Origin of the sequence: Holdemania massiliensis AP2, assembly GCF_000327285.1 — a bacterium.
Taxonomy (GTDB): Bacteria; Bacillota_I; Bacilli_A; order Erysipelotrichales; family Erysipelotrichaceae; genus Holdemania; species Holdemania massiliensis.
Genome location: NZ_HE998568.1, coordinates 872,132 through 929,802, shown reverse-complemented (window position 1 = coordinate 929,802; position 57,671 = coordinate 872,132). Strand labels below are relative to the sequence as shown.

Sequence of the window (57,671 nt, the reverse complement as noted above, 5' to 3'; positions counted from 1 at the left end):
GACAATCTGGACTTCCAGACGCTTGGTTAAATCCGCCCATTCCTCCAGGATGGCCTGATAATTGCGGCCCAGCCGATCGATGCTTTTTATCACCAACAAGTCCTGCGGTTGCAGGACTTGCTTTAACCGGCGGTAAGCTTGACGATCAAAATCCTTGCCGCTCTGGCAATCAACATAGAGTTGGGCCTCGCTCAATCCGAACATTTTTAATTCTTCGATTTGACGATCCAGATTCTGACTTTTAGAAGAGACTCGCGCATAGCCATAATTCACGTTTAATTCCTCCTTGGCAAACGTTGGCATGGAAGACAAAAACAGCTATTCCCTCCCTTGAATAGCTGAAATTGTCTGCCTGTTTATAAAGGTACACCTTTATAAAAGCGCTTTCATGTTTTTATTATAACATCACCAGTTGAAAACGCAAGCGCTTTCAAATTGAAAATAGATAAAATATCCTTCATTTGCGCGAGAAAGGTGAATAAACGATTTAATTTTTACCTGTTTTAGTTCTGTTCTTTCCTGTCTTGCATAAGTTTTATAAAGGTGTACCTTTGCGGACACAAAAAAGAGAGAGGAGCCGTTATGAACAAAGAGGAAATTTTTCAACAGATTCGAGGAAAACTGATCGTTTCCTGCCAAGCCAATGAGGAAGAAAATCCATTCAATCCACCGGAAGAAATGACCCGCATGGCTCAGGCCGCGGCGATCGGCGGCTGCGCCGGCTTCCGGGCAAACCGGCCGGAGAACGTTCAGATGATCAAAGAAGCCTTCCCGGATAAAGTCATGATCGGGATTTGGAAAGTCGAAACTGAGGGCTGTGACGTGTATATCACACCGACGATGAAGGAAGTTGAAGTGCTGCGGGAAATCGGCAGCGACATCATTGCTGTCGATGGGACTGACCGCCTCAACTGCAACGGCCGAAAAGCCTATGAGCTGATTCGGGAAATCAAGGAAAAATATCCGGATCAGGTGGTCATGGCCGATATCGCTACGATCAACGATGCCCGTCTTTGCGTTCAGGCCGGAGCCGATATCATCTCTACGACCTTGTCCGGGTACACGGCGGACAGTCTGGACCGTTATGCGCTAGGCGCTGACTTTGAACTCATCGAACAGATCCGCAAAGAATTCCCGGATGTCTTCATCAATGCGGAAGGTCGGATCTGGACGCGTGAAGAAGCGAAGAAAGCTTATGAATGCGGTGCGGATGTGATCGTTGTCGGTACGGCGATTACCAATCCAATGAGCATTACAAAACGATTTGTTGATTATATCAAGAAATAGGCATGGCGAATCTGCCGGCTGAATTAAATAGAATAGGAGGTTGAGAAAACAAAAAGCGAGAGTGGGAATGAAAGTAAATCCTAGAGAGGAGGTACAATATGAATATTGGACTAGGATATGCTTTATTTGTTTCTGTTGTCTGTGCATTCTTTGGATGGACAAACTATGGCTTTGTCAACTTGCAGACAACCAAACCTGTCGTCTGCGGCGCTTTGGTCGGTCTTATTTTGGGGGATTTAAGAACGGGCATTATTATCGGCGGTACGCTGACTTTGGTTTATATGGGCGTCCAGGGTGTCGGTGCGGCGATTCCGGTCAATGCTACGACAGCGACTACGGTTACGACAGCGCTCTGCATTATTACCGGCGTTGAAATGGAAACCGCGATTGCGATCGCCGTTCCGGTTTCAGTCATGGGTCAGTTAGGCCGTATGGCAGCGTGGACGATCAATACACCGCTGATGCACATTGCGGATAAGTATGCGGAAACCGCAGATTATAAGAAGATGACGCGGCTGCAGCTGGTGGGTTCGCTGGTCTTCTTTATCACCGAATTCATTCCGGTCTTCCTGTGCATCTATTTCGGGTCCAGCTTTGTTACGATGGTCAACGAAAATATGCCGGTTTGGATTTCTGAATGGCTCTCAGCCGCAACCGGTATGCTTCCGGCGCTTGGCTTCGGCATGCTGCTGGCAATGATGTATAAAGTCAAATACATTCCGTTCTTTATCGTAGGCTTTGTTATGTGTGCTGTATTCGGCGGTTCACTGCTGGCGATCGCATTGCTGGGCGTTTCGATGGCGATCTTCGTCTTCTTCTTCGGCCCGCAGGGTAAACGGAGAAAAGGAGGTGCGATGTAATGACTGAAAACAGAATGGAACAACCGATGAACGAAAACAAGATCATTTCATTAGACCGCAAGGAACTGATGGGCGTCTTCTTACGCTTCTCCTGCTTCCCAATGGTGACGATCAACTACGAACGTTTCCAGACACTGCAGTATTTCTCAGCATTGGCACCAGTTCTGAAAAAATTATATCCAAATAAAGAAGATCAGATCTCAGCGGCGAAGCGTCACATGGCGTTCTACAACACAACGCCGGAATGGATGGGCTTTACCCTGGGCATGAACTGTGCGCAGGAAGAACAGATCGCCAATATGCCGCAGGGTGAAGAACGGTCGGCTTTAGAAGATTCTGTTAATACGATTAAGGCTTCCTTAATGGGTCCGCTGGCGGGCATCGGTGATTCATTGCGCGCGACGGTTGAAGCAATTATCGGTGCGCTGGCGGCCGGCTTCGCGATGAATGGATCGATCTTCGGCGCAATCTTATTCTTTGTCTTAGGCAACGCTTACTACTTCGGTATTTCCTATTTCGGATTCTTCTATACCTATAAAAACGGTATGAAAGTTATCCGTGATATGAATAAATCCGGAATTTTGGATCGCTTGATGGAAAGCGCGACGATCTTAGGCATGACCGCGGTCGGTGCTTTGATTCCGTCCTGGGTTGGTTTTAAGCTGACCAGCGCGATCCAGATCGGCGATTACGTCTTAAATATTCAGCAGGAATTGGACAACATTATTCCGGGTCTGGCGCCGTTAGCGCTGACGATCTGTCTGGCTTGGCTGTATAAGAAGAATATTTCTTCTTTGAAACTGGTCGGTTTAATCTTTGTCTTCTCGCTGATCATTTCCCTGATTCTGTAATTGCGGAGATTCAAGGGCGGAAACACTACGATTTGAAAGGAGAAATAAAATATGGCAGTTATTCAGTATCGGCTGGACGGAAGAATGCTGCATGGTCAGGTCAGTAACTTTGCACGGGCGCTGAACATCGAGGAATTTGTGGTGGTCAACGAAAAAACGGCGAATGATCCGACGCAGGTCATGCTGCTGGAACTGGCGGCGCTCAATGCGGAGGTCGACGCCGTTTCCCCGGAGGATGCTTATGATTTATTAACCGGCGATGAGCTGGAAGACTACCGCGTGATGGTCGTGTTTAAAGAGATCTTTGACGCCGTGGAGCTTGTGAAGCTCGGTTATTCCATGCCGGAGATCGTTATCAGCGGCATGTACGCTAAAGACAATGAAAATAAGGTCAAAGCGGAAGCATGCCTGTTTGTCGATGACAAAGATAAGGAAGCGTTCCGTTATCTGGAAGATCATGGTGTTCTGCTCACGCATCAGATTTCCCCGGAATATAACAAAAAAATGGTTCATGATCTCGTAAAGTTTTAATGAACAGGGCCGACGGTATTTGTCGGCCTTTTCTCACTGGGAAAGGAAAGAATCGCTATGGATGGGCAGGATAACATGAAGGAACGGCTGCTGGTGCTGTCGCAAAGGATGGCGCGGCGCAAGAGTCCGAAACAGAAAAAACGCACGCTGTATCAGCTGAGTGAAATGTTCAGCGCCCTGGGATACCGGGTGACGCTGATGGGAAAAAAGGGTATCCATGGACAGCTGCTGTTGGGCGGCGATCCCTCACACGCCAAGGTTATTGTCGCCGCCGATTTTAATCTGCGGGAAGCCCGCTTGATTCCCGCTCGCCAACAGCTATTAAACCAGTCGGCAAACCGCCGGAATCAGCTGGATAATCTGACGGTATCTTTGGTCCTGACGGTGCTGTTAGCCAGCATGGGCGTGCTGCTTTGCATCGCGGGGACCAAACAGGAAGGGCGGTGGTATCTGTTTGTCCTGGCAGCCGGCGTGTTTTTGCTGGCCTTCTGGCTGGGGCGGTGGCAGACCGCGGGCAACGCCGGGAAAAACGCGGCGATGTTTGCGCTTCTGGAATGCGCCCGGCAATACCGGAAAGAACCGGCTGCTTTCTGTTTCCTGGAAGAAACAGGAACAGAATTGGGACTCAGGCAGCTGCGTGAGAATTTTCCGCAGGCAAGACTGGTTTACATCCATCAGCTGGGGCGGGAAAAAGCGCTTTGTGCGATGCTGAAAGGCAAACAGACAAGGCTGCGGGAAGCGCTTGCTGAAAACTGGCCGTCGCTGATGGTGCAAAGTTTGCAGGAAAATGACGACAGTTTGATCCGCAGCTGGAACGAGGGTATTTTGATCAGTACGGCGGATCCCGCGACGATGACCTGTGAAATGCCGGGCGGTAAATTCGATGTGCAGGTGGATTGCGATCAGATCCAACTGGCCGTGGAAGTCATCGGCGGACTGATCCATCCCGATCTAAAACAAGATGATCACAGCTCTGGAAAATAAGACTCAATAACCAAGAAACAAGTACGCAAAATGGAGGCAGTTTTCAATAAGACTGCGAGGAGGTAGAAATGCAGGGAATTTTATTAATCAGTCATGGTCCGTTAGCCGAGGGCATGTTAAAAACCGCGGAGATTTTCTTTGGCGAGAACATCCCGCAGATGAAAGCGCTGGTACTGAATACCCAGGACGATCCGGAAGACTTCCGCGGGCGGCTGCAGGAAGCGGCTGCGGAAGTGGATACCGGAGAAGGCGTATTGGTCTTCGCTGATCTGTTAGGCGGCACGCCGTGCAATCAGTCTGCTTTTGTGCTGAATGAGAAGGTCACAGTGCTGACCGGGATGAATCTGCCGATGGTCATGGAATGTCTGGGCTTGCGGATGGGCGGCGAGGTTTCGGTGGACCAGCTGGAAGAAACCGCAAAAACCGGCATTGTCAACTTCAACAAAATGCTGGAAGAGAAGAAAAAAGCCGGCCGCAGCCGCCGGCGCGGCAAAGAAGAAGCCGAATAAATTTCTTTTATCAATCCAATCGGAGATCAGAAACCGCAGGTTCTTTTAGAACTTGTGGTTTCTGTTTTTTGTCGCGGCGGCAAAGCGGATACGGCAAAAGCTCAGTAAAGAAGGAGTTCAATTTTGACAGTTGAACGATTTTGAATACAATTGAAGAGAAAAGATTGCAAGTCGCAGGGACCCCGATTAAAATAGGAAATATGTTTGGAAAGAGGGAAAACGCATGAAGAAAAGATTCAACTGGAATTCGTTTATTTATAACTTTGTCTTTATCACGATGATTTTGTCTGTCATCTTCTTAACGATTCGGATTGTTTTGGCGCCTTCTGAGGCCATGGCCGAAGATGTGCGTGTCAAGAGCGACTACGTGCTGATGCTGGTGCAGTGTATATTGGGCGTGGTGGCGATGCGGCTGCCGGACTTTATCGAACATAAAATCCAGATCCAGATTCCCAGCTACATGCTTTTGTTGTATGCCATCTTTCTGTACTGTGCGATCTATTTGGGGGAAGTTCGGGCATTCTATTACAATGTGCCGCATTGGGATACGATTCTGCATACTTTCAGCGGCGGAATGTTAGGAGCGCTGGGCTTTTCCTTCGTCACGATTCTGAATAAGTCGGAAAAGATTCCGATGAATCTTTCGCCGGTGTTCGTCGCCGTGTTTGCTTTTTGCTTTGCGGTGACATTAGGTGTCTTTTGGGAAATCTATGAATTCACATTTGATGGAATTCTGCATTTGAACATGCAGAAGTTCATGCTGGAAAACGGGACGCCGTTTATCGGTCGGGCGGCTTTAATGGATACGATGAAGGATCTGATTGTCGATTGTCTGGGCGCGTTCATCATGTCGTTTGTAGGGTATCTGTCGCTGCGCTATAAGACAGGCTTGATCGAAAAACTGCAGCTGAAATGGCGCAAGGGTGCAATCAAGGAAAATAAAACTCTGTAAATCGGATTGAGTCAGCGCTATCAGGCCTAAGCTAAAGTTGATCCAGGGCAAATTTTGGGGTATACTGAGCTTAATCAGAAAGTCAGATCATGGATCTAAAACGGAAGGTTAGGCGATAACATGAAACGAAAAACCGAAATCCGCAGCACACGTTCAGGCGCGATGGGCAACATCGTCGGCGGGATTCTCTTCATTGTTTTTGGAATTTTTGCTTCCTCAATGCTTGGTTTTCATGATTCGATGGGAATGGGCTTTGGCGGTCCATCGCTGAATCCGGGCCTGTTTTTCATGGGGTTTGGATTGATCGGCGGAACAATCAGCATCCTTTACGGGCTCTTCGCGTTCAAGCGCGGCGGCATTGCCGAACATGAAATCATAACTGAAACATTACCGGAACAAGAAACCCAAGCGGAGGGGGATCCGGCGGAGCAGTTAAGAAAGCTGAAAGCACTGGCAGACGAAGGAATTATATCTGAGTCCGAGTATGCGATGAAAAAACGGGAAATTCTGAATAAAAAGTGGTAGAATAAAAAAGGAAAACCGATGATGAGAACGAGTAATCCGGGAAGGCTTCGCAAAGAGAAGGTCTGGCAGGTGAAAAGACCAGGGAGCGCCGGGATGAATGCCTCTTGGAGGGCCGGTCTGAAAAGAAGTAGGATGGCCGCAGCCGGCGTTAACGGCAGAATGAGCGGAACAGAAGTCTTTCTGTTCAAGAAGAGTGGAACCGCGCGGAAAGCGTCTCTTGACGGGAGATGCTTTTTTTGTGGAAAACTGGATTTTCATCATTGTGGAAAAGCATCTGGTCAAAGGTCCGAAGGGACAAGCTGGATTAAAGGAGGAAAACAGAAATGAGTATACGTCTTTACAACACCCTGTCGGGGAAAATTGAAGAATTTCAGCCGATCAAACCGAATGAGGTCAGCATGTATGTCTGCGGACCGACGGTCTACAACCATGCCCACATCGGCAATGCCCGGCCGATCATTGTCTTCGATACGCTGCGCCGGTTATTTGAGGCACAGGGCTACACGGTAAAATATGTGTCCAACTACACGGATGTGGATGACAAGATCATCAAGAAAGCGCATGAGGAAAACGTCCCGGAGGGCGTGATTTCAGCAAGGTATATCGAAGCCTACCAAAAGGTTCGGGAAAGTCTAAATACTGAAACCCTGTACGCTACCCCGCGGGTGACGGAAACGATGGATGAAATCATTCACTTCATCGACGAACTGGTCAGCACTGGTCATGCTTATGCCGTGGGCGGCGATGTGTATTTCCGCGTCAGCAGCGTTCCTTCCTACGGTACTTTCTCGAAGCAGAATCTGGAAGACCTGCAGGTCGGTGCGCGGATTGAAGAAAACGCCAAAAAGGAAAATCCGCTGGATTTTGCCTTGTGGAAAGAAACCGATATGGGGATTAAGTGGCAGTCTCCTTGGGGAGAAGGCCGTCCGGGCTGGCATACAGAATGCGTCGTGATGATCCATAAGGAATTCGGCGATCAGATCGATATCCACGGCGGCGGCATGGATCTGCGCTTCCCGCATCATGAAAATGAAGTCGCCCAATCACAGGCACTTTTCCACAATTCGATTGCCCGTTATTGGCTGCATAATGCAATGATCAATATCAATGGTGAAAAAATGTCAAAATCACTGGGCAATGTGTCCTGGGCAAAAGATGTCATTGAAAAGTTGGGTGCCGATTTGGTGCGCTGGCTGATGCTGAGCGTGCACTACCGCGGGGAACTGAACTTCTCGGATGAAACGATTGAAACGGCCCGCAAGGAGCTGGATAAGGTCAGAATGCCAATGAAGCAGGCGTATATTAAGAGCCAGCTGGCAGGTGCTGAGTTGAGCGGCCGCGATGAAGAAGCGGTGCAGCGGTTTATTGCCGCGATGAACGATGATCTCAACACACCGAATGGATATGCGGAAATTTTTGAAACGGTGAAAAAATTGAATCAGGCATTACGTCAGCGGGAAATCCAGTGGGATCAGGTCGGCGCGCAAACCGCGGCGCTGGAAGCGATGCTGGAAATCTTGGGCATTCGTCTGCCAAAGGTGGAGCTGAGCGAGGATGACAAAGAGGTTTTCGCGCAGTGGAATGCGGCCAAGGCGGAAAAAGATTTTGCCGCCGCGGATGCAAAGCGGGCGATTTTGATCGAGCGAGGGCTGATGTAATGCAGCTCAACGAATTGTCCGGAAGTACGCTGGCCTATATCGGCGACGCCGTGTGGTCGCTGCTTGTGCGGGAATATTTAGTGGAGCTGGGGTATGGCCGCGCCAAGGATCTGCAGCGCTTAAGCGTTCAGTTTGTCAGTGCGAAAGCTCAGGCGCGGTTTTACGAGCAGCTGCATGATGCCGGCCAGCTGAGTGAGGAGGAGGAAGAAATCTTCCGCCGCGGACGCAATTTCAAAAGCGGCAGTGTTCCAAAGCATACCGACGTTCAGATTTATCGAATTTCAACGGGCTTTGAAGCGTTAGCCGGGTGGTGGCATTTGAGCGGCCAGCAGGAGCGGCTGCGGAAGGTCTGGGAACAGGTCAGAACGTCTGTGAAGCTGGCGGCAGAGCCGCGATAAAAAAATCATTTCGGCTGTCCGGAATGGATATCACAGTAAACAACGCAGGATGAAGGTAAATTGCTCAGTAGGGCAGTGGGGAAAAGCGGCGGAATCAGCTTTAAAGCTTATTTGCGGATGAAAGAGGAATGCGAAAATAATCACGATTTTCTGTTTGCATTTTCTTGCATATTGTGTATACTGATCGTGACCGTAGTACCCGCACCTCTTACTTTTGTAATGTGGCCCAGGGTACTCTTTTTTTGATCAATAAAAAGAAATGGATGGGTTAATTCTGCAGGGGTGTTCAAGATATTTTCTTGAATCCGCGAAGCAACTTGAACTGCGAAACGATTTGGGATTAAAACAGGACTAGAACAGGACGAAACAGGAGGTCAGAGTATGGCACAATGGATATACGGGAAAAACGCAGCAATGCAGATTCTGAAAAGCAAGAAAAAGGTTGAGAAAGCACTCGTAGCGGAAGGCATGCGGTTTCCGGAAGCAGAAACACTGTTAAAAAGCCGCCGCATTCCAACCCAGAGAGTCAGCCGCAAGGAGTTGGACAAAGCCTGCATGGATACGCACCATCAGGGCATTGCTTTGTATTGTGAGGATTACAAAACGGTGAGCGTGGAAGAAATGCTCAGCCGGATTCCGCAGGGGAAGCTTGGAACGATAGTCGTGCTTGACGAGCTGGAAGATCCGCACAATCTGGGCGCGGTGTTAAGAACCTGCGATGCGGTTGGAGCGGATGGGGTGATTCTGCGCAAGAACCGATCGGTATCGCTGAATTCCACGGTGGCTAAAGTCTCAACCGGTGCCATCGAAACCGTTCCGGTGGCGATGGTAGCCAATCTGACTCAGACGCTCAAACAGCTGAAAGAAGCAGGGTATTGGGTGTATGGTACAGATATGCAGAACGCTCAGGATTATCGGCAGCCGGCCTTTGATACGCCGGTTGTGCTGGTCATCGGATCGGAAGGTAAGGGTATATCGAGGCTTGTTAAGGAAGAATGCGACGTCATGCTGACATTGCCGATGGAAGGCACGATTTCTTCGCTGAATGCCTCCGTGGCCTGCGCGGTTCTGCTTTATCAGATTCATGAGAAGCGTTTCCCTCTGAAATAAGAGGAGGAAAAAATATGACCGAGGAAGTATCCACAGATAACGAACTGCTGTATATGATGCACCAACAGGACGACTGGGCGGTGGAAGACCTGCTGAACAAATACAAACCGATGATCTGCGGGATGATTTTCCGCTTCGGACAATTTGACAGCTGCTCGGTTTCCAGCGATGCTTATCGGGAAGATCTTGAACAGGAAAGCCGGATGATGCTGGTCGGAGCTGCGGAAAACTACCGCGAGGATTATCCCTGCAGCTTTAAGACCTATCTGCAGAACTGTCTGAGGAAACATTTATTAACGATTTACCGGCACTCACAATGCTCCAGTGACGCTGCGTTTTACGCCTGTGATTCTCTGGATATCATCGTGGGTGAAAATCATGCTACATACAAAGCTGAGCTGCTGGCGTCCAATGACCGCTTCTTTGATCCGGTTTACTGCTTTGCGTTAAACGAAGCTTCCAAACAGATCAAACATCTGCGCCGATACTTTACACCGAAGGAATGGAAGATATTGTGCCTGTCATTGGAAAGCACCTCATACCAGGAAGCAGCGGCCCTTTTGAACATCACTCGGAAGAGTTACGGCAACCAATTAAGCCGGGTTCGCAAAAAACTGGAATACATCACTCGGAAATTTTCTGAAGAGGCTTGAAAAGATCTCGGGAAGGTGCTATAATCCGCTTAAGTTAAGGGTTGTTTGACGAACCCTTTTCTTTATGGTAAAGTGGATAAGCACGGTAAGGAGGGACCTCGATGGCGAAAGAAACAAAAGTGATTCTGACCTGCACAGAGTGCCTTTCACGCAACTATGTAACACACCGGAATCCCAAGACGCATAATCAACGTCTTGAATTGATGAAATACTGTAAAAAATGTGGAAAACATACACTTCATAAAGAAACGAAGTAGGAGGATACAGATATGTTAAAATGGTTTAGTTTCAGCGGTATCTCCAAAGAAGTCAAGCGTATTCGCTGGCCGAAGAAAGAAGAACTGGGCGGAAATTCAATGGAAGTTCTGATTTTCTGCGCGTCGTTCGGCGTTTTCTTCGTAGCCTGTGAATTTTTCGTTTCCTTCTTCCTGAAATTGATTGGAATCGGAGCGTAAGTCATGACAGAGTCTAAAAAAGAATGGTACGTGGTTAACACCTACGCCGGGCATGAGAACCGAGTAAAGGAAAATCTGCAGCGTCGTGTGGATACGATGGGCATTTCCGACTATCTGTTTCGCATCCTGGTTGCGGAAGAACCGGAGATTGAAATTAAAAACGGAAAAAAAGTAGAGAAGATGCACAATCTGTTTCCAGGTTATCTGTTCGTTGAAATGATTATGACGGATGAAGCTTGGTACATTGTCCGAAATACACCGGGGGTTACCGGATTTATCGGTTCCAGCGGCGGCGGCGCCAAGCCGTTTCCAGTATCGCCGGAGGAAATTGATTCGATTCTGCGTCGGATTGGCATGAGCGACCGCAAGGTCAGCGTCAACTTTACGACGGGCGACCGCGTCAAGATTCTGACCGGTCCGTTCAGCGGGATCGAAGGCTCGATTGATGCGATGAACGACGATACGCAGACCGCGACGGTTCTGTGCATTCTGTTTGGCCGTGAAACACCGACAGAGATCGCTTATAACGATTTGGAGAAAGTCGAACTGTAAACAGAAAGATCTGTGCGCCGCAGACTGATTTGAGACGCGGCCGGAAAATTTAACGGATCCAAGAATACAAAACGAAAGCCGCATTTGCTGCGGTTTTTTTATATGCGATGGAAAGAGGGTTTAGCGCAGGCTCTTTGTATTTGACAGATCCAACGGATACGGAGCCTGTTTGATTGCCTGTTTCTCAGCGATAAGATGAGAAACGGCCATTCCGCGGGATAAAATACAGCTGAAAATTCAGAAAGCGAGGTTTATCCCCTGCAAGCAGGAATTATTTTACGGTTTTCAACTTTTTAGGAGTAGGTTATATTTTTCTTTGTGCTATAATGGGACATATAAAATCAATTGTTGTAAGAAGGGTCTGCGATAATTTCAGAAAAGGTTCGGGGTTCTCTTTCGGAGAACGGCGGTCCTTTTCTTTCAACCCCAGAGATTGTCCGCTTTGAAGTCAGATTCCGCAGCTCTCTGTCGAGATTGATCAGACCCGCCGGCATCGTTGTCCGGTTTTTGAAGCATAAGAAAAGATGACGAACTCGATTCAGGAATCAGGCTCGGACAGTTCGGAGGCAAAACTATGACGTTTAATATTAATCATCAATTCGGCATTGCGGCAAGCTGGCATGCGCTGGATGAAAAGCTGACGCTGGTGTCGGCCAGCAGCGAATTTTGCGAATTAGCCAAGATTTATGAGAATCCTCCCCAGTTCTTGACCTTCTTTGAGGCTGCGGGACAAGCTGACTTGCTGAGGGCAGTCCGCGCTGTCCCAAAGGGGGAAGCGCTGACTTTGGACCTGCCGATGAAGCTGAACCGGACGAAACAATGGTTTCGGCTGAGAGGCATCGTTAAAATGCGGGAAGCGGCAGAACCGCTGCTGCAGCTGACCTATACGCCGATAGAGGATCTGATTCAGCGTGAGCGTGAGCTGGATCGGAACGTAAAGGAAATGACGGAGCTGGCTGAATGGCTGATGGCGGAATATCCGGGAAATGTTTATATCAGCGATCAGGATAATTATGAATTGTTGTATGTCAATCCCATCGCCTGCGATACTCTGCAGGCCGCCCGCAGTCAGGTGACGGGCAAGCCCTGTTACGCCGTGATTCAGGGACTGGATAAACCTTGTTCTTTCTGCACCAATTCCTTCTTAAAAGAACATGAATCGTACGTATGGAATTTTGAAAATCAGAAGCTGAAACGGGCCTTTAAAATCAAAGACCGGCCGATTCGCTGGCAAAATCGCCGTTGCCGGATTGAGCTTTCCTATGATATGTACAGCTCTGAGTACAAGCTGGCTAAAAAAGACCGGGAGCGGGAAGTGATTTTGAACACGATTCCGGTGGGGATGGCGCGATTGGATGCGTGCGATCTCAGCACTGTCCTGTGGTACAATGAAAAGTTTCTGGAGATGATCGGTTATACCGAAACGCAGTTTGAATCGGAGCTGCATTGTCAATGCAATTACATTCATCCCGACGATATGGCGCGGCTGCAGGAAATAGCCGGGAATTTGAAAACTACGGGGGAAAACGCGGTGTTTGACAAGCGTATCCGCAAACGGGATGGAGAGGAACGCATTCTGACGACAACGCTAGGCTACGTCAGCGCTCAGGACAGCTGGGATGGAATTGCCTCCTATTACAGCATCGGACTGGATGTCACTGATGAGCGCAGGCAGATTGAAACACTGCAGCACAAGGCTGAAAAAGATGCCTTAACCAGTATTTATAATCGAGCGGAAACAGAAAGTCAGATCAGCAGCTACATCGCTGAAAATCCGCAGTCGATGGGTGCGCTGTTTATGATCGATACTGATGATTTCAAGCAGATCAACGATACCCAGGGACATATGGTTGGCGATGTGGTGCTGACGGAACTGGCGATGGCCATGAAAAAAATTATGCGGTCCAGCGATGTTGTGGGCCGGATTGGCGGCGATGAATTTACAATTTTCATGAAACCGATTAGTCGGGTGGAGGATGCCCGGCAAAAAGCGGAAGTCATGTTGAATATTTTCCGCAGTCTGTTCAAAAAAGATAAAAATGCCGTGCAGGTTACCTGCAGCATTGGGATTGCAATCTATCCGGAACATGGAAAAACTTTTAAAGAATTGTATGCCGGCGCCGATAAAGCTTTATATCAGGTGAAGCTGCAGGGGAAGAACAACTATCAGATCTATAACCCGCAGATGAATGAAACTTTAGGCACTCTAGAATATTCCGGCTTGCGGACAGCGATTGATTCGGAGATGAAGCCGCAGCCGAATTCGGACCGTACGGTTTCCAGTGTTTTTCAGATATTATATCACACCGAGAATCTGGATCAGGCAATCATGACGATTCTGGAAAGAATCGGCAGACAGTTTGATGTCAGCCGAGCCTATGTGTTTGAAAGCAGTGAGGATGGTCTGTATTGCGATAATACGTATGAATGGTGCAAGCCGGGAATTGAACCGCAGAAAGAGAATCTGCAGCATATGAATTATCATGGGCTGGACGATTATCAAAGCTTATATTCTGAAGATTTAATTTTCTATTGCCGTGATATCAGTACGCTTTCCCCAGCCCAGCAGGCTTTGTTTGCTGCTCAGCATATTCATTCCACGCTGCAGTGCGCTTTTAAGGTGGACGGCCGGTTTGCGGGCTTTGTCGGCTTTGATGAGTGTACCGGAAGCCGATTGTGGAGTGCGGAGGAAGTCCGCGTACTGACGCTGGTTTCCCAGATCCTGACGATGTTTCTGCAGAAAAAGCAGGCTCAGGAAACCGCGAAGAAAATGAATTTCTATCAGATGATTCTGGACGCGCAGGAAGAATCTCTTTATGTGATCCGACAGGATACATTTGAGCTGCTGTACGCCAATCAACGATCCTTAGGATCACAGACTGATCATGGCAAGGGGACGCCGTGTTACCGAGTGCTGCATGGCCGTTCAGCTGTCTGCGAGGATTGTCCGTTTGGCGAATCGGCGGCGGCATCGGCGAAGAAAACCGTTCGCGTATCCTGGCGCGGCCTTGCAGCTTGTCTGGTGATCAAAAATAAACAGGAAGAAGAATAACCCCGTCTGCTTTTTTGCGGAGAATCGAGCGGAATTTAAGACGCATGGGAAGCTCTGCGTAACAAGCTCAAGCAAGGAAGATCAAGAAGGTTCAGTTTCACCCGGGCAGAAAAGAGGGGACGCGCATGAAAGACAAACGCAGTTTATTGATCTATACGATGATCTGGGGCGTAGCCGTCCTGATTCTTGTCGTTTTGTTTTTGGAAAATCTGGGCTTTGCCAAAGTGATTAATTACAGCGGAATTGTCCGCGGCGCAACCCAAAAGCTAGTCAAGGAAGAATTGAACAATGAACCGGATGATGCGCTCATTCAATATTTGGACGATATACTTGAGGGTCTGCAGCACGGCGGGGGAACGTATGATCTGACGCTGATCAGCGCCCGTGATTATCAATACCGGCTTAAGCAAATGCGGTTTGCCTGGAATGCGATGAAGGAAGAAATTGCGGAGGTTCGGGCAGGAAAAAACAAGGACGTCCTGTATGAAGCCAGTCAGGAATACTTTGTTATGGCTGATGAAATGGTCGCAACCGCGGAAAGTATATCCAACCGCCGGCTGGTGTTGGCGATCGGAATCTTTTTTACTTATTTAATTTTATCGGGCGGCTTTTTCCTGCTTTGGTTTTTCAATAAACAAAAACAATTGGATAAAGTCCGTTATGTCGATGAGCTGACCGGCTTGGCGAATCTGTCAGGGTTTGAATTGTCCTTGCGAACACTCACGGATACCTTGAATGAAGGAGAATTGGCGCTCGCGTATTTTGATCTGGATGATTTTAAATATGTCAATGCAACCTACGGCTATGCGGTGGGTGATCAGATTTTGTCCTCGATCGGATCCATTCTTGCAGCCGCCTATGGAAAGGATCATTGCGCTCGCGCCGGCAATGACAATTTTTATGTCTGTGTGAAATTGGAAAAGGAATGTTTGGAAAAGCTGAGGCGGAAGCTGCGGAAACAGCTGAAGAAAACGCTGGCTTTGGATGTGATTGACGAAACGACAATCACGGTCGGTGCCTGTATCATGAATAAAAAAGATGAGCTTCATGATATGCTGGACAACGCGATGCTGGCGCATAAGCGCGCGAAACAAAGCGGAAAAGGCAGCCTTGTCTGGTATGATCAGCAGCTGCTGAACCGGATGAATCAGGAAACGTTGTTAATAAAACAACGGCATGCCGCTTTGGCTCAGCATGAATTCAAATTGTACCTGCAGCCTAAATTTGAAATTCCTTCGCTGGAAGTTTACGGTGCGGAAGCACTGGTGCGCTGGAGCCGCAAGGACGGCACCCAACTGCCTCCGGATGATTTTATTCCGCTGTTTGAGGAGAATGGATTTATTCATGAACTGGATTTTTATATGTTGAAACAAGTATGCCGGTTTATCCGCGAGCGGAATTTGCAGGATCATTTCATGATTTCTGTTAACTTTTCGCGGGTGACGATTCATCATCGGGACTTCTATGAAAAATTTCATGCCATTGTCGACGCCTATGCCATTCCAGCCCGCTGTCTGCAGATCGAAATCACCGAGAGTGCTTTTAACGGTTTGGCCAAAACGGTTCTGGATATGCTGAATCAACTGAAACGGGAAGGCTTCATTTTGTCAATTGACGATTTTGGATCCGGTTATTCATCGCTGAATCTGCTGAACACATTGATGATGGATGAGATTAAAATCGACCGGGTTTTTCTGAATGAAGAAAACGCGCGCCGCGAACAGATTATCGGCTTGATTGTCGATATCGCGGCTACGCTGGAGATCGATGTGATCTGCGAGGGAGTAGAAACTCAGGCCGATGTGGATATGCTGCGGCGGCTGCATTGCGGACGGGGACAGGGGTTTTATTTGTCCAGGCCGCTGCCGGAACAGGAGTTTGCGGATCAGTTTCTTGCTGCTCCGGTTGCAGCCGGAGAATAATATCGTTCTGATTCAGAGGCCTGCGGTCTTTCGCAATAACAATAGAATTAGAAGCAAAAAAACGCTGAGGAATCACAACGGCAGATTCACCCGCGTTTTTTTGTTTGAGTGAGGCTCAGCAAACTTAGGCATTGAGATTACATCAGCATCTTTTCGACCATGCGGTATAACGTCGGCTTGAGATGATCGATCGAAGCCGGCTGTTCCTCGATAATCGAGGAATAACAAACCGAACCGACCAGCTCAACAATCATGTAGAGGATCCGGAAAGCCTCATCCTGATCCAGCCGCCGCATCTGCGGATAGCTCAGCAGTTCTTCCAGAATCGCATTGATCTCCGCCTGATTGCCTTCACTAAGATATTCTACGACCAGAGGCCAGGAGAAATTCCGTTCAATCAGCTTAAGCAGATCTTTGTTGGATTTGAAATATTCGATGATCGTATCGATGAAAAACAGCACAGCCGGCAGAAAATCCGAAATCTGCTGCTGCTGGGTTTGGGCGTAGGCCCGGATGACGATCTGTGAACTGATTTGGATGACAAGATGCTTCATGATGTCTTCTTTGTCATGAAAATAAAGATAAAACGTGCCTTTGGCGACCTGAGCTCGCTGAACGATATCATCGATGGTCGTCTTGGCGAAGCCTTTGTTCAGAAAACAGTGATACGCTGAATTTAATAAATCGCCTTGCTTCTGTTCTTTTTGCTGCTTTAACGTACGCTGGGCCATAAACTCACTTCCTCAGCCTCATTGTAGCATAGCGGGTAAAAGAGTTAAATATGCAATGACTGATCGTCATTATGCTAGACAAATCTATTTATCTGTCGATTGACCAACAGTCATTTCGGCGGTATCCTGTCAAACGTAATGACCAATAGTCATTGGAAAGGGAGAGTGAACTGCAGTGAGAAAAATTGCAGAACAGATCGTAAAAAAACGAGTTCTGATTCTGGTGCTGGCTACGGTGCTGCTGGTGCCGTCGTTAGTCGGCTATATCGGCACGCGTATCAACTATGACATTCTGAGTTATCTGCCGGAGCAGCTGGATTCCATACAAGGGCAGGAAATTCTGGATCAGCAATTCCACGCCGCCAGTATGTCGATGATCACGGTCGAAAACATGGAAAAGAAACAGGTTGACCGGATTGAAGAAAAAATCCGCGGGATTGACGGTGTCCGCGACGTCATGGGATTGGGGGATTTCTTACAGACCATGCCGCCGGAGATGGTTCCTCAGGATTTGCGGGGAATGCTGGACAACGGCGTCTGTCAGCTGCTGCTTGTGACGTTTGAAGAAGGCAACGGCTCCGACCGAACGCTGAAAGCGGTGGATGAAATCAAGGCGATGATGAATTCGCAGATGTTCTTAGGCGGACTGGCCGCGGTCATCAACGATACGAAGATGCTGATCGAACAGGAGCTGCCGCTGTATGTGGCGGTTGCCGTGGGGTTGTCCTTAGCGGTCTTGTTTCTGGGTCTGCGCTACAGCGTCGCGCCTTTGATTTTCTTATTGGGGATTCTGTATGCCGTACTGTATAACTTCGGAACGAATATTTTTCTAGGTGAGGTTTCCTATATCACTTCGGCACTGGCGGCGATTCTGCAGCTGGCGGTGTCGATGGACTTCTCGATCTTTTTGCTGGAGCGCTATGACGAGGAGCTGCACAAAGGCTTAAAAAGTGAAGAAGCCATGACGGAGGCTGTGGTCAATACCTTCACGGCGATCAGCGCCAGTTCCTTAACGACAATCGCCGGCTTTCTGGCGATGTGCATCATGGATTTAAAGCTGGGCACCGACATGGGCGTGGTCATGGCCAAGGGCGTTGTGCTGGGCGTGTTCTCGGCCGTCGTCATTCTGCCGGCGCTGATTCTGGTGTTTGACAAACCCATTCATAAGCATAAGCACAAGGTTCTGATTCCCAAGCTCCGCGGGGTTGCGAAACTGACAACGACGCATTACAAAGCGATCCTGATCATCGCGGTCGCACTGCTGATCCCGTTTGGCCTGGCTCAGAAGAAAACCGATGTGTATTATAATCTGCTGGATTCCCTGCCGCAGGATCTGACCTCCACCGCGGGAACCCAAAAGCTGCGCGATGAATTCGACATGCCGACGACCCATTTCATTCTCGTCAGCGATCAGCTCAGCCGTCCGCAGATGGATAAGGTGCTGGAAGTCATTCGGACGACCGAAGGCATCAATTCTGTGATGACGCTCGACAAGTTTCTCGGCGCGGGCATTCCGGAAGCCATGCTGCCCGAAAGTATCCGATCAGTCTTCAGCGCCGGAGGCTGGAAAATGATCATGGCTAATTCCAGCTATACCTCGGCCACCCCTGCCCAAAACGCCCAGATCAGCGAGCTGGAAAACCGGGTCAAAGCGATTGATCCGACCGCTTTGATCACCGGCGAAGGCGCGCTGAACCGGGATCTGGTGCTGATTGCCGATCACGATATTCAAATGGTCAATATTGTTTCGATTCTGGCAGTGTTTGCGATTATTGCGATTTCGTTTAAGTCGCTCAGTGTTCCGATCGTTCTGGTGGCGGCGATTGAAATGGCGATTACGATCAATATGGGCATTCCCTATTTTGAAGGAGAAACCATTCCCTTTATCGCCAGCATCGTCATTGGAACGATTCAGCTGGGCGCGACGATCGACTATGCGATCTTAATGATGACGCGTTATCAGGAAGAACGCCGTTTAGGCAAAGTGCGCAAGGACGCTGTGGAGCATGCCGTCTATACGTGCAGCTCCTCGATTTTGACCAGCGGGCTGAGCTTCTTTTCGGCAACGGTCGGCGTGGCGATGGTTTCCAAGATCGATTTGATCCGCTCGCTGTGCGGCATGCTGGCGCGCGGGGCACTGATCAGCATGGCGGTGATTCTGCTGGTGCTGCCGGCGTTGCTGATGGTTTTCGGACCGATTGTTGAAAAGACGTCATTTCAATTTTTGAATAAAAAAGGAGAGGAACATTGATGAAGAAGAAAACAGGCTTCCTGTCGCTGGCACTTTCCGGCGTGCTGGCGATGAATTTGTGGACACCGGTCCTGGCGGAAGAGCAGCCGGAGGAAAAAACCAGAAAAGAAGAAACCGTTTATGCCTTTCTGGACTGGCAGGGAGAGCTGAAATCCGCAACGGTCAGCGAATGGCTGCATAATGAACAAGGCTTTCATCAAACTGCGGATCAGAGCCTTTTAGAGAATATTAAAAATATCAGCGGGGATGACCTGCCGCAGCAAAACGGCAGTTCGCTGGTGTGGAATTCTGCTGAACACGATCTGTATTATCAAGGCACAACGGCCGCGCCGCTGCCCTTATCGATGCAGATCCGCTACGAATTTAACGGCAAAGCCGTAGAACCGCAGGAGATCGTCGGACAAAACGGCAGTTTGAAGATCACGATCAAGCTGATTAATCATCTGGAAAAAACCGAAACGATCAACGGAAAAACAAAATACATTTCCACACTGTTTCCCTGCGCAATTGTGACCGATCTGCCGACGGAAACATTTAAGGATGTTAAGGCGGAGTCGGGTCTGATTTTCAATGAATCTAAAAATCAAATCGTGGCGCTGGCAACGATTTCCGGCATGAGTCAGATGCTGCAGGACTCCCAGATCAGCGCGCTGGATGAAATCAAGGATAAACTGAAAGATGAGTTTGTCATTACGGCGGAAGTGGAAAACTTTGAAATGCCGTCGATCATCCTGGCGGCTGCGGCCCCCTCCCATCTGGAAGATCAGGAAGTGGACCGCAGCGATCTTGATCAGCTGAACACCGGTGTCAATGATCTGAAGGAGGCTACGGCCAAGATTCTGGACGGCACGGTGCAGCTGCATGACGCCAACATTGAACTCAATGATAAAATGGGTGAGTTTCAGTCTGAATATAAAACGTTTTCCGACGGCCTGAACACAGCTTCCACGTCGTCAAAAGACTTGCAGGAAGGCGCGCGGAAATTGTCGGAGGGCGTAGGCGAGATCCAGCAGCAGCTGAGCGCGATGCTGCAGAAATACAATCTGACGGATGAACAGCTGATGGGGTTGCTGCGGCAGCTCAACGACAGTCTGACCCAGCTGCAGAATGCTTCGGCGCTGATGCAGCAGCTGGCGCACTCGATGCAGGGATTGGCGGAAATGCCGCAGGCAACCGGCGATGCGATCCGCGGTGCGGCACAAAGTGAAAGCTTCAATACAGCCTGGGCATCGGCAACGGATCAGGTCAAAGCGGGGGTAACCGCAAATTTGCCGGATGTTTCGATTGAAGTGAATCAGGAAGCGCTGGTTTCTGCAATCAGTCAGGCGCTGATTGAGCAGGGCATCGAGGAGGGGCAGATTCCGGATTTAACCCAGGCGGTTGCCGGGAAGGTGAAAGAACAGCTGGATGCTCAGCTGACCACCGCACAGCAGACATGGAAAGCGGGGTTAGGGCAGGCTGCTGAGGCCGGCGTGGATGCCATGGGGCAGGCGGGGAAGCAGGTCGCTGCCGGTACAATTGAAACAATTGCCGCATCCGTTCAGGAAACGATGAATGAGAAGGTTCAGGAAATGGCCGGATTAATGAGCCAGGCCCAGCAGCTGACCACGGAAATGATCGCCATGATCGAGCAGATCAACGGCATGATTGAACAGATCGGCGGCGTGGATGCGCTGAAAAATGCATTGGGCGCGCTGCAGCAGCTGCCGGAAGGACTCAAAACGCTGAAAACAGGAACCGATCAGCTGGCTGAGGGAACCGCGGCGATGAAGGCAGGCTTGGATAAACTCAACGGTGCTTCCGGAGAGATTGCGGATGCCATTGATAAGTTTAAAGCCGCGACGCAAAAACTGGCGGAAAAGACCGGCGAACTGAATGACGGAGTTCATGAATTCAGCCGCGAGGGCATCGATGAATTAAGCGGCAAGGTGACGGAGGCCATGGATGATCTCAACGAGGTGCTGGATACGGCGCATGCGGCGCTGGATCAATCTCAGGAATACCGCAGTTATGCAGGAGCGAGTGACGACATGGAAACTTCCGTCAAGTTCATCATGAAAACAGATGAGATCAAACGCCCGGAAGAAAAAACACCGGATGCCGAAGCTCAGCCGGAAGTAAAAACCACATTCTGGGAGCGGGTTAAGAACTTGTTTCATTAAACCGTCGAAAATAAGTCGGAAGAAAACGGATGATCGAATTTGTCATCAGATTGAGCAGCAAACAATGAAGGCGGGAAATTCCGCCTTTTTGCATGCCTGAGCCGGAGGTGAATTTACTTTGAACAAAACAGAAAAGGCAAGCCGATTAAGCGGCAGAAGGACGCCGATGCCGAATATCATAGACGGTGTTGAGGGAAGGACGGGATCAAACTGAATACTTTTTAAAATAGTTTTAAAAATAGATTGACAGAAAGCGCTTTCTGACTTATTATTAAAATAGATTTAAAAAGTAATTTAAAAAGTTACTGAGGAGGAAAAGAAGATGGAAATTGTCAACGTAAGAATTGACGAACGCATGATCCACGGTCAGGTAGCGGCGTTTTGGACGAATTCATTAAACGCTACACGTATTTTAGTCATCGACGATCAGGCTGCGTCGGATGACATTCAGAAAATGGCGCTGCGCATGGCTTGTCCGTCTACTGTTAAACTGTCAATTCTCAGCGCTGAGAAAGCAGTTCAGCGTCTGCAGCAGCAAGCTTATCCCAACGAAAGACTGTTTGTCGTCATGCGCGGTGTTGCAACGGCAAAAAAAGTTTTAGATCTGGGGTACACCTTTCCTGTGATTAACGTCGGAAATATCTCCAACAAATTGGGTTCTGTTCGTGTTGTCGGAACGACCAGCGTCACGCCTGAGGAAGCGCAGCAGTTTCGCGAGCTAGCGGGAAAAGGTATTCGGATCACCGCGCAGATGGTGCCGAGCGATGAACTGAAGGAATTCATGCCGCTGCTTGAACGGGCGTTCTGAAATCTGCGCCGGCCGGAATCGCTTTCAATCATGAAAATTCGCAGTCAAAATGCGGAGGAAAAGGAGGATGGATATGACAAATTCACCGGTTCTTAATGAAATCAATCGTGAGAAGTTAAAGGAAGTTCTAGCAAACGGATATCCGATGAGCAAAGCGGCGCTGGCAGAAATGACAGGACTTGATCTGCCGCTTGTCATTAGGCTTGTAGATGAATTAGTAAAAACACGGGAAATCCAAGCGGTTGGAACGCAGTCCACCGGAAAAGGAAAGAGCTGCCGGGTTTATCAATACAATCCCGACTGCCGCAGCGTTATTGGGCTGATGCTGCAGGGACAGACGCTTGACTGGTTTCTGTTGGACAGCCTGGGGATGACCAAAAATCAGGGGCAAATTGAAGTTGAATCAGATCGGCAGGAAACAATGCGGCTTCTGCTTCAGACAATGCGCCGCTGTGAGCCTTCGCTTTGCTGCTTTGCTTTGGGCGTGGATTTTGAAGCTGAGGGTGAAGCTGACGATGATCTGCTGAAAGAGCTGGAAATGGCCAGCGGATTAAAAGGAATAATCGGCAGCCGCATGCACTTCAGCGCTGAGGGCAGCGGCCAGCGGCTGCGGTTAAAAGAAAACAATTCACTGATCAGTTTCGGTTTTGGACAATCCGGTTTGAGCGGCAGCTTCGTGGTCAACGGCAAAGTTCAAAAGGACATGCCGAATTGGACTGACGCATCGAAACCATTACCGGAGCTTCATGCTGAAAATTCTTCGGGCGAACTTCTGTCAGCGCAGCTGCAGTGGATCGAAAACAGCGTGCTTGCCGCGAGTCCGGATGTCGTTGTGTTCTATGCGCATCCTTTCTTTGAACAGCATAAAGAAGAGATCCTTGCTGGTTTAAAGCAACGTTATAACACCCTGCCGGTTCCGAAGATCGTAACTGCGGAAAACTTCCAATTGGATTATGAAATCGGCCTAAGCAGGCAGGCTATGGCACTGCTGGAGGAATTCAAAGATCGGCAGGTTTAAGCTTGATAATGGATTAAATCATTGGGGTCAGGAAAAAGCGGGCAGGGCAACAGCTTGTCCGCTTATCCATGACATCCGAAAGAGGAAGAACCGTTGAATACAGCGGTTTTTTGTATTTTCAGAGAGGGGAATTCTGAAATTCATAAGTTAGGCAAAGCCAAGGCAACGGATCGGTTTGTTTTTCAGAACGCGTTGATCTCAAGGCCTGCCGTAAGGATAATGTTATAGCAGGCAAGCAGGCAAGCAGGCAGAAGGCCGGGGTTAAGCAGGCCTGCATTCTTTTTGCTTTAAGGCGCTGGGCGGATGCCGGAATAAACACAGCCCAGGAAATTACCGGCAGTGAAAAGCCGAAACAGAACGGAATAAAAAACGATAAATCATGAAATGTCAGCATTTATCGTTGATTAAATAAGCGCACTTCTTTAAAATGAGAAAAGTAAAATCACGGATAGTCCGAAATCGTTCAATTATGCAAAGGCGGCGGATATCCAAAAACGATGACTTGAGGAGGCTGCAATGTTTAATTTATTTAAAAAACCTGTGCGATGTGAGATCGTGTCACCTGTGGACGGCGTCAGCATACCCCTGGAGGAAGTGCCGGATCCGGTTTTTGCCCAGAAAATGATGGGGGAGGGCATTGGTTTTCGCTATGCGGGAGAATGGGTGGCCTCTCCGATGAACGCAACGGTGCTGCTGGTGGCGGAAACCCGCCATGCGGTAGGTCTGAAAGGCGCTAACGGAGCGGAAGTGCTGCTGCATATCGGCATGGATACGGTCGAGCTTCAGGGCCGCGGGTTGGAAGTCTTTGTTAAGCCCGGGCAGAAGGTCAAAGCCGGCGATCCGTTGGTTCGGATTGACCGGGCGTTTATGGAGCAGAAACAGATCGATTTGACGACGATGATCGTTGTGACCAACAGCCGGGAATATCAGATTGAAATCATGCCGGCGGGTCAGGTGAAGACCGGGGATCTTGTCCTTTGCGCGAATCGCTGAAAAAACCGCTCAAACTCGGCTTAAAATCAAAAATAGCCCTTGACTAAAGGCGAAAAGGCGCTTAGAATAGTAATGCTGTCGAAGGCAGCAAGTTTTATTATGCGTGGGAGGACGGTGTTGCACCTGTCCACAAAACCACAGCACAGACAATCAATTTTAAGGAGGAATGTCTTGTGAGCAAGAAAGTTGCAAAAATTTGTAAGCTCCAGTTCCAGGCAGGCGGAGCCCGTCCGGGACCGGCACTGGCTTCTGCAGGCATCAACATGCCGCAGTTCTGCAACGCATTTAACGATGCGACCAAGGATCGTGCAGGCGATATCGTCCCTGTCATCATCACAGCGTATGAAGACAAGAGCTTTGATTTCGTTCTGAAAACGACACCAGCCTCAGTTCTGATTAAGAAGGCTGCCGGTATCAAGTCCGGATCAGGCAGCGCCAAAGCCAACATCGTCGGAAAGATCTCTCTGGAAAAGTGCAGAGAAATCGCTGAGTACAAGATGCCGGATCTGAACGCCAATGATGTAGAAGCAGCAATGCGGATTATCGCCGGAACAGCGCGCAATATGGGCGTAGCTGTTGAAGGCATGGAATAAGAGAGGGACATCACGATGGCAAAAAGAGGTAAGAAATACACAGAGGCACTGAAGCAGGTCGATGCAGCGAAGCTGTACAGCCTGACTGAAGCGGTCGCTCTGGCGAAGAAAATCAACACTGCAAAATTCGACGCATCTGTCGAAATCTCCTTCAACCTGAACGTTGACCCACGTCACGCAGATCAGCAGATCCGCGGCGCGATGGTTCTGCCAAACGGCACAGGCCGTTCCCAGAAAGTCTTAGTCGTCACTCAGGGCGCGAAGGAACAGGAAGCCAAGGACGCCGGCGCAGATTTTGTCGGCGGCAAGGAAATCCTGGAAGATATCAAAAAGGGCTGGTTCGGATTTGACGTTATCGTCGCGACTCCGGATATGATGGGCGAACTCGGTAAGCTGGGTAAAATTCTGGGTCCGAAAGGCTTAATGCCAAACCCGAAGACGGGCACCGTGACGATGAACATCGCCAACGCTGTCAACGAAATTAAGAAAGGTAAGGTTACTTACCGCGTTGACAAGGAAGGCAACATCAACGTCATGATCGGCAAGTGCTCCTTCACCGATGAACAGCTGGCAGAAAACGCAAAAGCGCTGTACGGCGTCATTGCCAAGGCTCGTCCGGCTGCAGTTAAGGGTAACTACATGAAGAGCATCACGGTTTCCACAACCATGGGACCGGCAATTCGTGTTGCTGCTGAGTAATTGCTTGACAATTACGAAAACCCTGTTAAGATTAGTTTGTTATCAATATACCATAGACAGCAACGGCCGCACGGCTTAATCATGTTGCCGAGGTAGGAAGATCAACTTTGAACTTTCAAAACCCGTGCTGTCTTGAGTGCGGGTTTTTATATTCAGGTATATTGTGACAGTATAAAATGGAGGTGTACGGAATGAAAGATGCGGTATTAGAATCCAAAAAGGCAATCGTCTCTGCGATTCAGGAAAAGATGACGAACAGCCAGTCAACAGTTGTTGTTGAATACCGTGGTCTGACAGTTGCCGAAGTCACTGAATTGAGAAGAAGCCTGCGGGCTGAAGGCATTGAATTCAAGGTTTACAAGAATTCCATGTCCCAGCGTGCCGCTGAGGCTGCCGGATTCAATGAGCTGACAGAACAGCTGACCGGACCAAACGCAATCGCATTCTCTGATGATGCTGTTGCGCCAAGCCGCGTGCTGGCGAAGTTCGCCAAGAAGCACGACAAATTAGTTCTGAAGGGTGCGATCGTCGAAGGCAAAGTCGTCGGCGTCGATACGATTAAAGAACTCTCCAGCCTGCCGAACCGTGATGGCATGCTGTCGATGCTGCTGAGCTGCCTGCAGGCACCGGTTCGCAGCTTCGCTTGCGCTGTTAAAGCAGTCGCAGACAAAGACGGAGAAGCTGCTCCCGCTGAAGAAGCAGCTGCTGAATAACAAAACTGACCAAGGAGGAATAAGAACATGGCAAAGTTAACAAATGCTGAAATCATCGAATCTCTGAAAGAGATGACAATTCTGGAACTGAACGAACTGGTAAAAGCGATCGAAGAAGAATTCGGCGTAACGGCTGCGGCTCCGGTTGCAGCAGCGGCTCCAGCTGAAGCTGCAGCGCCTACAGGACCGACAGAAGTTTCCGTATTCCTGAAGGAAGTCGGCGCTTCAAAGGTTGGCGTTATCAAGATCGTTCGTGAAATCACAGGCTTAGGTCTGGTTGAAGCGAAGGGCTTAGTTGATAAGTGCCCAAGCGCAATCAAGGAAAACATCAAACCGGAAGAAGCCGAAGAAATCAAGAAGAAACTGATGGATGCCGGCGCTTCTGTCGAAATCAAATAAGTTTCGCAAACACACGTTATCCATTCCGCAAAATCTGCGGAATGAAATTAGCCCATGGGAGGCGATGGAATGAGTCATTACTTTACTGACAATCGTCAACTACCACAAAACCGGAAGGAGATTTCTTTCCGGTTTTCGGGCTTTATTATCCCTCTTATTACAGACAATGGAGTGTTCTGTAAAGGCGAAGTGGATTTTGGATCGTATGTCCTGTTGAAAACGATTAAGGAAGAACCGCTGGGTGATCATGTCCTGGATCTGGGCTGCGGCTACGGCGTCATCGGCGTCACGGTAAAGAAATTATTTCCCGATGCTGAAATGCTGATGGTGGATGTCAATCCCCGGGCGGTAGAGCTGGCTGTTCTTAATGCGCAGAAGAACAGTGTGGAAGCTGAAGTTCGGGTATCGGATATCTTTGAGAATGTCACTGAAACGTTGAGCGATATTCTGACCAATCCGCCGATCCGTGCCGGCAAGAAAGTGATTTACGCGATGTTTGAGCAGGCGTATGATCATTTGCGTCCGCAGGGGCATCTGTACGTGGTGATCCGCAAGCAGCAGGGCGCACTCAGTGCGAAAGCCAAGATTGAGGAACTATTTGGCAACTGTGAAGTAATCAACAAAGAAAAAGGATATTACATTTTAAAATCGACAAAAACAGATTGACAACTTGTTTTAAGTTTGGTATTATATTAAATTGCAAAAATGTATAAAAGTTAAGGGGGTTTTAGGCCCTTTTAGCCGTTGTTAACACTGTTATGAAAGGATGGCGTACATGGAAAAAATGCAGAACTACCGTATTGAAAAACTGGGTAAAAAGGCAGAACGCCGGAATTATTCCAAAGTCAGCGGCAGCCTCGATCTTCCCGATCTGGTTGAAGTGCAGACTCAGTCTTTTGAATGGTTTATCAGAGAAGGCATCAGAGAAGTTTTTGAAGATATTTACCCGATTCAGAACTACGGTGGAAATATTCGCCTGAAATTCGTAGACTACGAATTCGGCACGCCAAAGTATACCGTCAACGAGTGCAAATACCGGGAGGCGAACTTCGCCGCGCCATTGAAAGCGAAAATGGAGCTGGAAATGGTCGACAATACAACCGGTGAGGTACTGACAAAATGGGAAGACGTTTTCCTGGGCGAATTCCCAATGATGACGGAAACCGGAACTTTCATTATCAACGGCGCTGAACGTGTTATCGTTTCTCAGATCGTACGTTCGCCAGGCGCTTATTTTGATATTGCTTCCGAAGACAAAACTGGCAAAGATAGCTTCAACTGTGAACTGATCCCAAGCCGCGGTACGTGGCTGGAGTTCATGACCGACGGCAAGAAGGCGGCATTGGGCCGCATTGTCAACATGTCGGTAGACCGCAAACGTAAAATTTTATCCACGATTCTGTTCAAAGCCATTGGTATGTCTTTGAATTTGGAAAAGAGCGAGGATGGCTTTGATACGGCGGAAATCCGCCGCTTCTTAAAAGCCTTGGGTCTGGAAGTGTTCGAGGAGAACATCGTCGAGGGTGAACCGCGCGAATTCCTGAACCTGTATATGCTGCTGTATACTTCGTTCTTCGGCAACTATGAAGAAATCCGCAACACGCTGGCTGCCGATAAGATCAAGACGAGCAACGAAGCGCTGCTGGCGATTTATGAAAACCAGCGTTCTGATGAAGTTCCGACGATCGACGGCTCGATCAACTTGATGAACGCCAAGTTCTTCGATCACCGCCGGTATGATCTGACCAAAGCCGGACGTTATAAATTAAATAAGAAACTGTCGCTGACCGACCGCATGGAAGGGACCTACCTGGCGGAAGACGTACTCAGCGGCGAAGGCAAAGTGCTGTTTGAAAAGGGTACGTTTGTGACCAAGAAGGAACGGAATGTCCTGCGTGAAGAAATGCTGAAGGGCAGCCATGTAACAGCATTCCCATTCGTTCATGATTTCTCTCATCCAGATACTTCCATGATGGATACATCCTGGAGTTTGGGCTTGATCGGCCGTATTCTGGCCAATGATGTGGACTGCGGCGAACGCCTGTTTGAAAAAGGCACGGTTCTGACTGAAAAAGACATCGAAGCCCTGGCGAAGGAAGTCAAGGAAGTCCGCGTTTATTCCGGGCTGGTTGCCAAACCGGTCGCTTTGACAGCGGAAAATGCTTCGGCAGTGCTGAACTATGGTCATCGTTTCTTTGTCATCGGCCGTCTGACTGCCAATAATGAAGATATGACCAACAATGGCGAGCTGGTTGTTGAACGCTACATCCCGGATGAAGAGTATTCCAAACTGAGCGCTTCCGAGCAGCAGGTCATCATTGAACGCGCGCATCAGAACCAGGCGATCACCGCGTGGTTAGTCGGAGCTGCGGTTCAGACGATTCTGGTTTCCACTTCTTCCGACTGCAGCAATCCGATTAAGATCGTGGCGATTGACCCGATCAATCAGAAGAAAACCATCACGATTTCCGACATGTATGCCTTTTACAGCTATGAGCTGAACATGATGGACGGCGTCGGCAGCGTTGATGATATCGATATGCTGGGCAACCGCCGCATTCGGACGGTCGGCGAACTGATTCAAAATCAGTTCCGCATCGGTTTGAGCCGGATGGAACGGGTCGTTAAAGAAAGAATGTCGATTGCGGAAGCTGCCGGCTTAACGCCGAAGCAGCTGACCAATATCCGTCCGTTAACCGCGGCGATCAAGGAGTTCTTCTCCTCTTCGCAGCTGTCGCAGTTTATGGATCAGCAGAATCCGTTAGCTGAACTGACCAACAAGCGCCGTATTTCCGCGTTAGGTCCGGGCGGTTTAACCCGTGAGCGCGCCGGCTTTGAAGTCCGTGACGTTCACAACAGCCATTACGGCCGAATCTGTCCGATTGAAACGCCGGAAGGTCCGAATATCGGTCTGATTTCCAACCTGACGACCTATGCCAAAATCAACGAATACGGTTTTATCGAAACACCGTACCGGTTAGTGAAAGCCGATGGCGAAGTCACGGAAGACTATGTTTATCTGTCCGCGGATGAAGAAAATGATTTTGTCATCGCCCAGGCCAACGAAGTTCACGAAGGCCGGCTGATCAACGATATGGTCGTTGCCCGTAAAGCGGGTGAAACGATCATGGCGCACCGTGATCAGGTAGAACTGGCGGACGTTTCGCCGAAACAGATTGTTTCGGTTGCGACCGCATGTATTCCGTTCTTGGAAAATGACGATGCTTCCCGTGCCCTGATGGGGGCGAACATGCAGCGTCAGGCGGTTCCGCTGCTCAATCCGCATTCGCCTTATGTCGGAACCGGCATGGAGCACCGCATTGCGCGGGATTCCGGCAGCGCCTGTATTTGCACCGGCAACGGCGTCGTTACCTATGTGGACGCCAATAAGATCGTCGTCACGGAAGACGAAGGCGAACAGCGCGTCTACGAGCTGCAGAAATTCCGCCGTTCCAACGCCGGCACCTGCATCAATCAGCGGCCGATCGTCAAGCATGGCGAACGCGTTGAACGCGGGGATATTCTGGCTGACGGTCCTTCGATGGAAAAAGGCGAACTGGCTTTGGGTCAGAATGTGACGATCGCGTTTATGACCTGGCATGGCTACAATTACGAAGATGCGATCATCATGTCCGAGCGGATGGTTCGCGACGATGTCTACACTTCTATTCATATTGAGGAATATGACATTGAATGCCGAGAAACCAAGCTGGGACCGGAAGAAATTACCCGCGATATTCCAAACGTCAGTGAAAATGCCTGCCGTCATCTTGACGGACGCGGGATTGTCATGGTCGGTGCGGAAGTGAAGGAAGGCGACATCCTGGTCGGTAAGGTGACCCCGAAAGGCCAGAGCGAAATTTCCCCGGAAGAAAAGCTGTTATTGGCGATCTTTGGTGAAAAATCCCGAGAAGTCCGTGATAACTCGCTGAAAGTGCCGCACGGCGGCGCCGGTATCGTTCACTCCATCCGGATTTTCAAACGGAATGAAGGCCACGATCTGCCGCCGGGAGTCAATGAAGTGGTTAAAGTCTACATCGTTCAGAAACGTAAAATTTCTGAAGGTGATAAAATGGCTGGCCGTCATGGCAACAAGGGCGTTATCTCCAAGATCCTGCCGATCGAAGATATGCCGTATCTGCCGGATGGCACCCCGATTGATATCATGCTGAACCCGTTCGGCGTTCCGTCCCGTATGAACATCGGACAGGTTCTGGAAATCCATCTGGGCATGGCTGCGAAAGCCTTGGGCATCAAATTTGCAACCCCGGTTTTCGACGGGATTTCCAATGATGAACTGAAGTCGATCATGGAAGAAGCGCAGACCTCTCAAGACGGCAAGCTGGTGCTGCATGACGGCAAGACCGGCGAACCGTACGATGAACGGATTTCGGTCGGCGTTATGTATATGATCAAGCTGGCGCACATGGTTGACGATAAGCTGCACGCCCGTGCTACCGGCCCATACAGCTTAGTTACGCAGCAGCCGTTAGGCGGTAAGGCGCAAAATGGCGGTCAGCGTTTCGGTGAAATGGAAGTCTGGGCGCTGGAAGCTTACGGCGCCGCGCATACGCTGCAGGAAATTCTGACTGTGAAGTCGGATGATATCGTCGGCCGGACGAAGACCTATGAAGCCATCATCAAGGGCAGAGATCTGCCGGAACCGGGAATTCCTGAATCCTTCCGCGTTCTTAAGCACGAGCTGCAGGCGTTGGCCATCGACGTCAAGATGCTGGATGAAGAAGGTCTGGAAGTCGATATGAAGAAGATGGAAGCAGACGAAATTAACGAAGTTGCAGCCCTGGAGAACGTCGTATCCGAAACCTCGACAGAGATTCCGGCCCAGGTCATCGACGAGGAGGATCTGCCGGAAGAAGCGGCTGTAATCGGATTTGATGACGAAGACGTTGAGTAAAGGAGGCGTAAGCGATGAGTGTCAATAAATTTGCCGCCATTCAGGTCGGTCTGGCATCCCCGGAACGAATCCGCGAATGGTCCTATGGCGAAGTCAAAAAGCCGGAAACGATTAACTACCGTTCTCAGAAACCAGAACGGGACGGCTTATTCTGCGAACGGATTTTCGGTCCCTCAAAGGACTGGGAGTGCTATTGCGGAAAATACAAGAAAGTACGCTATAAGGGCGTAATCTGTGACCGCTGCGGCGTAGAAATCACCAAGAGTTCTGTCCGCCGTGAACGGATGGGTCACATTGAACTGGCAGCTCCGGTTGCGCATATCTGGTATCTGCGCGGCATTCCAAGCCGCATGAGCCTGCTGCTCAACATCACGCCGAAAGCGCTGGAAGAAGTGGTTTACTTCGTATCCTGGGTCGTTACCGATCCGATGGACACCCCGCTGGCTGTCAAACAGATTTTGTCTGAAAAAGAATATCGCGAAAATACCGCGCTGTACGGTCCGGGCAGCTTTGTCGCCCAGACCGGCGCCGAAGCGGTCAAGACCTTGTTGGAAAAGGTTGACATCGAAAAAGAACATGAGATTGTCATCAAAGAACTGGAAAACGCGAACGGCGATAAGCGCAAGAAACTGATCAAGCGTTTGGAAACGATCGACGCTTTCCGGCATTCCGACAACAAGCCGGAATGGATGGTTTTGAGTGTTCTGCCGGTTATTCCGCCGGATCTGCGTCCGATGCTGCAGCTGGACGGCGGCCGCTTTGCGACCTCTGACTTAAACGATCTGTACCGCCGCGTCATCACCCGCAACAACCGTTTGAAGAAACTGTTGGAGCTGGGTACACCGGCGATCATCGTGCAGAACGAAAAACGTATGCTGCAGGAAGCGGTCGATGCTCTAATCGACAACGGCCGCCGTTCCAAGCCGATCACCGGCGCGGGCGGACGCGCCTTGAAATCCCTGTCGCATTCCTTAAAGGGAAAGCAGGGACGTTTCCGTCAGAACCTGTTAGGCAAGCGTGTCGATTTCTCCGGCCGTTCCGTTATCGCGGTTGGACCGGACTTAAAGATGTATCAGTGCGGAATTCCGCGTGAAATGGCGATTCAGCTGTATAAGCCGTTCGTCATCAATGAAATTGTCAATCAGGGCATTGCCGGCAATCCGAAGACGGCTGAGAAACTGATCGACCGTCAGGATCCGCGCGTCTGGGACGTCGTGGAACAGGTCATTGACAATCACCCGGTTTTCCTGAACCGTGCTCCGACGCTGCACCGCTTAGGTATTCAGGCATTTAAGCCGAAGCTGGTTGAAGGCCGTGCGATCCGTCTGCATCCATTAGTCTGTACGGCGTTTAACGCCGACTTTGACGGTGACCAGATGGCTGTCCATCTGCCGTTGTCGGAAGAAGCTCGGGCGGAAGCTGAAATCCTGATGCTGGGTTCCAACAATATCCTCGGTCCGAAAGATGGTAAGCCGATCGTTACGCCGGGCCAGGACATGGTTTTGGGCAACTTCTATCTAAACATGGAAGAAACCGCCGATGAATTCTTTGCGAAAGCTGATTTCCTGGATTCGCTGGGCGATCATGAAGCCGCTGAGATGTGGCGCCGGTTCGGTACCAATGAAGGCCATGTCTTCAAGGATACCAATGAAATCCGGATCGCATATCAGAACAAGCAGGTGCATCTGCATACCCGTATTGCTTTGCCGGGTTATGCGCTGAATAAGAGCTGCTTTACCGAAAAGCAGAATCATTCCTATCTGGTAACGACGGTCGGTAAGGTTATTTTCAACGAAATGTTCCCAGCCGACTTCCCGTATATCAACGATGTCAACAAGGCCAGTCTGCAGGCAACACCGGAGAAGTTCTTCCTGCCGTTAGGCACGAATATCAAGGAAGCGATTGCCGCGATGCCGCTGAATCCGGAATTTAAGAAGAAGGATCTGTCCAATGTCATCGCGGAAGTGTTCAATCGCTACAGAACCGAAGGCACTTCCGATATCATGGACAACATCAAGGATCTGGGCTTTGAATATTCCACGGTGGCGGGCATGACCGTTTCCCTGGCGGATATCAACGTCGTTCCAAACAAGCAGAAATATGTTGAGGAAGGCCGTGCTCAGGCCGATAAGCTGGATAAGCTGCTGCAGCGAGGCATGCTGACGCCGCCGGAATGGGAGCGTCACTTCTCGAAGCTGTGGGCGGATATCAAGGATGAAATCGGCGATGCCGTTATGAAATCCCTGCCGCGTAAGAATCCGATCAACATGATGGCGGTTTCCGGAGCGCGAGGCAATAAATCTCACTTTACTCAGCTGTGCGGCATGCGCGGCCTGATGGCGCGTCCGACGCAGTCCAAGTCGAAGAAAGAATATCAGCCTTCGATTATCGAGGTTCCGATTTATTCTTCCTTCCGTGAAGGCTTGAATGTGTCTGAATTCTTTATTTCGACTCACGGCGTGCGTAAAGGTCTGACCGATACCGCGCTGAAGACGGCGGAATCCGGATACCTGACCCGCCGACTGGTCGATGTTGCGCAGGATGTCGTCATTATTGAAGAAGACTGCGGCACCGACCGCGGCTATCTGGTTGAGGATATCATCGACCGCAAGACCAACACGATTCTCGAACCGCTGGCGGAACGGTTAATCGGCCGTTACAGCCAGGATGCGATTGTCGATCCGAAGACCGGTGAGGTTCTGGTTGAAGCCGATACCTATATGGATGAAGCCATGGCGCAGCGTGTTGTCAACGCCGGCGTCACGCAGGCCTATATCCGCAATACCTTTACCTGCGAAAGCACCAACGGCGTCTGCCGCAAGTGCTACGGCCGCAACATGGCGACCGGCAAGCTGGCGGAAGCGGGTGAAGCGATTGGGATCATGGCGGCTCAGTCGATTGGTGAACCCGGTACTCAGCTGACCATGCGTACTTTCCATACCGGCGGCGTAGCTTCCGGCAATGATGGTGATATCACACAGGGTCTGCCGCGAGTTGAAGAACTGTTTGAAGCGCGCTGTCCGAAACATGTCGCAGTCCTGTCCAAGATTGACGGTGAAATCACCGACATCAGCGAACTGGAAAACAAGAGCGGCATGCGGATTGTCGTCACCAATGAAAAAGAAAGCATCGAACACAAATGCGATTTGACACAGACAATTCGCTCCTGGCTGAAAGTCGGATCGAAAGTCGTTGCCGGCGATAAGCTGACCGAAGGTCAGGTCAATCCGAAGGAACTGCTGGAAGTCGCAGGCGTAATGGAAGTACAGAACTATATCCTGAAGGAAGTGAAGAAAGTTTATGCTTCTCAGGGTATCGAAATTTCCGATAAGCATATCGAAGTCATGATCCGGCAGATGCTGCGGAAGATCATTGTCATCGACGGCGGAGATACGGGCTTAAGCGCGGGTCAGACGTTGTCGCTGAACAACATCACCGGCATCAACCGAGCCTGTCTGTTGGCGGGCAAGCATCCGGCTGTCTTTGGACCTACGCTGTTAGGTATTTCCAAGGCTTCTGTTGAAACGGATTCCTTCCTGTCTGCGGCATCCTTCCAGGAAACCACCAAGGTTCTGACGGAAGCGGCGATCAAGGGTAAAGTTGACCATCTGATCGGCTTGAAGGAAAACGTCATCATCGGCAAACTGATTCCAGCGGGAACCGGCTCGAAATTTGAGCGTGAAACAACCCGGCTGATTGAAGAACGGGCCGCCGAACTGCGTGAAGAACGCGAAGAACGGGCTGCTGATCTGGAAGAAGAGGTTAAGCTTCCGGAAGAAATGCTGAGCAATCACGCTGAACCAGCGGCATAAATCACTCAAAGAGGGAGTATCTGAAACAGATGCCCCTTTTTTTCATTGAATTTTCAGCGTGAGTATCATATCATAGTAAAAAAGGTGGGATAACAATGAATCACTATTGCGAACGAGTTTTACATCAGCTGAAAGAAAAGGACGCTTCACAGCCGGAGTTTCTGCAGGCCGTCGAGGAAGTTCTGAATTCCGTCAGCTTGATTTTTGATCAGCATCCGGAATATGAAAAGATGGCGATCCTGGAACGATTAACGGAACCGGAGCGGATGATTCAGTTCAAAGTACCATGGATGGACGATCAGGGACAGATGCATGTCAATCGCGGCTACCGCGTCCAGTACAGCAGCGTTTTAGGCCCGTATAAAGGCGGACTGCGTTTTCATCCGGCTGTTACGCTGGGAATGATGAAATTTCTGGCGTTTGAGCAGATATTTAAGAACGCCCTGACGACACTGCCGATCGGCGGCGGCAAGGGCGGCAGCGACTTTGATCCGAAAGGCAAGAGTGATCAGGAAGTGATGCGGTTCTGTCAGAGCTTCATGATCGAATTGTCCAAGCATATCGGTCCGGATGTCGATGTCCCGGCTGGGGATATGGGCGTCGGCGCGCGGGAAATCGGATATTTGTACGGCCAATACCGGCGCCTGAAAGGAGTCAGTGAACGCGGCGTGCTGACTGGCAAAGGCATAGGCTACGGCGGCAGTCTGGCGCGCAAGGAAGCAACCGGCTATGGTTTGATCTATTTTGTGCTGGAAATGATGCGGGCTCACCAGCTGGATCCTCAAGGCAAGCGGGCGATTGTCAGCGGCAGCGGCAACGTCGCGATCTATGCGGCGGAAAAAGCGATGCAAAATGGCATTCAGGTCATAGCGATGAGCGATTCCCGCGGCTACATTGTCGATGACCAGCTGGATCTGAACGTCGTGAAGAAGATTAAAGAGCAGCTGCGGACATCCTTGTCCGCTTATCCGGAAATGGCCGGGCATGGTGAATATCATGAAGGATCGGTCTATGATGCCGGGTTGAAGGCTGAGCTGGCGCTGCCGTGTGCCACGCAGAATGAAATCAACAAGGAGCGGGCGGGGCGGCTGTTGGATCAAGGCTGCCTGTTAGTCGCGGAAGGCGCCAATATGCCTAACAATAACGAGGCCATCGCGCTGTATCACGAAAAAGGCATTCTGTTTGCCCCAGGGAAAGCTTCCAATGCCGGCGGAGTTGCGACATCGGCCTTGGAAATGAGCCAGAACAGCATGCGGTTAGCCTGGACGTTTGAGGAAGTGGATGATAAGCTGCGCGGGATCATGCGGTCGATTCATGAACAATGTCAGGCTGCGATGAACCAGTATCTGCTTGACCCGAAAGACTATGTGACGGCCGCAAATATTGCGGGCGTTCAAAAGGTCATCGACGGAATGATCGCCATGGGCGATTATTAATCAATTCTTCCTGTTCATCTTACCCCTGACAGGATTCACAGATAAAAGGAGAATCACAATGAAGCAACCGAACGAATTAACCATAGGCAATACAGGGGGAGGCTGGCGATGAAGCTGGCCCTTCTCTTTCTTGGAATGGCTGTCCTTTACCTTTTCATTGGCTGGCTTGTCAGTTTTCCAATAAAACTGCGGACTTATTCCCTGTCCAGTTCCAAGCTCTCATCTTCGGTGCGGATCGCGGTGGTATCGGATCTGCACAGTACGATTTATGGACAGAATCAGCAGCGTCTGCTTCATAAGCTGCGGCAGTCGCAATGTGATCTGATACTAATGCCGGGCGATATCATTGACGACATCAAGCCGCTGAAAGGGGCTGAACAATTCCTGGATCAGGCGCCGGCGATCGCGCCCTGTTATTACTGTACAGGCAACCATGAGAACATCGATACGCTGATTTCGCTGGAAGAAGTGAAAAAGCGGGTGCGTCAGGCTGGAATTACCGTGCTGGACAGCAAAAAAGAAACGATTAAGATTCGGGGAACAGCGCTGACAATCTGCGGGATTGACGATCCCCGTCAATACGCCTATGTGGATCGTGACCGCCAGGAAGAAATTCAGCTGATGAAAAATCTAGGCGATATGAAGGCCAGTTCAGAGTATACAATCTTGTTAGCCCACCGGCCGGAGCGGGCAGAGATCTACGCGCAGTTTGGCTTCGACCTGATTGTGTCCGGGCATGCCCATGGCGGACAAGTACGGATTCCCGGATTGATCAACGGATTGTTCGCTCCCCGGCAAGGCTGGTTCCCGAAGCGGGCAGGCGGTCTGTATCATGAAAAGAACACGGAACTGATCGTTTCCCGCGGCTTGTGTCAGCGCTGGTATCTGCCGCGCATTTACAATCCCGTCGAAATTCCAATTCTTGAAATCCATCCTCTAGACAAGTAAAAGAACAGTTTTCCTGTTCTTTTGTTTTTGTTCAGTCTAAAAAGTGAAAATTAGCGTTTAATTCACATTAAATTCAGTAAATATCTATCGTTTTCCGTGAATTTTGATTTATAATGAAGCCAAGAAAGGAGTGAGTTCATGAATCAAATTCGGGACGTAGTGAATTTAGATACGAAGGCGTTTATCATGTTTTCTGATCTGATCAAACAATTTTATGAAGTCAAATCAGAAACCTTGAAAGTTTTGGATCTGAAGCTATCCCATCTTAAAATCCTCCATCTGTTGTCTGATCATAATGGAATCAACCAACAGGAAATTGCGGTCATTTCCGCCAGCAAGCGCTCTACAATCTCAGAAATTATATCAGAAATGGAGAGTGAAGATCTTGTGGTGCGGATCGGCAACGATACAGACCGCCGAGTAATGAACATCTTCCTGACAGAGAAAGGAAAATCCGCTTCAGATCTTATTCAGTCTGAATTCCGAAGCTACTGCATGCAGTGCATGGAAGGCTTTTCCGATGCCGAGGTTCTGTTGTTTCAGCAGCTGCTCAATCGTTTTCAGTTTCAAAAAGGGAAAAAGTAAATTCACGGAACCAAACAGCTGAGAAGTTTTCCTGCCGAGGGAGGACTTCTTTTCATCAGTGGGAAATGGACTGTTCATAGCGGCAAGCTTGCTTGCTTCCCCTTTCGTTTCGCCGTATAATTAAAAAAGAATTTCTGTCGGGAATGGACAGAAACAGGAGGAATTTATGCGAGAATGTTCACTGCACTTTGATTTTTCCAATGCGGAAGGAAAATTGGATCTGGATAAAGCCGATGCCTTAATGGATATGGCGCTGAAATTAGACATTCATACGTTTAACACTTATTGGAATCAAAATGTCTATCCGGAAGCGGAGGACGAAGATCGAGCTTTTGCCGAACAGATTCATGCGCTGGCAAAGAAGAAAGGGATGAAGCTGTCGTCATATCATTTTATCGGTTCGGTATTGGATGAGGATGATCCTGAACAAAAACGAGTACGTCATTATATGCAGAAAAGCTTAGACCTATACAGTGTCTTGGAGCCGGGGGTGTTTGTCGTTCATCCTGGAACGTTTTCTGACGGCGGATTTAAGAAAAACAAGCTGGTGCATCAAGCTTCCTTGGAAAAATGGGGAGCTGAGGAAACCCACCGGCGGGTAGTTGAAAACCTGCGCTGGTTTGGAGATCGCGCTGCTGAAAAAGGGATTCGGCTGGCGGTTGAGAATATCTACGGCGGCCGGTTCTACAGTCAGATCGATGAACTGATTCAGTTGGTGGAAGAAGTCAGTCGGGACAACGTCGGTTTCTGTCTGGACGTCGGACATGCGAATATCGACGGTGTTGATATCCCGTCTGCTGTCCAACGGATGGGCCGGAAACTCTATGAAATTCATCTGCATGACAACGATGGAAAAAAAGATCAGCATCTGCCGATTGGATTTGGCACCGTGAATTGGATTGAAGTGATCGAAGCGCTGAATTCTATCCGCTACCCAGGCGCCGCGACCTTTGAGTTTTTCCGCTGGCCGCTGCCGGATTATGAACAGGGACTAACCTATGCGGTTCAAATGTGGCGGACTCTGGAATCCATTCAGGAAAACGGATATTTTACAACGACTTGGAAGTAAAATACTTCTTTGAGTATCAGAAAGTCTGTTGTTAATTCAGAACTAATAAAAGCCGGAGTTTCGGGGAGGTTTAATCCTGAGACTCCGGCTTTGCTTGCTGTTGGATATAGGTTAACAGCGCTTCTTTTTGATTAGGTACTTGGTCTTCAATCACCGCAGACAGCGCTTGATTTAAACAGACGGAAATCTCTGTTTTCGGACAACCGGCGGCGATCAGATCATAGCCGTTGACCGCCAGCTGCTTCAAGGTTAAACAATCAGAACTTTGAATTTCTTCAATCGCGGCGATCCACTGTCCAGCTTGTTTTGCACTGAGGCGGCGCAGTGCCTGCTGAAGCTGAATCCATTCTACACTCAGATCAGGAAGCTCACAAATCAGCCGGCGCAGATCGATTCGATTTTTCGGCAGCGGCCGGTTCTGATTCTGAACGAGTTGAGTCAGGCTTTTCCGGTCATGATTGGAAAGCTTCAACTGCCGGCTCCAGCGCTGAGCCTGATCAAGGCAGAACGCCAGCGGGGTTTGCTGCGACACAAGAAAAAAGCACGCCAAACGCGGCAGGGTTATCCGAGGACAAAGGCGGAAAGCGCCGAAAGCTTTTTGGATGGCTGCCAGTGATTGGAGAGCGGGAAGCTGCGGAAACAAGACGGCCAGTAATTCGTGATAAACAGTGAAGACTTCCGGCCAGCGCCGGCCGATCACCATTTTCTCTATTTCCCGGGCAATGCGTTCTGCGGAAAGAACACGCAGCAGCTCCTTTTTTTGAAACAGCGCCGCATGAGTTTCGGACTCAATCGTAAAATCCAAGGCTGCGGAAAAACGCAGCGCCCGCAGGATCCGCAGGGCATCCTCATCCAACCGCTGACAAGGATTACCAATGCAGCGGATGCTTTTCATTTTCAGATCCTGCTGCCCGCCGAAATAATCCTGCAAGCCAAGTTCAGGATGCCAGCATAAGGCATTGACCGTGAAGTCCCGGCGAGCGCAATCCTCTTTTAAAGATCGGACAAATTGAATGGAATGGGGATGACGATGATCCTGATAATCCCTGTCGGTTCGATAAACGGTGACTTCAATCGGGAAATTCTGCATCATGACGGTGACTGTGCCATGCTTTATCCCGGTCGGAATTACGGTGTGACCCTGACTTTGAAAGCATTCCATCGTTTGTTCCGGAAGCGCTGAGGTGGTAATATCGATATCCTGTACGGGACGTCCTATTAACCCATCGCGAACACATCCGCCGACCCACCAGGCCTCATAACCCGCGTCGTTCAGCAGCTTCAGACAGGTTAGTCCGGCGCAGCGCAGGGCCTCATTCATCTGTGCCTTCTTTGCGGATTGTATCCAAATAACTGTAAAGCGTAAATTTGGAGATGTCGAGGAAGGAGCAGATTTTATCGCCGCTCTTGGTAATCAGGAAAGCCCCCTTATGATCGAGAAAGCGCACGATTTCCATCTTTTCTTCTTTATTCATATCCTTTGCCGGCTTATCCATATGCTTGCGGCATTCCTGCAGAAGCAGCTCCAGGATCTGATTGACGTCATTGGTAAACGGTTCCTTGCCACCGTTATTTTCTTCCTGCGGAAGCAAGGTAAACGAATCCAGCTTTTTCTGCGCCTCCACCAGCGGCGTAATATCGGTGTTCAGACACAGTGAGCCGATATTCTGTCCCTGTTCATTCTGAAAGAAAATTGAACTGTTGCGGATAATCCGGCCGTCATCCGTGACCATGACCTTATTATAGCGGTGCGATTCAGTCTGTTCGCTGGAAAGAACCTCCAAACCCCAGGCTCCGCCGCCGTCGCCGATCTGCCGGCCGCTGATCTGTCCGTTGCGGATATCAATAATCGTGTGCGCGTAATCTTTTGTGTTGTCATGCAGAACAATTTCGCACTGCGGTCCGAAATGATGTTCAAGCAAGTCCATAATCTGTGAAAAAAGCAGACGTTGTTCTTCGATTGAATTCACCTGCGCTCCCTCCTTTATTCTCTAAAGAATATTGTTCCAGAGGAGCAGAAAAAAGTCAAGCCAGACCTGAATATAACCTAAAATATTTTTAGTATATAAGTGAATATCTAAAAAAAAGTTAGAACCGCTCTTTACAATTAAGGGAAAGCATGTATACTAGAAGTGTATCAACTCATTCAAGGAAAAGGAGTGGAAATCATGGATGCAATTTTAGAAAAAATCAGCCGGATCGGCATTGTGCCGGTCATCAAAATCGACCGGATAGAAGACGCTGAACCGCTGGCAAAAGCGCTGTGCGAGGGCGGACTGCCTGTCGCTGAGGTCACCTTCCGGACTGAACATGCCAAAAAAGCAATGCAGATCATCAACGAGAAGTTTCCGGAAATGATTCTGGGCGCCGGCACCGTATTAACGGCAAAGCAGGTCGACGATGCGATAGAGGCCGGGGCCAAGTTCATTGTTTCACCGGGACTGAATCCGGAAATTGTCCGTTACTGTCAGTCTAAAAACATCATGATTCTGCCGGGCTGCGCCAATGCCAGCGATATTGAAGCGGCGCTGTCCTTCGGGTTAACGACGGTTAAATTCTTTCCAGCTGAGCCGTTAGGCGGTCTGAAGATGATTAAAGCGCTGGCTGCTCCGTATGTGAATGTCAACTTTATGCCAACCGGCGGCGTCAAAGAAAATAATATCTGCGATTATCTGGCGTATGATCGGATTGTCGCCTGCGGCGGTACCTGGATGATCGATTCCAAGCTGATTGCCAACGGCGAGTTCGATAAGATTAAGGAACTGACGCAGCAGGCAGTCAAGACGATGCTGGGGCTGAAGCTGGATCATGTCGGCATCAATGCAACACCGTCCACCTCTGAGGGCATTGCGAAGGAAATGGCGGGTCTGCTTCAGTGTGATATCCGTGCGACATCCAAGAGCTTCTTTGCGGGGGATACCGTTGAAGTCATGAACGAAAATGGCCGCGGAACTCATGGTCATATCTGCTATACTGTGAATTCAGTTGATCGTGCGGTTCGTTATTTTGAAGCCCGCGGCTACAAGTTTGCTGAGGAAACAAAACAGTTTGATGCGAAAGGTCATCTGACGTTCGCTTACTTTGAAGGCGAAATCGGCGGCTTTGCAATCCATCTGAAAAATGCGGCATAAGGAAAGGATAAATTCATTATGAAAATTATTACATTAGGCGAAATCATGCTTCGTCTGTCCACTCCGGGCAACACTCGTTTTGTTCAGTCCGATGCCTTTGACGTCGTTTACGGCGGCGGAGAAGCCAATGTGGCGGTTTCTCTGGCCAATTATGGTCACGATGCGTATTATGTCACTAAACTGCCGAAACATGAAATCGGTCAGTCGGCCGTCAACGCTTTGCGCCGGTTTGGCGTCCACACGGATTACATCGCCCGCGGCGGTAATCGGGTGGGTATCTATTATCTGGAAACCGGAGCTTCAATGCGGGCTTCCAAGGTTATTTATGACCGCGCCGGATCTTCGATTGCTGAAGCTTCCGTGGAAGATTTTGATTTTGATGCGATCATGGAAGGGGCAGATTGGTTCCATTGGTCAGGCATCACGCCGGCGATCAGCGCCAACGGTGCGGCGTTAACCAAGGCTGCCTGCATCGCAGCGAAGAAACATGGTGTAACGGTATCCTGCGATTTAAACTACCGCAAGAAATTATGGACACCCGCCGAAGCTCAGACCGTCATGAAAGATCTGATGCAGTACGTAGATGTCTGCATCGGCAATGAAGAAGATGCTGAACTGTGCTTGGGCTTTAAGCCGGAGGGAACGGATGTTTCCAGCGGCAAGCTGGATCTGAATGGTTATAAGACCATTTTTGAACAGATGCGCACTCAGTTTGGTTTCAAGACTGTCTGCACCACGCTGCGGGAAAGCTTCTCGGCCACGCATAACGGCTGGTCAGCTCTGATCTATGACGGCGAGGAATTCTATCAGTCCAAACGTTATGAAATCAATCCGATTGTTGACCGGGTCGGCGGCGGTGATTCCTTCTCTGGGGGTCTGATCCATGGTCTGCTGACCAAGAAAACACAGGGCGAAGCTCTCGAATTCGCGGTTGCGGCTTCTGCGTTGAAGCATACAATCAACGGTGATTTCAACCTAGTTAGTGCGGAAGAAGTCGAAGCCTTAGCCAACGGCGATGGTTCAGGCCGGGTTCAGCGTTAATTACAGAATAGAGTTTTCACAAAAAAGCCTTTGTTCACTGGGAACAGAGGCTTTTTATCTACTGGAAAAGTTCTATCCGTTAAAGAAAATAATGAAGATCGATATAACTTGAATCATTTAAAATTAACGCGAATTACTTACTATTAAAAGTAAAATGTATTAATTTTAAAGCTCGAGGTGAGTCTGTGAATTATAATATTTAAACCATTTAGCATCGATTGTGTTTGAATTTGTGAAAACTCTAAAAGACTCCTCTTTACATACCTAGCATATCTATGTATAATGGAAGCATAGAAACTCTAGGTATGAAGGGGGACTAATCATGAACTATGATAAAGGGCTGATTGCCGGCAGTTCCGGGATGTTGGTGCTGAGCTTGCTGCAGGAAAAGGAATGCTATGGTTATGAGCTGATCAAACTGCTGAAAGAACGTTCCAGCGACGCCTTTGATTTCAAAGAAGGGACGCTTTATCCGATCCTGCACAAAATGGAAAATGAAGGCTGGATCCGTTCAGCAAACAAAGCGGTGAATGGCCGGACACGCCGTTATTATGCGATTACAGCCCAAGGGTTAAGGCAGCTGAAGGCGCAGCAGGAACAGTGGATCAGTTTTTCTTCCGCGGTAAATCAAGTGCTTTCCTTTCAGGGGAACGGATGATGAATTCCATTGAAGAATACATTCAGACGGTCACTTCGCAGGTTCATTTTATTTGGGACCGCACGGCGATTGCAGAAGAACTGCGGGATCATCTGACAGACAGTGCTGAAGCTTTAATGGAAGAAGAAAATCTGTCAGCCGAGGAAGCGCAGGCGGAAGCTGTGAAGCGAATGGGGGATGGAAAAACGATTGGACAGCAGTTCAATCAAATCCATCACCCGGTAATCGGCTGGATCTGGCTGATTACGCTGTCGCTGGCTTTCATTGCGGGGATTGCCCTGGTTGGTTTAACGGTGAATTATGCGTGGGATATCTTCTCCTGCAGTTTTCCGGTTCATCCCAAGGCGGCGGTGAAAATCAGAGATCTAAACGAAAGTGTGGATATGGCAGGCCATGTTGTTCGGTTTGATGCTGTGTGGGAAGAGCAGGAAGACCAGTTAATCCTGACCTATCGAATCCAGAATAAGCTGAATTATTCCCGATCTGGCTGGTCGGTTACTTTATTTCAGATCGTAGATCAAGACGGAAATGAGGGAATCAGTCCGTACTTTGAGGGAAATTCACTGCTGGGATCCCGGGGAATGATTCGGATTGAACGTCCTGATTCGGGAAAAGTGAAACTGACCTTTATTGATGGGCAGCAGAGAATTTTGAATGTGTCAGAACAGGAGGGGCAGCCTTGAAAAGAATAAAACAGATTGGAATAAGCCTGGGTGTGCTGATTCTGACCCTTTTCTTAATTTATTGGACAAGCGGATTCTATTTTTCGCCGCAGGCTTGCGTTGAGGATTCATTGAGAGGACTCTATTTCATGCCGGCAGAGAAAATATTTGATATTCGTACAGAGAATTATGTTTATTATCTGTACGCCAACGATCATCAGTACGCGCTGCACAGTGTCAGAAAAACAGCTTTGTTTTTCTATGTCGCAGCCGGCGGCAGCACGCATAACGATTATCCGAAATCAACGGAACCTTTTGATCTGGACTTCAGTGCCGATCAAGTGAATGAAGTTTTTCTGGTTCATCGAAATCGTCCTGATATTGCGAAAGTAGAATGGGAATTGGCAGAAGACAGCCGCAAGGTTCTCTTGGATCAATGGAAGGATGATTTTGCCATGATAGTTTTGCCCCGCAGCGGCGCTGATTCCGTTTTTTGGCAGGGAACAGTCCGAGCCTATGACGCACAGGGAAAGCTGGTAGATGAACGTGTTTTTCCGTAATCTATTTTGGATAAAGGCCTGTATTTGTTCGTTTCGTTGACAAAGCAGCCGGGTTGTCTAGTGGAAAACCTTAAAAAATTGTGTAGAATAAACCTACCATAAGGGAGGAATGTCTATGTTCTACGCATTTTACGATATTTTTTATTTATTAGTTTTGTTGGCGATTGGTTTTTCCATGTGGGCCAGCGCCCGGGTGAATTCGACATTTCGTACGTATAGTCAACAGCGTACGCGCAACGGAATGACCGGATATGACGCCGCGCGTGAGGTGCTCGATGCCAACGGCTTGCATGATGTCCGAATTGAACGCACGGCAGGAAATTTAACCGATCATTTTGATCCGCGAACGAATGTGATCCGGCTCTCGGATTCAGTTTATAGCTCTGCTTCCACGGCGGCCGTCGGCGTGGCTGCGCATGAAGCCGGTCATGCGATACAATATGCCAAGGGCTATGCACCGTTAAAAATTCGCAATGCAATCATTCCGCTGACCAATATTGGTTCCCGGTTGTCAACTCCATTAATTTTAATGGGTTTGCTTTTTTCCGGGCTGGGTCAGTTTGCGATCACACTTGCTTATGTGGGTGTGGCTTGTTTTGCACTCAGCGTTGTGTTTCAGCTGGTCACATTGCCGACAGAATTTGACGCCAGCCGCCGGGCAGTCGCGGCGATTGAAGGATGCGGCTTGCTGAGCAGCGAGGAAGTCGGCTCCACGAAAAAAGTTCTTTCCGCGGCGGCGATGACGTATGTCGCGGCCTTGGCCGTCGCCATTACACAATTTCTACGCTTGCTGAATATGGTGCAGCGCAATGACCGGCAGTAGAAAAAAGCTGGATATCCATCTTCTGAATCCAACTTTGCAGGAAGATCTGATTCCCTATTCTTTAAGACAGGAAGAATGCGCGGCCGAGCAGCTTAGAGGTCAGCTGCTTGTCTGGACGGTTTCCGGCCGTGCCTTAATCGGCATGGATCAGCAGGGGTCCTTATTTGATTTTGACTGCAGCAGATTGATTTAGCTGTAATCGGCATAGGAAAGCAGTTGATACAGCTGTGAATTTTAGTTCTCAATTGAACAAAGAAAAGCTCGAATCTTAAGGAATCCGAGCTTTTTATTTATTTTAGAAATTCAGCCAAGCTTAGGCATAGAAACCTGTCGCGTAGCCGACAAAGGTTAAGAGGCAGGCCAGAACCAGAATCAAACCCATCAGTTTCAGCGGCGACCATTTCTTTTTGGCATACAGGCCGTAAACGCCTAAGGTCAAGCTCAACGGCAGAATCTGCGGGAAGATCGAGTTCAAGACGGAATCGGCATTAAACAAAACCTGACTTTCCAGAATTGTGTTGGTTGTTGCATCGTAAACATCTTTGACAATTTGAATCGGCAGTGTGCAGGAAACGAAGGAAGCGGTTAACGCTCCGACCACGATCAGGCCCAAAACCGTCATGGTATCTGTCAGTAAGTTCAGCCGGCCCGTTGCCATAAACGTCTGCATGCCTTCCAATCCGGATTTATAACCCAGTTTGAATAAAAACCAGCTCAGTGCCGCGGTGCCGATCGGATAGACAAGCATGTAGATCACCGGTCCCAGCCAAAGCATATTGGCGGAAGCTTGGGAGATTGACAGACAGATCGTTAACAGAATCGGAATGATCGTGGCAACCCACAGGGAATCGCCGATTGCCGAAGTCGGACCGATCAATGCGACCTTGACGCTGCTGATCAGCTCCGGCGTACATTGCCCGTTGGCATTGGCTTCTTCCAGACCGCAGACAATACCATTGCAGATGGAGCCTACCTGAGCTTCGGTGTTGAACAGTGTGATATGCCGCTGCAGAGCCGCTGCCTTTTCTTCCTGAGTATCATATAATTCATCAATCACCGGCGCCATGGCCTGGCCGAAGGCCATACCCAGCATGGATTCAGCCTGTTGGGAACAGCCGTTCCAGAAGAACCAGGTTCTAAAAGATTTCTTTAATGTTTTTTCACTGATTTTCTTAGCCATGATTATGCTCCTTTCCGATCAGCCTGCGAAGAAGCTGCGACATAATAGAGAATTGCGGTGATGATCGCGACGACGGCGACGGCCATTGTGCTTAAACCGAAGTAGGTCACCAGAATGAACCCGGCTAAGAAGATCACAATATGATATTTCTTCTTTAATAAGAAGGACAGGATAATGCCCATTCCCAGCGATGCCATCATGCCGCCGAAAATGCTCAGCGCGGTGGTGACCCAGCCTGGAATCAGGGTGGCAAAATCAGCTTGTCCGGAAGCTGCGGTCATGGAAGTCAGAACCAGCACCGCCGGAACAAAGCGGCATAAGAAACCAATCGCCTGTCCCATCACAACGTTCGGGATGATCATTTTCTTTGTTTCTCCCGCTTCAGCATAGTTTGCGGCAAAGCGGTTCAGCGGCAGATTTAAGGCGTAGGACAGGTTCCACATAACCTGACCGACCAATCCGCCGATCCCGGCGAAGACGACAGCTAAACCAATCGCTCCGGTGGCATCCATACCCTGACCGAAGACGATGGCCGCGGCGACGCCGATATAGGTCGCATACGATAAGTCCCAGGCCACGGCGCCCCCTGGCGTGACGTTGCCCATATACATGATCTGCAACGGAATCCCGACGACCATGGCCGTCTGAATATCCCCTAAAATTACGCCGACAACGAAGGCCGCGACTAACGGACGGCCTAAGGTGTACCAGCCGATCGTATTGCCGACGATAGAACCGATGGATCCCAGATACACAAAGAGTGCGATCAGGATGATTTGAATGATTGACATAATTACCCCTCTGACTTTCTATTCAATCGTTTTGCGGAAAGCGTCCCAGCTTGTCCGTAGCGTGTTAGGCAGCTGCTGGAAGCAGACGTCTGCCCCTTTGGCACTCAGCGCGTCGATCACTTCAACGTCCTGCTGGCTGAGGTAGAAGATCCCGGTAGCTCCGGAAACCTTATGCACGGAATCCGGACGTTTAGCGATATTGCCGAGCATGACAAATTCAGCGCTGAGAACGGTTTCTTCCAGATCTGCCAGCTGCTTCGGGAAGCGCACGATCACCAAACGGTTGGCGGCGCTCTGTTCGCTCAACAGCGAGCGCGCTTCCTCCGTAGTGACAATATGCGTTTTATATAGCGGCGGTACGCTCATCGTCATGATCGATTTCAGCATTGGATTTTTGGCGCTTTCATCGTCGATCGCAATGATTTCTTGGATCGCCAAGGTTGGACACCAGGCGACAATGGTCTGACCGTGAATCAGCCGGTCATCGACGCGGATTACAATTTTACCCATGGTTTATTCTCCTCTCTTTCATCACCACAGCTGCGGTTCGATCAGACTCGCATACATATACGCAACGGTATAGCCGCTGTTGTTGGACTCAATTTGGCGGACTTGGCCGATCGTCGGATAATACTGCTGATAAGGGAAATTGTTGACTTCGCCGCGGAACACAGCGTATTCTTGCATCGCACTGTACCACTGGTCAATTTCTTCCTGATTCAGCGTGAAATAGGCCTGCGGGATAAAGCCGACAAGATCCTCAAAGGTTTCGCCATAGACTAAGCGGATCGGATTGCCCTTTTCCCGCAGCCGTTTAACAGCGGTTACGACCGCGTCATGGGTGTTGATGTGACGGGGATGCATGGATCCGCGCCAGTGGGTGATGACCAGATCGACTTTCTCATCAATGAAATAGTGTTCCATCCGCTGGCTGAATTCCTCCAGGGAAGGCATGCTGCTGGAAACGTAGCCAAGCCAAAGCGTATCGGCTCCCAGCTTTTCCGCGGCTTTCTGATTCATCGTTAACAAATCCTTCAGATAAGCCTGTTTGGCTTCCTCTGTGGCAGCCGGATCTTCCAACCGGCCTTGAGTGACGTGGATCAGTGTGCAGTGCGCGCCTTGTTTGGCATATTTGAGAACCAGAGGTCCGCCCATCAGCTCCGCGTCCAGAGAATGAGCGCCGATGCTGACGACGCGTTGAATCGATGTCATATTTGTTCTTCCTTTCTTTTGCTTTTTATTAATCTAAATTCTTACGGTAATCGGTAAAGGTGCGGAAAACGGTAATCCCATGGCGTTGGTAGAAGCGCCGGCCGGGAGCGTCGGTAGAAACAAAATACATGTGGTAGATCCCGCGTTTTTCCATTTCCAGCTGCATGAGGTCCAGCAGAATGCTGCCTAAGCCCCAATTGCGCTGGGAAGCTTTGACGCCGATCGGGCCGAAGCGCATCGGATTGCCGTCGATCTGCCGCATGCAGAAGCCGGCAATCTGGTCGTTTTGATCAACACACAATAATACGTTGTCTTCCGCCAGGCTGTTCTGCATGCTGATCAGCAGATTGCGCTTCCAGCCTCCGCCAAATTCGACCTTGGCAAATTCAAGCAGATCCACGCAGTATTTCCAGCTGAATGGAACGAAACGAAACCCTGCAGCTTCCGCTTTTGCTTTGCGGGACAGCGCTGTTTCATCCAACTGATAACCATGCAGATCCTTGCACATGGAGTAACTTTCTTCTCCGCTCTGATATCCCATCGCGTCAAAGAAAGCCGCGGCCTGCGGATAGTTCTGTTTATCAATCCCCGGAAAGAAATAATTCGGACTGTAAGCGGCGACAGTCACATTGTTTGCCCCGCGTTCTTTCATGTCGGTTTCGGCTTTTTCCACCAGCCTCCGTCCAATTCCCTGACGGCGGTAATCCGGATGAACAAATAAGACGTTGATCCAGCCCCGTTCCGGCTCTAAACCGCGTTCAAGATAAGGAAATTTGCGGCGGGTCGCCAATAGGAAGCCAACCGGCTTCTGATCGCAGAGTGCAGCATAACAAAGTGACGGGTCAAAATTGTCATCCAGTAAGGCTTGTTTGCGGAATTTGTGAACAGTCAGCGGATCGAAGGGCAGACACTGATTCCACAGATCAACAACAGCCTGTTCATAGTTCTGATTATAATTCTGAATTTCCATGCTTTCTCCATTCCTCCTCAGTCAAGTATATTAACAAAGCAATCAGAAATACTCATAATATTGATATGTTAACATATTAACTGATTTCATTATACGGTGTCCTTTGATTTTATGCAAGCCCTTTCACAGAAAAAAGAACATTCGCTCGAAGAATGTCCTTTAAACTTTAATATTGACGGTTACAGAATACCAATCCTTATTGAAATAGGTTTCAGCATATTCGATGATTTCATCCCGCTGATCAAAGGTCAGACGCTTGACGAAGAAGGTCGCGGTGTTTTTGCGGATATTCATCAGCTTTGCGATTGGGGCGTCGCCCACTTCCCGAACAGAATAATTTTCATTGACCCAAACAGGCGTGACATTAACCTGAGCCAGGGTTTTGTAAAAGGATTTCGTTTCATGGACTGTCTGTGCTTTTTCCAGCGGAAGCAGACGGCTGTCAACAAAGGAGCTTTGGTAAGCAATGGGCTCTCCGTTGGCCAGTCGAATGCGGCGGACGCAGACAATCGGCTGCTGCGGATCAATCGTCAGTTTCTCCGCAATCTGTGTATTGGTGATCAGTTCAATCTTATCGACATGCATGTCGATTTCATAGCCTTGCTGAAGCAGCTCATCACTGAAACTCAAGGAGGTCAGCCCGCGGATCATCTGTTTTTTGGCGACAAACGTTCCCAACCCCTGAATGCCGGTGAGATAACCCTCATTAATCAGATCGGTGAAAGCTTTGCGCACCGTGATTGTGGAAACATTATATTTCTTTTTCAGCACGGATTCGCTGTCAACTTTATCTCCGGGTTTCAGTCTGCCGGATTTGATGGCTTCAATAATATCCTGTTCGATTTGGAAATACTTAGCGACTTTGTATTCCATACCCTTTCACTCCCTAACTTAATATGTTAACTTTAAAAGGATTATAACAGATTCTTTTTTTAAAAGATAGTGTCATTCCAGGAAAAAACGGCTGTCATCCGGCTGAAAAAAGACGCTTGGGCAAAGTGGAGGAAGACAAGGACAGTTTAGAAGCGGTGGATTGACTGCGGCTGGGCTTTGTTCTTTAAATAAAGAACGAGCTTTCCTTGATCGTCTAAGGTTGCCAGTGCAATCTCATCTATCCTGCATGCTTTCTGCGTCTGGATTTGATCAAGCAGTTTATCTGCGCTTTGTCCGAGGGCTTGCAGATTTTGATGGAGAATCTGTCCGTCGATGATGACGTTGGCCGGCAATGCTGCCGGAATGAAATCCTGTTTCAGATCGGTAAGCTTCAGCGGCCGGGCGGCATCATGGGGCAGAACGGACAGATTTCCTGTCGGCTCTAAGACCGCATAGTTCACTTCTTCAAGATTAAAATAACCGCCGCTGCGCAGACAGCTGAGCAGTTCGTTAATATTCAGCCGGGCTTGTTTTAAGCCCGTCCATTGAATTTGTCCCTGCGCAATAACGACAATCGGCGTTCCGGTTAAAACGCGCCGCATCAGCCTATTTTTATTGGTCAGTTTTGACATGAAGATGCCCGCCAGCAGAAAGAAGGCAATCGCAGCCAGTCCATGAAGCAAAGGAATATCTGCGGATAAAGCGGTTGTGGCCGCTAAGGAACCGGTAGTAATTCCCACGATGTAATCATAGAACGTCATTTGTGAAATCTGCTTCGGTCCGTTCAGCCGGGCGACCAGAACGAGAACCAGAATTGCACCCACACTGCGCAGGATCATTTCAAAAAAAGTCATGCGTTCAACTCCTTTTGTCTTAGCATGGCCGGATTGAACTGGATTATCATCTCTATTCAATCCGGTAATCGATGCTTATCAACAAGGCGTCAAGACAGATCAACTTTGCCGCAGAGAGTTTTATTTGCCGCAAAACAGAATTTCGATCAGCCCTAATCCCAAAAGTAGCATGGAAGTATCGCTGATTAAGATCAGGCGGAAAGCATTGAACTGCGGCGCGGTCAAAGAGAGCAGAAAGAGATAAAGCAAGCCGATGCAGAAAGCGGAAATGATTGAGGCTTTGGAAATCTTTTGGATGTCTTTGCGGTGGAATGCCAGTCCGATAAACAAACCGAAAGTGAAATACGCTGCGATGACTGCTTGAGGATTAAAAAGAAGCAGTGTTTTTCGATAAGCATTGATCGCAAATAACAAGGCTGACAATCCGAGAACCAAAAGGACAGTGTTGAAGACATTCAGTTTTTTCATAAAACGCATCCTTTCCCGTGATGAAATAAAAAACAATTGTCTTGATAAGGTGGCAATGCGGACCGGATGAAACGGATTAAACCTATGAAAGTTATGTTTTATAAATTAATTATATCATTTTTATGGATTAAGACATCAATATCAAAGATAAAAAGCTTGGATAAAAGGCCTGGATCAGCGTTTTGAATCATGATGGAAAGCCCGGGGAAAGAAAAAAATTTGTCTATAGATTCAAGATTCTTTTTGTTAAATTCCCCTTATTTTCCACGGCTTTAAACCGAAGTTAGAAAATAGACAGGAAGTCATAGCCAAAAACTAAAAAGGGAAAAAAGCAAAGGGAACAGATTATTTGCTTTTGGGTGAAGTTAGGACTATGATTAGGGATATCGAATGATGCGAAAGAAAAGAAAGGGGCGGTAATCATGTCGGCAATTTTGTTTCCCGAGGCGATGTGTTTGGTGGAGCCGGTCAGCGGTCAGGTGAGCTGGGGTGCGAATCAGCTGTGGTATGGCGATTTATGGCAGCGTAAAGCAGGCTGCGGTCCGAGTGCGGCGGCTTCCCTGATCTTTTATCAAAAACAGAAGCAGCGTCTTCTGCAGCGCAAACCGTTGTTGTCAAGCCGTCAGTGTCTGCTGGATCAGATGATGGAAATGTGGAATTACATTCAGCCCGGGCCAGGCGGAGTCAACCGCGTAGCCCAATTCACGGAAGGCCTGGAAAAATACCGCGCCGCGCAGAACCTGAACTTTGAAATTTCGGCGCTGGCGATTGCGGAGGATCCATCCCAACGATGCGGATGGCCGCAAGTCAGTCAGTTTTTGGAAACGGCCTTAAAGCAGGATGAGCCTGTTGCCTTTTTGAATTTGTGCGCCGGTGAAGAAAAGCGGATTGATGAATGGCATTGGGTGATGATCAGCACGCTGAATCCGGAAACCGGAATCATCACGTTCTTGGATGAAAGCAAGATCAAGGAAGCCGATCTGGCGTTGTGGCTGCGCTCGACAACCAAGCGCGGCGGATTTGTCACGCTGCATTGGCCGCCAAAGCATTCTGATTTGTAAAGAAAGATTAACAATTCCCTAAAAACGGATTATAATTATTTCTAATTAAGTTAAAAAGCGATAAGGGGGAAACGCATGGCAACGAAACAACGTGGTTTAATGACTTCCGGTGTGATCTGGAAGGAACTGTTACTCTTTTCAATTCCATTATTGCTGGGGAATTTGTTCCAGCTGCTCTACAACACGGTCGACTCGATTGTCGTCGGCAACTTTGTCGGTCATCAGGCGCTGGCTGCGGTGGGAGCCAGTACGCCGCTGATCAATATGCTGATCGGTTTTTTCATGGGTGTGGCCGCGGGGGCCGGTGTTCTCGTATCCCGGTTTTTCGGCGCAAGAAAGCTGGAGGAAATGCATACGGCGATCCATACCTTTGTAGCCTTCACGCTTTGTTTTGGAGTTTTGATGATGATTGCCGGAATCACGTTAACGCCGCTGTTTTTGAAATGGATGGGAACACCGGCAGACATCATGGAAATGGCCGTGCTGTATCTGCGGATCTATTTTCTGGGGATTATTCCAACGATGCTGTATAACTCCGGAGCTGGAATTCTGCAGGCCGTAGGCGATTCCCGCCGTCCGCTGTACTTCCTGACCATTGCCAGTGTATTGAATATTATTTTGGACTTGGTCTTTGTTATCAATATGAAGATGGGGGTTGCCGGGGTGGCTTGGGCCACGCTGATCGCTCAGAGCGTGTCTTGTATTCTTGTGGCTTTCACGCTGCTGCGCACAAAAGAGAGCTATCGGCTCCTTCCGAATAAAATCCGCATTGATAAACCGATGCTGATTCAAATCGTGCGGGTCGGCATACCCAGCGGTTTACAACAAATGATCGTTTCTTTCTCGAATGTATTAGTGATGTCGTATGTCAACCGCTTTGGTTCAGCGGCCATCGCCGGATTCAGTTCGGCGAATAAGTTTGATAACTTCCTCGGTCTGCCGGTCAACAGCTTTATGCTGGCCATTACTACATTTGTCGGACAGAATATGGGCGCCAATCAGATTGAGCGCGTCAAAAAAGGAATCCACACCTGTATTTTCATGGGGATTGGTATTGTCATTGCGATTGGCATTCCTGCCTATCTGTTCTCGGATCTGTGCATCCGGATGTTCTCGCAAGAAGCCGATGTCATTTATTATGGATCGTGGATGATGCGCACCCTGGTGCCGTTCTATTCGATTTTGAATATCGCTCAGGTGCTGACCGGAGCGGTGCGCGGAACCGGCAACACGACTGTTCCGATGCTGGTCAATGTTTTCTATTACTGCATTATCCGTCAGGTATTTCTGGCGCTGGCGATGTTGTTCGTCAATTCAATTGTCGTTGTTTTCTGGAGTTATCCTCTGACCTGGAGTCTGTCGGCAGTCACCCTGTTTCTTTACTATAAACGAGGCAGCTGGCTGAAGCACAGCGGAGTACAGGGTTGATGCTGGATCATTCCTGCATTCGTTATCAGGATCTGAGTCAGAACCGCGCGCTCTTTATATCCGATATCCATGGCGAGGGCGAGCTGCTGAAGGAATTACTGCGCAAGGTTCACTATGTGCCAGGGCAGGATTCGCTGTTTCTGCTGGGCGATCTGATTGAAAAAGGCCGTGCCAGTCTGGATACGCTGCATCAGGTGATGGCCTTAAGCCGGCAAAAACGTGTCGTCGTTTTAAAAGGCAATAATGATGAAGCTGAACAGCTGCTGGAAGAAACCATTCCGCTGCCGATGAAGCTGGGATATCTGCGGACGCGGCAGTCGCTGATCAGTGAGATGGCGCAGGCCCAGGGCATTACGATTGATGAAAAAACGGATTTTGGGATTCTGCGCCAACGATTGACGGCGGCGTATGCCGAGGAATTTGCTTTCTTAAGAGATTTGCCGCTGCTTGCTGCGGGGCAGGGCTATGCCGCGGTGCATTCCAGTATTCAGAACATTGAGAATTTACGTCAGAATCATCCGCGCTTGATGCTGAAGGATAATGATTTTCTGCTGAATTCTGACTGCCGTTTTTCAGTTCCGGTGATCGTTGGTCACATGCCGACGGTGGCGCTCAGTGACCGGCAGGCTGACTGCGGCGTTCACTATTTGAAAGACAGGAATTTATTTGCGATTGACGGCGGGTGCGGTATGCATGCCCATGGTCAGCTCAATGCCTTGATTGTCGAACAGGGGGATTTCCAGCACTTTCAGACAGCCTATGCCGATCATCTAATCCGGCGCAGGGTCATTGGAGAACAAGTCGGAACCCCAAAGGAGCTGCAGGTTTTTGTGCGTTATTTTGAAAGTGAAATTGAAGTGTTGGAAGAGGACGGGGCGTTTCTTAAGGTTCGTCATCTCAAAACAAATAGGCTGCTGGAAATTCCGCGCGGCGCCCTGCGGATCATCGAGGGGAAAACGCATTGCTTCAACAGCACCAGCTGCTGGCTGCCTTTGCATTCAGGACAGGAAGTGGCGGTGATTCAGGAATATGGCGACCGGGTCTTCTGCAAACACGAGGGCCGCTTGGGCTGGGTCAGCAGCACTGTGTTAGAAAATCTTGTAAAATAAGACTAACTGAGAAAATCAGAAGAAAGCACAGAAAGTCCAATGCAAAGCGATCGAGAAAAAAATAAAAGAAGTCGAAATCAACGGTCGGGAAATAGACCAACAATTAAAAGAATTATTCAGAAAAACAAAACAAGGGAAACAAACTGAAGCGGATTACTTACTTTAAAGTGCAACAGCTGCGTCCTGAACGAAAACGATTCAAGAACATTGGAATACACACCTCACAAGAAACAGAGAGGGACTCTGAAGATTTAGACTTTCAGAGTGATGCTCGCCTCACTTTCTTGCGATGATATTTTAGCGAGAAGTTAACATCGTAATGGGAAGTCAATTGTTTTTTACAAATCCGCAAAATAATCTAAAAAAATAGATTTTTGCGGTTATAATCTAAAAAACTATTTATAATTTTCGGAATAAGCGGTAGACTATTAAACAGGAGGTGGCATTTATGATTTACAGACCTATTTACGTTGAAAAGATAATGACTTATGTGAATGCGCCGTTTATCAAAATTCTGACCGGAATCCGTCGTTGTGGTAAATCAACCATTTTAAAAATGTTGATAGACGAAATGAAAAAAAAAGGTATCCGGGAGAACCAGATTTTACATTACAGCTTTGATTCTCTGGAATATGAGGATATTAAAACAGCAAAAGCGCTTTTTTCCCACTTGAAGCAGCACTTGTCTTCGGAAGGGAAAACCTATCTTTTCCTCGATGAGATTCAGGAAGTGAAATCATGGGAAAAGGTTGTAAACTCCCTTATGACAGACTATGATGTGGACATTTATGTAACCGGTTCTAATTCAAGGATGATGTCCTCTGAAATTTCGACCTATCTGACAGGGCGTTATATTGCATTTCGTATTTATCCTTTGTCCTTTTCAGAATATATGATCTTTCGAAAGGAATACGCAGAAGTCCTCGATCTTCACGCAGAACTTGCAAATTATGTGCGGCTCGGTGGTTTCCCTGCGGCTCATCTGCAAAAATATACACCGGATGAGGTTTATACTATTGTTAAGGATATTTATAATTCCACGATCTTTACAGACATTGTAAGACGTAATCAAATCCGCAAGGTGGATCAACTGGAGCGTATTGTGAAGTTTGCCTTTGACAATGTTGGGCGGACTTTTTCAGCCGCTTCTATTTCCAAGTATCTAAAAAGTGAGAATCGTTCTATTGATAACGAAACAGTTTACAATTATCTCAGCAAGCTTGAGAACGCTTACATCCTCTATCGTTGCGGCCGTTTCGATATACAAGGAAAAGAAATTTTGAAAACCCAGGAGAAATTCTATTTGGCGGACACAGCTCTACGTTACAGTGTATTGGGATATTCGCCAGACAGCGTGGCCGCTATGCTTGAGAATGTTGTTTATCTGGAATTGCTCCGCCGCGGATATAAAGTTTATGT

56 protein-coding genes and 2 other annotated features (2 of these 58 running past the window's edge) are annotated in these 57,671 nt (G+C 48.9%); of the genes, 44 read left to right on the top strand and 12 right to left on the bottom strand.

Features of this window, described 5'->3' with window-relative positions:
- Positions 1–273 carry the start of a recombinase family protein gene (locus tag BN162_RS12135; protein ID WP_020225384.1) on the bottom strand. Its footprint begins 327 nt before the window's first position, so the window shows 273 of its 600 coding nt (coding positions 1–273); its start codon is at positions 271–273; its stop codon lies off the left edge, out of view.
- Between the two features lie 309 nt (positions 274–582).
- Here BN162_RS12135 and BN162_RS12130 point away from each other — a divergent pair, with 309 nt between their 5' ends.
- The 17 genes from BN162_RS12130 to BN162_RS12045 all read left to right on the top strand — a co-directional run bounded on the left by BN162_RS12130 (position 583) and on the right by BN162_RS12045 (position 16,299).
- Complete coding sequence (locus BN162_RS12130) at positions 583–1,287, top strand: N-acetylmannosamine-6-phosphate 2-epimerase (RefSeq protein WP_020225383.1); 705 nt, start codon at positions 583–585, stop codon at positions 1,285–1,287.
- Between the two features lie 98 nt (positions 1,288–1,385).
- Entirely contained in the window at positions 1,386–2,147 is a 762-nt protein-coding gene (locus BN162_RS12125) for a PTS mannose/fructose/sorbose/N-acetylgalactosamine transporter subunit IIC (RefSeq protein WP_020225382.1), read from the top strand.
- Complete coding sequence (locus BN162_RS12120; protein WP_020225381.1) at positions 2,147–2,998, top strand: PTS system mannose/fructose/sorbose family transporter subunit IID; 852 nt, start codon at positions 2,147–2,149, stop codon at positions 2,996–2,998. Before BN162_RS12125 ends, BN162_RS12120 begins: the two co-directional genes overlap by 1 nt.
- A 51-nt stretch (positions 2,999–3,049) precedes the next feature.
- Positions 3,050–3,529, top strand: coding sequence for a PTS sugar transporter subunit IIB (locus BN162_RS12115; RefSeq protein ID WP_020225380.1), 480 nt, complete (start codon positions 3,050–3,052; stop codon positions 3,527–3,529).
- Between the two features lie 57 nt (positions 3,530–3,586).
- A complete protein-coding gene (locus tag BN162_RS12110; RefSeq protein ID WP_020225379.1) occupies positions 3,587–4,513 on the top strand; it encodes a hypothetical protein in 927 nt (308 codons plus the stop codon).
- Positions 4,514–4,581: 68 nt separating this feature from the next.
- Positions 4,582–5,022: a PTS sugar transporter subunit IIA gene (locus BN162_RS12105; RefSeq protein WP_020225378.1), complete on the top strand. Its 441-nt coding sequence runs from the start codon at positions 4,582–4,584 to the stop codon at positions 5,020–5,022.
- A gap of 223 nt (positions 5,023–5,245) precedes the next feature.
- On the top strand, positions 5,246–5,974 hold the full coding sequence (locus tag BN162_RS12100) for a DUF2238 domain-containing protein (protein WP_020225377.1): 729 nt from the start codon (positions 5,246–5,248) through the stop codon (positions 5,972–5,974).
- Between the two features lie 120 nt (positions 5,975–6,094).
- The gene (locus BN162_RS18015) at positions 6,095–6,499 is read left to right on the top strand and encodes an SHOCT domain-containing protein (protein WP_020225376.1); all 405 of its coding nucleotides are present in this window, start codon (positions 6,095–6,097) and stop codon (positions 6,497–6,499) included.
- Between the two features lie 9 nt (positions 6,500–6,508).
- Positions 6,509–6,720 (top strand) — a binding site (T-box leader).
- A gap of 108 nt (positions 6,721–6,828) precedes the next feature.
- Entirely contained in the window at positions 6,829–8,157 is a 1,329-nt protein-coding gene (gene cysS / locus BN162_RS12085; protein ID WP_040452026.1) for a cysteine--tRNA ligase, read from the top strand.
- The gene (locus BN162_RS12080; protein ID WP_020225373.1) at positions 8,157–8,555 is read left to right on the top strand and encodes a Mini-ribonuclease 3; all 399 of its coding nucleotides are present in this window, start codon (positions 8,157–8,159) and stop codon (positions 8,553–8,555) included. The genes cysS and BN162_RS12080 overlap by 1 nt, the downstream gene beginning before the upstream one ends.
- 381 nt (positions 8,556–8,936) lie before the next feature.
- Positions 8,937–9,665 (top strand): 23S rRNA (guanosine(2251)-2'-O)-methyltransferase RlmB, encoded by a 729-nt coding sequence (rlmB, locus tag BN162_RS12075; protein ID WP_020225372.1) that lies wholly within the window; start codon positions 8,937–8,939, stop codon positions 9,663–9,665.
- A 14-nt stretch (positions 9,666–9,679) separates the two neighbouring features.
- A complete protein-coding gene (locus BN162_RS12070) occupies positions 9,680–10,318 on the top strand; it encodes a sigma-70 family RNA polymerase sigma factor (RefSeq protein WP_020225371.1) in 639 nt (212 codons plus the stop codon).
- A 101-nt stretch (positions 10,319–10,419) separates the two neighbouring features.
- Complete coding sequence (gene rpmG / locus BN162_RS12065) at positions 10,420–10,575, top strand: 50S ribosomal protein L33 (RefSeq protein ID WP_020225370.1); 156 nt, start codon at positions 10,420–10,422, stop codon at positions 10,573–10,575.
- A 12-nt stretch (positions 10,576–10,587) separates the two neighbouring features.
- The gene (gene secE / locus BN162_RS12060; protein WP_020225369.1) at positions 10,588–10,773 is read left to right on the top strand and encodes a preprotein translocase subunit SecE; all 186 of its coding nucleotides are present in this window, start codon (positions 10,588–10,590) and stop codon (positions 10,771–10,773) included.
- 3 nt (positions 10,774–10,776) lie between these two features.
- Complete coding sequence (nusG, locus tag BN162_RS12055; RefSeq protein WP_020225368.1) at positions 10,777–11,325, top strand: transcription termination/antitermination protein NusG; 549 nt, start codon at positions 10,777–10,779, stop codon at positions 11,323–11,325.
- A gap of 574 nt (positions 11,326–11,899) precedes the next feature.
- Positions 11,900–14,377 (top strand): sensor domain-containing diguanylate cyclase, encoded by a 2,478-nt coding sequence (locus BN162_RS12050; RefSeq protein ID WP_020225367.1) that lies wholly within the window; start codon positions 11,900–11,902, stop codon positions 14,375–14,377.
- 125 nt (positions 14,378–14,502) lie between these two features.
- Positions 14,503–16,299 (top strand): putative bifunctional diguanylate cyclase/phosphodiesterase, encoded by a 1,797-nt coding sequence (locus BN162_RS12045; protein ID WP_020225366.1) that lies wholly within the window; start codon positions 14,503–14,505, stop codon positions 16,297–16,299.
- A 137-nt stretch (positions 16,300–16,436) separates the two neighbouring features.
- Here the strand turns inward: BN162_RS12045 and BN162_RS12040 are convergent, their stop codons facing one another.
- Positions 16,437–17,030 (bottom strand): TetR/AcrR family transcriptional regulator, encoded by a 594-nt coding sequence (locus BN162_RS12040; protein WP_020225365.1) that lies wholly within the window; start codon positions 17,028–17,030, stop codon positions 16,437–16,439.
- Between the two features lie 175 nt (positions 17,031–17,205).
- On the opposite strand from BN162_RS12040, the gene BN162_RS12035 reads away from it, so the two are divergent.
- The 16 genes from BN162_RS12035 to BN162_RS18010 all read left to right on the top strand — a co-directional run bounded on the left by BN162_RS12035 (position 17,206) and on the right by BN162_RS18010 (position 39,431).
- Complete coding sequence (locus tag BN162_RS12035) at positions 17,206–19,281, top strand: efflux RND transporter permease subunit (RefSeq protein WP_020225364.1); 2,076 nt, start codon at positions 17,206–17,208, stop codon at positions 19,279–19,281.
- Entirely contained in the window at positions 19,281–21,443 is a 2,163-nt protein-coding gene (locus BN162_RS12030; protein WP_020225363.1) for a phage tail tape measure protein, read from the top strand. The genes BN162_RS12035 and BN162_RS12030 overlap by 1 nt, the downstream gene beginning before the upstream one ends.
- Positions 21,444–21,765: 322 nt before the next feature.
- Positions 21,766–22,251, top strand: a complete 486-nt coding sequence (locus BN162_RS12025) for a PTS sugar transporter subunit IIB (protein ID WP_020225362.1) — start codon at positions 21,766–21,768, stop codon at positions 22,249–22,251.
- Positions 22,252–22,324: 73 nt separating this feature from the next.
- Complete coding sequence (locus BN162_RS12020; protein ID WP_020225361.1) at positions 22,325–23,269, top strand: hypothetical protein; 945 nt, start codon at positions 22,325–22,327, stop codon at positions 23,267–23,269.
- A gap of 516 nt (positions 23,270–23,785) precedes the next feature.
- A complete protein-coding gene (locus BN162_RS12010; protein WP_020225359.1) occupies positions 23,786–24,262 on the top strand; it encodes a PTS sugar transporter subunit IIA in 477 nt (158 codons plus the stop codon).
- A 173-nt stretch (positions 24,263–24,435) separates the two neighbouring features.
- Positions 24,436–24,855: a 50S ribosomal protein L11 gene (gene rplK / locus BN162_RS12005; RefSeq protein WP_006057336.1), complete on the top strand. Its 420-nt coding sequence runs from the start codon at positions 24,436–24,438 to the stop codon at positions 24,853–24,855.
- A 15-nt stretch (positions 24,856–24,870) separates the two neighbouring features.
- Entirely contained in the window at positions 24,871–25,554 is a 684-nt protein-coding gene (rplA, locus tag BN162_RS12000) for a 50S ribosomal protein L1 (protein WP_020225358.1), read from the top strand.
- Positions 25,555–25,586: 32 nt separating this feature from the next.
- Positions 25,587–25,712 (top strand) — a sequence feature (ribosomal protein L10 leader region).
- A gap of 33 nt (positions 25,713–25,745) precedes the next feature.
- Positions 25,746–26,267, top strand: a complete 522-nt coding sequence (rplJ, locus tag BN162_RS11995; protein WP_020225357.1) for a 50S ribosomal protein L10 — start codon at positions 25,746–25,748, stop codon at positions 26,265–26,267.
- A gap of 27 nt (positions 26,268–26,294) precedes the next feature.
- The gene (gene rplL, locus BN162_RS11990) at positions 26,295–26,666 is read left to right on the top strand and encodes a 50S ribosomal protein L7/L12 (RefSeq protein ID WP_020225356.1); all 372 of its coding nucleotides are present in this window, start codon (positions 26,295–26,297) and stop codon (positions 26,664–26,666) included.
- A 69-nt stretch (positions 26,667–26,735) separates the two neighbouring features.
- The gene (locus BN162_RS11985; protein ID WP_020225355.1) at positions 26,736–27,332 is read left to right on the top strand and encodes a class I SAM-dependent methyltransferase; all 597 of its coding nucleotides are present in this window, start codon (positions 26,736–26,738) and stop codon (positions 27,330–27,332) included.
- Between the two features lie 109 nt (positions 27,333–27,441).
- Complete coding sequence (gene rpoB / locus BN162_RS11980; RefSeq protein ID WP_020225354.1) at positions 27,442–31,581, top strand: DNA-directed RNA polymerase subunit beta; 4,140 nt, start codon at positions 27,442–27,444, stop codon at positions 31,579–31,581.
- Positions 31,582–31,595: 14 nt separating this feature from the next.
- Complete coding sequence (gene rpoC, locus BN162_RS11975) at positions 31,596–35,393, top strand: DNA-directed RNA polymerase subunit beta' (protein ID WP_020225353.1); 3,798 nt, start codon at positions 31,596–31,598, stop codon at positions 35,391–35,393.
- A gap of 95 nt (positions 35,394–35,488) precedes the next feature.
- Positions 35,489–36,829, top strand: a complete 1,341-nt coding sequence (gene gdhA / locus BN162_RS11970; protein WP_020225352.1) for an NADP-specific glutamate dehydrogenase — start codon at positions 35,489–35,491, stop codon at positions 36,827–36,829.
- 108 nt (positions 36,830–36,937) lie between these two features.
- Positions 36,938–37,777: a metallophosphoesterase gene (locus BN162_RS11965; protein WP_020225351.1), complete on the top strand. Its 840-nt coding sequence runs from the start codon at positions 36,938–36,940 to the stop codon at positions 37,775–37,777.
- Between the two features lie 138 nt (positions 37,778–37,915).
- Positions 37,916–38,362 (top strand): MarR family winged helix-turn-helix transcriptional regulator, encoded by a 447-nt coding sequence (locus BN162_RS11960; protein ID WP_020225350.1) that lies wholly within the window; start codon positions 37,916–37,918, stop codon positions 38,360–38,362.
- Between the two features lie 166 nt (positions 38,363–38,528).
- Positions 38,529–39,431 (top strand): sugar phosphate isomerase/epimerase family protein, encoded by a 903-nt coding sequence (locus tag BN162_RS18010; RefSeq protein WP_020225349.1) that lies wholly within the window; start codon positions 38,529–38,531, stop codon positions 39,429–39,431.
- Positions 39,432–39,501: 70 nt separating this feature from the next.
- Here BN162_RS18010 and BN162_RS18005 read toward each other — a convergent pair whose 3' ends face one another.
- Together BN162_RS18005 and BN162_RS11945 are read right to left on the bottom strand one after the other, a co-directional pair.
- Positions 39,502–40,752: a CCA tRNA nucleotidyltransferase gene (locus BN162_RS18005; RefSeq protein ID WP_020225348.1), complete on the bottom strand. Its 1,251-nt coding sequence runs from the start codon at positions 40,750–40,752 to the stop codon at positions 39,502–39,504.
- Positions 40,745–41,401 carry a helix-turn-helix transcriptional regulator gene (locus tag BN162_RS11945; RefSeq protein WP_020225347.1) on the bottom strand — a complete coding sequence of 219 codons (657 nt, stop codon included), beginning with the start codon at positions 41,399–41,401 and terminating at the stop codon, positions 40,745–40,747. The genes BN162_RS18005 and BN162_RS11945 overlap by 8 nt, the downstream gene beginning before the upstream one ends.
- A 198-nt stretch (positions 41,402–41,599) precedes the next feature.
- Between BN162_RS11945 and eda the strand changes: the two genes are divergently transcribed.
- The 7 genes from eda (at position 41,600) to BN162_RS11910 (ending at position 46,499) form a co-directional block, all read left to right on the top strand.
- Positions 41,600–42,562, top strand: coding sequence for a bifunctional 4-hydroxy-2-oxoglutarate aldolase/2-dehydro-3-deoxy-phosphogluconate aldolase (eda, locus tag BN162_RS11940; protein ID WP_020225346.1), 963 nt, complete (start codon positions 41,600–41,602; stop codon positions 42,560–42,562).
- Positions 42,563–42,580: 18 nt separating this feature from the next.
- Positions 42,581–43,603, top strand: coding sequence for a sugar kinase (locus BN162_RS11935; RefSeq protein WP_020225345.1), 1,023 nt, complete (start codon positions 42,581–42,583; stop codon positions 43,601–43,603).
- A gap of 322 nt (positions 43,604–43,925) precedes the next feature.
- Positions 43,926–44,261 carry a PadR family transcriptional regulator gene (locus tag BN162_RS11930; RefSeq protein ID WP_020225344.1) on the top strand — a complete coding sequence of 112 codons (336 nt, stop codon included), beginning with the start codon at positions 43,926–43,928 and terminating at the stop codon, positions 44,259–44,261.
- The gene (locus tag BN162_RS18000) at positions 44,261–44,944 is read left to right on the top strand and encodes a permease prefix domain 1-containing protein (RefSeq protein WP_020225343.1); all 684 of its coding nucleotides are present in this window, start codon (positions 44,261–44,263) and stop codon (positions 44,942–44,944) included. Before BN162_RS11930 ends, BN162_RS18000 begins: the two co-directional genes overlap by 1 nt.
- Positions 44,941–45,483 carry a hypothetical protein gene (locus BN162_RS11920; RefSeq protein ID WP_020225342.1) on the top strand — a complete coding sequence of 181 codons (543 nt, stop codon included), beginning with the start codon at positions 44,941–44,943 and terminating at the stop codon, positions 45,481–45,483. The genes BN162_RS18000 and BN162_RS11920 overlap by 4 nt, the downstream gene beginning before the upstream one ends.
- A 115-nt stretch (positions 45,484–45,598) precedes the next feature.
- Positions 45,599–46,306 (top strand): zinc metallopeptidase, encoded by a 708-nt coding sequence (locus BN162_RS11915; protein WP_020225341.1) that lies wholly within the window; start codon positions 45,599–45,601, stop codon positions 46,304–46,306.
- Positions 46,293–46,499: a hypothetical protein gene (locus BN162_RS11910; RefSeq protein WP_020225340.1), complete on the top strand. Its 207-nt coding sequence runs from the start codon at positions 46,293–46,295 to the stop codon at positions 46,497–46,499. The genes BN162_RS11915 and BN162_RS11910 overlap by 14 nt, the downstream gene beginning before the upstream one ends.
- Before the next feature lie 120 nt (positions 46,500–46,619).
- On the opposite strand, the gene BN162_RS11905 is transcribed toward BN162_RS11910, so the two are convergent.
- The 8 genes from BN162_RS11905 to BN162_RS11870 all read right to left on the bottom strand — a co-directional run bounded on the left by BN162_RS11905 (position 46,620) and on the right by BN162_RS11870 (position 52,654).
- Positions 46,620–47,486 (bottom strand): PTS system mannose/fructose/sorbose family transporter subunit IID, encoded by an 867-nt coding sequence (locus BN162_RS11905; protein WP_020225339.1) that lies wholly within the window; start codon positions 47,484–47,486, stop codon positions 46,620–46,622.
- Between the two features lie 2 nt (positions 47,487–47,488).
- Positions 47,489–48,277 carry a PTS mannose/fructose/sorbose/N-acetylgalactosamine transporter subunit IIC gene (locus BN162_RS11900; protein ID WP_020225338.1) on the bottom strand — a complete coding sequence of 263 codons (789 nt, stop codon included), beginning with the start codon at positions 48,275–48,277 and terminating at the stop codon, positions 47,489–47,491.
- Between the two features lie 18 nt (positions 48,278–48,295).
- Positions 48,296–48,787, bottom strand: a complete 492-nt coding sequence (locus tag BN162_RS11895; RefSeq protein WP_020225337.1) for a PTS sugar transporter subunit IIB — start codon at positions 48,785–48,787, stop codon at positions 48,296–48,298.
- 21 nt (positions 48,788–48,808) lie between these two features.
- Complete coding sequence (locus BN162_RS11890; RefSeq protein ID WP_020225336.1) at positions 48,809–49,489, bottom strand: PIG-L deacetylase family protein; 681 nt, start codon at positions 49,487–49,489, stop codon at positions 48,809–48,811.
- 28 nt (positions 49,490–49,517) lie between these two features.
- The gene (locus BN162_RS11885; protein WP_020225335.1) at positions 49,518–50,459 is read right to left on the bottom strand and encodes a GNAT family N-acetyltransferase; all 942 of its coding nucleotides are present in this window, start codon (positions 50,457–50,459) and stop codon (positions 49,518–49,520) included.
- Between the two features lie 159 nt (positions 50,460–50,618).
- Positions 50,619–51,332 (bottom strand): GntR family transcriptional regulator, encoded by a 714-nt coding sequence (locus tag BN162_RS11880; RefSeq protein ID WP_020225334.1) that lies wholly within the window; start codon positions 51,330–51,332, stop codon positions 50,619–50,621.
- Between the two features lie 146 nt (positions 51,333–51,478).
- Positions 51,479–52,186: a YetF domain-containing protein gene (locus BN162_RS11875; RefSeq protein WP_020225333.1), complete on the bottom strand. Its 708-nt coding sequence runs from the start codon at positions 52,184–52,186 to the stop codon at positions 51,479–51,481.
- Between the two features lie 120 nt (positions 52,187–52,306).
- A complete protein-coding gene (locus BN162_RS11870) occupies positions 52,307–52,654 on the bottom strand; it encodes a hypothetical protein (protein ID WP_020225332.1) in 348 nt (115 codons plus the stop codon).
- 422 nt (positions 52,655–53,076) lie between these two features.
- Here BN162_RS11870 and BN162_RS11865 point away from each other — a divergent pair, with 422 nt between their 5' ends.
- From BN162_RS11865 to BN162_RS11850, 4 genes are all read left to right on the top strand, one after another.
- Complete coding sequence (locus BN162_RS11865) at positions 53,077–53,715, top strand: hypothetical protein (RefSeq protein WP_020225331.1); 639 nt, start codon at positions 53,077–53,079, stop codon at positions 53,713–53,715.
- Positions 53,716–53,790: 75 nt separating this feature from the next.
- The gene (locus BN162_RS11860; protein ID WP_020225330.1) at positions 53,791–55,143 is read left to right on the top strand and encodes an MATE family efflux transporter; all 1,353 of its coding nucleotides are present in this window, start codon (positions 53,791–53,793) and stop codon (positions 55,141–55,143) included.
- Positions 55,143–56,252 carry a metallophosphoesterase gene (locus tag BN162_RS11855; RefSeq protein WP_020225329.1) on the top strand — a complete coding sequence of 370 codons (1,110 nt, stop codon included), beginning with the start codon at positions 55,143–55,145 and terminating at the stop codon, positions 56,250–56,252. Before BN162_RS11860 ends, BN162_RS11855 begins: the two co-directional genes overlap by 1 nt.
- Before the next feature lie 448 nt (positions 56,253–56,700).
- A protein-coding gene (locus BN162_RS11850; protein WP_020225328.1) for an ATP-binding protein crosses the window boundary here: on the top strand, positions 56,701–57,671 show its 5' portion. Its footprint extends 241 nt past the window's final position; 971 of the gene's 1,212 nt are visible here — the first part of the coding sequence; it begins with the start codon at positions 56,701–56,703; its stop codon lies beyond the right edge, outside the window.

Bases quoted from the DNA above. Each gene is read 5' to 3' on its own strand.
- BN162_RS11880 (WP_020225334.1), bottom strand. From the start codon at position 51,332: ATGGAATACAAAGTCGCTAAGTATTTCCAAATCGAACAGGATATTATT.
- BN162_RS12020 (WP_020225361.1), top strand. From the start codon at position 22,325: ATGACAAATTCACCGGTTCTTAATGAAATCAATCGTGAGAAGTTAAAG.
- BN162_RS11875 (WP_020225333.1), bottom strand. From the start codon at position 52,186: ATGACTTTTTTTGAAATGATCCTGCGCAGTGTGGGTGCAATTCTGGTT.
- BN162_RS11890 (WP_020225336.1), bottom strand. From the start codon at position 49,489: ATGACATCGATTCAACGCGTCGTCAGCATCGGCGCTCATTCTCTGGAC.
- BN162_RS12070 (WP_020225371.1), top strand. From the start codon at position 9,680: ATGACCGAGGAAGTATCCACAGATAACGAACTGCTGTATATGATGCAC.
- BN162_RS11865 (WP_020225331.1), top strand. From the start codon at position 53,077: ATGTCGGCAATTTTGTTTCCCGAGGCGATGTGTTTGGTGGAGCCGGTC.
- BN162_RS18010 (WP_020225349.1), top strand. From the start codon at position 38,529: ATGCGAGAATGTTCACTGCACTTTGATTTTTCCAATGCGGAAGGAAAA.
- BN162_RS12130 (WP_020225383.1), top strand. From the start codon at position 583: ATGAACAAAGAGGAAATTTTTCAACAGATTCGAGGAAAACTGATCGTT.
- gdhA (WP_020225352.1), top strand. From the start codon at position 35,489: ATGAATCACTATTGCGAACGAGTTTTACATCAGCTGAAAGAAAAGGAC.
- BN162_RS12080 (WP_020225373.1), top strand. From the start codon at position 8,157: ATGCAGCTCAACGAATTGTCCGGAAGTACGCTGGCCTATATCGGCGAC.
- rplA (WP_020225358.1), top strand. From the start codon at position 24,871: ATGGCAAAAAGAGGTAAGAAATACACAGAGGCACTGAAGCAGGTCGAT.
- BN162_RS11885 (WP_020225335.1), bottom strand. From the start codon at position 50,459: ATGGAAATTCAGAATTATAATCAGAACTATGAACAGGCTGTTGTTGAT.
- rplL (WP_020225356.1), top strand. From the start codon at position 26,295: ATGGCAAAGTTAACAAATGCTGAAATCATCGAATCTCTGAAAGAGATG.
- BN162_RS11895 (WP_020225337.1), bottom strand. From the start codon at position 48,787: ATGGGTAAAATTGTAATCCGCGTCGATGACCGGCTGATTCACGGTCAG.
- BN162_RS11870 (WP_020225332.1), bottom strand. From the start codon at position 52,654: ATGAAAAAACTGAATGTCTTCAACACTGTCCTTTTGGTTCTCGGATTG.
- BN162_RS18005 (WP_020225348.1), bottom strand. From the start codon at position 40,752: ATGAATGAGGCCCTGCGCTGCGCCGGACTAACCTGTCTGAAGCTGCTG.
- eda (WP_020225346.1), top strand. From the start codon at position 41,600: ATGGATGCAATTTTAGAAAAAATCAGCCGGATCGGCATTGTGCCGGTC.
- BN162_RS18015 (WP_020225376.1), top strand. From the start codon at position 6,095: ATGAAACGAAAAACCGAAATCCGCAGCACACGTTCAGGCGCGATGGGC.
- BN162_RS11960 (WP_020225350.1), top strand. From the start codon at position 37,916: ATGAATCAAATTCGGGACGTAGTGAATTTAGATACGAAGGCGTTTATC.
- BN162_RS11910 (WP_020225340.1), top strand. From the start codon at position 46,293: ATGACCGGCAGTAGAAAAAAGCTGGATATCCATCTTCTGAATCCAACT.
- rpoC (WP_020225353.1), top strand. From the start codon at position 31,596: ATGAGTGTCAATAAATTTGCCGCCATTCAGGTCGGTCTGGCATCCCCG.
- BN162_RS12105 (WP_020225378.1), top strand. From the start codon at position 4,582: ATGCAGGGAATTTTATTAATCAGTCATGGTCCGTTAGCCGAGGGCATG.
- BN162_RS11855 (WP_020225329.1), top strand. From the start codon at position 55,143: ATGCTGGATCATTCCTGCATTCGTTATCAGGATCTGAGTCAGAACCGC.
- rlmB (WP_020225372.1), top strand. From the start codon at position 8,937: ATGGCACAATGGATATACGGGAAAAACGCAGCAATGCAGATTCTGAAA.
- BN162_RS18000 (WP_020225343.1), top strand. From the start codon at position 44,261: ATGAATTCCATTGAAGAATACATTCAGACGGTCACTTCGCAGGTTCAT.
- secE (WP_020225369.1), top strand. From the start codon at position 10,588: ATGTTAAAATGGTTTAGTTTCAGCGGTATCTCCAAAGAAGTCAAGCGT.
- BN162_RS12045 (WP_020225366.1), top strand. From the start codon at position 14,503: ATGAAAGACAAACGCAGTTTATTGATCTATACGATGATCTGGGGCGTA.
- BN162_RS12050 (WP_020225367.1), top strand. From the start codon at position 11,900: ATGACGTTTAATATTAATCATCAATTCGGCATTGCGGCAAGCTGGCAT.
- BN162_RS12100 (WP_020225377.1), top strand. From the start codon at position 5,246: ATGAAGAAAAGATTCAACTGGAATTCGTTTATTTATAACTTTGTCTTT.
- BN162_RS11915 (WP_020225341.1), top strand. From the start codon at position 45,599: ATGTTCTACGCATTTTACGATATTTTTTATTTATTAGTTTTGTTGGCG.
- BN162_RS12040 (WP_020225365.1), bottom strand. From the start codon at position 17,030: ATGGCCCAGCGTACGTTAAAGCAGCAAAAAGAACAGAAGCAAGGCGAT.
- BN162_RS12010 (WP_020225359.1), top strand. From the start codon at position 23,786: ATGTTTAATTTATTTAAAAAACCTGTGCGATGTGAGATCGTGTCACCT.
- rpmG (WP_020225370.1), top strand. From the start codon at position 10,420: ATGGCGAAAGAAACAAAAGTGATTCTGACCTGCACAGAGTGCCTTTCA.
- BN162_RS12120 (WP_020225381.1), top strand. From the start codon at position 2,147: ATGACTGAAAACAGAATGGAACAACCGATGAACGAAAACAAGATCATT.
- BN162_RS12030 (WP_020225363.1), top strand. From the start codon at position 19,281: ATGAAGAAGAAAACAGGCTTCCTGTCGCTGGCACTTTCCGGCGTGCTG.
- BN162_RS11965 (WP_020225351.1), top strand. From the start codon at position 36,938: ATGAAGCTGGCCCTTCTCTTTCTTGGAATGGCTGTCCTTTACCTTTTC.
- BN162_RS11935 (WP_020225345.1), top strand. From the start codon at position 42,581: ATGAAAATTATTACATTAGGCGAAATCATGCTTCGTCTGTCCACTCCG.
- rplJ (WP_020225357.1), top strand. From the start codon at position 25,746: ATGAAAGATGCGGTATTAGAATCCAAAAAGGCAATCGTCTCTGCGATT.
- BN162_RS12125 (WP_020225382.1), top strand. From the start codon at position 1,386: ATGAATATTGGACTAGGATATGCTTTATTTGTTTCTGTTGTCTGTGCA.
- BN162_RS11930 (WP_020225344.1), top strand. From the start codon at position 43,926: ATGAACTATGATAAAGGGCTGATTGCCGGCAGTTCCGGGATGTTGGTG.
- BN162_RS11905 (WP_020225339.1), bottom strand. From the start codon at position 47,486: ATGGCTAAGAAAATCAGTGAAAAAACATTAAAGAAATCTTTTAGAACC.
- BN162_RS11860 (WP_020225330.1), top strand. From the start codon at position 53,791: ATGGCAACGAAACAACGTGGTTTAATGACTTCCGGTGTGATCTGGAAG.
- BN162_RS12025 (WP_020225362.1), top strand. From the start codon at position 21,766: ATGGAAATTGTCAACGTAAGAATTGACGAACGCATGATCCACGGTCAG.
- nusG (WP_020225368.1), top strand. From the start codon at position 10,777: ATGACAGAGTCTAAAAAAGAATGGTACGTGGTTAACACCTACGCCGGG.
- BN162_RS11900 (WP_020225338.1), bottom strand. From the start codon at position 48,277: ATGTCAATCATTCAAATCATCCTGATCGCACTCTTTGTGTATCTGGGA.
- rpoB (WP_020225354.1), top strand. From the start codon at position 27,442: ATGGAAAAAATGCAGAACTACCGTATTGAAAAACTGGGTAAAAAGGCA.
- BN162_RS11985 (WP_020225355.1), top strand. From the start codon at position 26,736: ATGAGTCATTACTTTACTGACAATCGTCAACTACCACAAAACCGGAAG.
- BN162_RS12110 (WP_020225379.1), top strand. From the start codon at position 3,587: ATGGATGGGCAGGATAACATGAAGGAACGGCTGCTGGTGCTGTCGCAA.
- BN162_RS12115 (WP_020225380.1), top strand. From the start codon at position 3,050: ATGGCAGTTATTCAGTATCGGCTGGACGGAAGAATGCTGCATGGTCAG.